Source organism: Brevundimonas sp. GW821-FHT02A10 (assembly GCF_059422025.1).
This window is the reverse complement of sequence record NZ_JBWKWC010000001.1, coordinates 1,120,589-1,176,933: the sequence shown is the minus strand read 5'-3', so window position 1 is coordinate 1,176,933 and position 56,345 is coordinate 1,120,589. Positions and strand designations below refer to the sequence as shown.

At 68.7% G+C, this 56,345-nt stretch carries 52 protein-coding genes (1 of these 52 cut by a window edge); 18 read left to right on the top strand and 34 right to left on the bottom strand.

Translation table 11 applies throughout. The annotated features are described in order from the left end of the window. Positions 1-74 precede the first annotated feature (74 nt). Complete coding sequence (locus AC07U0_RS05435) at positions 75-1,025, bottom strand: glycosyltransferase family 9 protein (RefSeq protein WP_494718993.1); 951 nt, start codon at positions 1,023-1,025, stop codon at positions 75-77. A 70-nt stretch (positions 1,026-1,095) separates the two neighbouring features. Between AC07U0_RS05435 and AC07U0_RS05430 the strand changes: the two genes are divergently transcribed. Together AC07U0_RS05430 and AC07U0_RS05425 are read left to right on the top strand one after the other, a co-directional pair. Next, positions 1,096-1,857, top strand: coding sequence for an alpha/beta fold hydrolase (locus tag AC07U0_RS05430; RefSeq protein ID WP_494718992.1), 762 nt, complete (start codon positions 1,096-1,098; stop codon positions 1,855-1,857). A 38-nt stretch (positions 1,858-1,895) separates the two neighbouring features. After that, a complete protein-coding gene (locus tag AC07U0_RS05425; protein ID WP_494718991.1) occupies positions 1,896-2,648 on the top strand; it encodes a dienelactone hydrolase family protein in 753 nt (250 codons plus the stop codon). Positions 2,649-2,651: 3 nt separating this feature from the next. Here AC07U0_RS05425 and AC07U0_RS05420 read toward each other — a convergent pair whose 3' ends face one another. From AC07U0_RS05420 to glnD, 6 genes are all read right to left on the bottom strand, one after another. Then, positions 2,652-3,116, bottom strand: coding sequence for an OsmC family protein (locus AC07U0_RS05420; RefSeq protein ID WP_494718990.1), 465 nt, complete (start codon positions 3,114-3,116; stop codon positions 2,652-2,654). A 10-nt stretch (positions 3,117-3,126) separates the two neighbouring features. After that, on the bottom strand, positions 3,127-3,819 hold the full coding sequence (locus AC07U0_RS05415; protein WP_494718989.1) for a GNAT family N-acetyltransferase: 693 nt from the start codon (positions 3,817-3,819) through the stop codon (positions 3,127-3,129). 75 nt (positions 3,820-3,894) lie between these two features. Beyond that, positions 3,895-4,335: a hypothetical protein gene (locus tag AC07U0_RS05410; RefSeq protein WP_494718988.1), complete on the bottom strand. Its 441-nt coding sequence runs from the start codon at positions 4,333-4,335 to the stop codon at positions 3,895-3,897. Continuing rightward, entirely contained in the window at positions 4,335-5,390 is a 1,056-nt protein-coding gene (gene trpS / locus AC07U0_RS05405; RefSeq protein ID WP_494718987.1) for a tryptophan--tRNA ligase, read from the bottom strand. The genes AC07U0_RS05410 and trpS overlap by 1 nt, the downstream gene beginning before the upstream one ends. 62 nt (positions 5,391-5,452) lie before the next feature. After that, positions 5,453-7,060, bottom strand: a complete 1,608-nt coding sequence (gene murJ / locus AC07U0_RS05400; RefSeq protein ID WP_494718986.1) for a murein biosynthesis integral membrane protein MurJ — start codon at positions 7,058-7,060, stop codon at positions 5,453-5,455. Between the two features lie 42 nt (positions 7,061-7,102). Next, positions 7,103-9,823: a [protein-PII] uridylyltransferase gene (gene glnD / locus AC07U0_RS05395; RefSeq protein ID WP_494718985.1), complete on the bottom strand. Its 2,721-nt coding sequence runs from the start codon at positions 9,821-9,823 to the stop codon at positions 7,103-7,105. A 171-nt stretch (positions 9,824-9,994) separates the two neighbouring features. Between glnD and AC07U0_RS05390 the strand changes: the two genes are divergently transcribed. Further along, the gene (locus AC07U0_RS05390) at positions 9,995-10,795 is read left to right on the top strand and encodes a CAP domain-containing protein (RefSeq protein ID WP_494718984.1); all 801 of its coding nucleotides are present in this window, start codon (positions 9,995-9,997) and stop codon (positions 10,793-10,795) included. Here AC07U0_RS05390 and mutS read toward each other — a convergent pair. From mutS to AC07U0_RS05370, 4 genes are all read right to left on the bottom strand, one after another. Further along, complete coding sequence (gene mutS, locus AC07U0_RS05385; protein ID WP_494718983.1) at positions 10,792-13,482, bottom strand: DNA mismatch repair protein MutS; 2,691 nt, start codon at positions 13,480-13,482, stop codon at positions 10,792-10,794. The genes AC07U0_RS05390 and mutS overlap by 4 nt on opposite strands. Before the next feature lie 74 nt (positions 13,483-13,556). Next, on the bottom strand, positions 13,557-14,459 hold the full coding sequence (locus AC07U0_RS05380) for an aldo/keto reductase (protein WP_494718982.1): 903 nt from the start codon (positions 14,457-14,459) through the stop codon (positions 13,557-13,559). 98 nt (positions 14,460-14,557) lie between these two features. After that, on the bottom strand, positions 14,558-15,187 hold the full coding sequence (maiA, locus tag AC07U0_RS05375) for a maleylacetoacetate isomerase (protein ID WP_494718981.1): 630 nt from the start codon (positions 15,185-15,187) through the stop codon (positions 14,558-14,560). A gap of 9 nt (positions 15,188-15,196) precedes the next feature. Next, the gene (locus AC07U0_RS05370; RefSeq protein ID WP_494718980.1) at positions 15,197-15,859 is read right to left on the bottom strand and encodes a fumarylacetoacetate hydrolase family protein; all 663 of its coding nucleotides are present in this window, start codon (positions 15,857-15,859) and stop codon (positions 15,197-15,199) included. A 145-nt stretch (positions 15,860-16,004) separates the two neighbouring features. Here AC07U0_RS05370 and AC07U0_RS05365 point away from each other — a divergent pair, with 145 nt between their 5' ends. The 3 genes from AC07U0_RS05365 to AC07U0_RS05355 all read left to right on the top strand — a co-directional run bounded on the left by AC07U0_RS05365 (position 16,005) and on the right by AC07U0_RS05355 (position 17,105). Further along, positions 16,005-16,382 (top strand): ElaB/YgaM/YqjD family protein, encoded by a 378-nt coding sequence (locus AC07U0_RS05365; RefSeq protein WP_494718979.1) that lies wholly within the window; start codon positions 16,005-16,007, stop codon positions 16,380-16,382. Further along, positions 16,382-16,801, top strand: a complete 420-nt coding sequence (locus AC07U0_RS05360; protein ID WP_494718978.1) for a hypothetical protein — start codon at positions 16,382-16,384, stop codon at positions 16,799-16,801. The genes AC07U0_RS05365 and AC07U0_RS05360 overlap by 1 nt, the downstream gene beginning before the upstream one ends. A 127-nt stretch (positions 16,802-16,928) precedes the next feature. Further along, positions 16,929-17,105, top strand: coding sequence for a DUF1328 domain-containing protein (locus AC07U0_RS05355; protein ID WP_492946390.1), 177 nt, complete (start codon positions 16,929-16,931; stop codon positions 17,103-17,105). Between the two features lie 106 nt (positions 17,106-17,211). Here AC07U0_RS05355 and AC07U0_RS05350 read toward each other — a convergent pair whose 3' ends face one another. The 3 genes from AC07U0_RS05350 to AC07U0_RS05340 all read right to left on the bottom strand — a co-directional run bounded on the left by AC07U0_RS05350 (position 17,212) and on the right by AC07U0_RS05340 (position 19,537). Next, positions 17,212-18,069 (bottom strand): metallophosphoesterase family protein, encoded by an 858-nt coding sequence (locus AC07U0_RS05350; protein WP_494718977.1) that lies wholly within the window; start codon positions 18,067-18,069, stop codon positions 17,212-17,214. 13 nt (positions 18,070-18,082) lie between these two features. Then, on the bottom strand, positions 18,083-19,084 hold the full coding sequence (locus tag AC07U0_RS05345) for a diacylglycerol/lipid kinase family protein (protein ID WP_494718976.1): 1,002 nt from the start codon (positions 19,082-19,084) through the stop codon (positions 18,083-18,085). A gap of 84 nt (positions 19,085-19,168) precedes the next feature. Beyond that, entirely contained in the window at positions 19,169-19,537 is a 369-nt protein-coding gene (locus AC07U0_RS05340; protein ID WP_492946393.1) for a hypothetical protein, read from the bottom strand. 179 nt (positions 19,538-19,716) lie between these two features. On the opposite strand from AC07U0_RS05340, the gene AC07U0_RS05335 reads away from it, so the two are divergent. The 3 genes from AC07U0_RS05335 (at position 19,717) to AC07U0_RS05325 (ending at position 22,842) form a co-directional block, all read left to right on the top strand. After that, positions 19,717-20,064 (top strand): YMGG-like glycine zipper-containing protein, encoded by a 348-nt coding sequence (locus tag AC07U0_RS05335; RefSeq protein ID WP_494718975.1) that lies wholly within the window; start codon positions 19,717-19,719, stop codon positions 20,062-20,064. Positions 20,065-20,183: 119 nt separating this feature from the next. Then, entirely contained in the window at positions 20,184-20,642 is a 459-nt protein-coding gene (locus AC07U0_RS05330; protein WP_494718974.1) for an OmpA family protein, read from the top strand. A gap of 61 nt (positions 20,643-20,703) precedes the next feature. Continuing rightward, positions 20,704-22,842 carry a protein-disulfide reductase DsbD family protein gene (locus tag AC07U0_RS05325; RefSeq protein WP_494718973.1) on the top strand — a complete coding sequence of 713 codons (2,139 nt, stop codon included), beginning with the start codon at positions 20,704-20,706 and terminating at the stop codon, positions 22,840-22,842. A gap of 48 nt (positions 22,843-22,890) precedes the next feature. On the opposite strand, the gene AC07U0_RS05320 is transcribed toward AC07U0_RS05325, so the two are convergent. Further along, positions 22,891-23,484, bottom strand: coding sequence for a TetR/AcrR family transcriptional regulator (locus AC07U0_RS05320; RefSeq protein WP_494718972.1), 594 nt, complete (start codon positions 23,482-23,484; stop codon positions 22,891-22,893). A 106-nt stretch (positions 23,485-23,590) separates the two neighbouring features. Here AC07U0_RS05320 and AC07U0_RS05315 point away from each other — a divergent pair, with 106 nt between their 5' ends. Next, complete coding sequence (locus tag AC07U0_RS05315; RefSeq protein ID WP_494718971.1) at positions 23,591-24,325, top strand: SDR family NAD(P)-dependent oxidoreductase; 735 nt, start codon at positions 23,591-23,593, stop codon at positions 24,323-24,325. Here the strand turns inward: AC07U0_RS05315 and AC07U0_RS05310 are convergent. Beyond that, the gene (locus AC07U0_RS05310; protein ID WP_494718970.1) at positions 24,322-24,861 is read right to left on the bottom strand and encodes a DUF308 domain-containing protein; all 540 of its coding nucleotides are present in this window, start codon (positions 24,859-24,861) and stop codon (positions 24,322-24,324) included. The two genes, AC07U0_RS05315 and AC07U0_RS05310, sit on opposite strands and share 4 nt — an antisense overlap. Positions 24,862-24,984: 123 nt before the next feature. Between AC07U0_RS05310 and AC07U0_RS05305 the strand changes: the two genes are divergently transcribed. After that, positions 24,985-25,446 carry a MarR family winged helix-turn-helix transcriptional regulator gene (locus AC07U0_RS05305; RefSeq protein ID WP_494718969.1) on the top strand — a complete coding sequence of 154 codons (462 nt, stop codon included), beginning with the start codon at positions 24,985-24,987 and terminating at the stop codon, positions 25,444-25,446. Between the two features lie 123 nt (positions 25,447-25,569). Then, positions 25,570-26,892, top strand: a complete 1,323-nt coding sequence (locus tag AC07U0_RS05300) for a DUF1214 domain-containing protein (RefSeq protein ID WP_494718968.1) — start codon at positions 25,570-25,572, stop codon at positions 26,890-26,892. On the opposite strand, the gene AC07U0_RS05295 is transcribed toward AC07U0_RS05300, so the two are convergent. The 4 genes from AC07U0_RS05295 to AC07U0_RS05280 all read right to left on the bottom strand — a co-directional run bounded on the left by AC07U0_RS05295 (position 26,889) and on the right by AC07U0_RS05280 (position 36,370). Beyond that, a complete protein-coding gene (locus AC07U0_RS05295; RefSeq protein WP_494718967.1) occupies positions 26,889-28,835 on the bottom strand; it encodes an ATP-binding protein in 1,947 nt (648 codons plus the stop codon). The genes AC07U0_RS05300 and AC07U0_RS05295 overlap by 4 nt on opposite strands. Positions 28,836-28,954: 119 nt before the next feature. Next, on the bottom strand, positions 28,955-33,838 hold the full coding sequence (locus AC07U0_RS05290; protein WP_494718966.1) for an NAD-glutamate dehydrogenase: 4,884 nt from the start codon (positions 33,836-33,838) through the stop codon (positions 28,955-28,957). Positions 33,839-34,032: 194 nt separating this feature from the next. After that, on the bottom strand, positions 34,033-34,893 hold the full coding sequence (locus tag AC07U0_RS05285; RefSeq protein WP_494718965.1) for an outer membrane protein: 861 nt from the start codon (positions 34,891-34,893) through the stop codon (positions 34,033-34,035). A gap of 337 nt (positions 34,894-35,230) precedes the next feature. Continuing rightward, entirely contained in the window at positions 35,231-36,370 is a 1,140-nt protein-coding gene (locus AC07U0_RS05280; protein WP_494718964.1) for an AI-2E family transporter, read from the bottom strand. A 140-nt stretch (positions 36,371-36,510) separates the two neighbouring features. On the opposite strand from AC07U0_RS05280, the gene AC07U0_RS05275 reads away from it, so the two are divergent. Next, entirely contained in the window at positions 36,511-38,058 is a 1,548-nt protein-coding gene (locus AC07U0_RS05275) for a helicase HerA-like domain-containing protein (RefSeq protein WP_494718963.1), read from the top strand. A 52-nt stretch (positions 38,059-38,110) separates the two neighbouring features. On the opposite strand, the gene AC07U0_RS05270 is transcribed toward AC07U0_RS05275, so the two are convergent. The 3 genes from AC07U0_RS05270 to AC07U0_RS05260 all read right to left on the bottom strand — a co-directional run bounded on the left by AC07U0_RS05270 (position 38,111) and on the right by AC07U0_RS05260 (position 43,648). After that, the gene (locus AC07U0_RS05270) at positions 38,111-40,246 is read right to left on the bottom strand and encodes a prolyl oligopeptidase family serine peptidase (protein WP_494718962.1); all 2,136 of its coding nucleotides are present in this window, start codon (positions 40,244-40,246) and stop codon (positions 38,111-38,113) included. Positions 40,247-40,543: 297 nt separating this feature from the next. Further along, positions 40,544-42,739 carry a prolyl oligopeptidase family serine peptidase gene (locus tag AC07U0_RS05265; protein ID WP_494718961.1) on the bottom strand — a complete coding sequence of 732 codons (2,196 nt, stop codon included), beginning with the start codon at positions 42,737-42,739 and terminating at the stop codon, positions 40,544-40,546. Positions 42,740-42,844: 105 nt separating this feature from the next. After that, a complete protein-coding gene (locus AC07U0_RS05260; protein WP_494718960.1) occupies positions 42,845-43,648 on the bottom strand; it encodes a potassium channel family protein in 804 nt (267 codons plus the stop codon). Between the two features lie 83 nt (positions 43,649-43,731). On the opposite strand from AC07U0_RS05260, the gene dapF reads away from it, so the two are divergent. Further along, a complete protein-coding gene (gene dapF, locus AC07U0_RS05255) occupies positions 43,732-44,565 on the top strand; it encodes a diaminopimelate epimerase (RefSeq protein ID WP_494718959.1) in 834 nt (277 codons plus the stop codon). Here the strand turns inward: dapF and AC07U0_RS05250 are convergent. Beyond that, positions 44,562-45,452 carry a LysR family transcriptional regulator gene (locus AC07U0_RS05250; protein ID WP_494718958.1) on the bottom strand — a complete coding sequence of 297 codons (891 nt, stop codon included), beginning with the start codon at positions 45,450-45,452 and terminating at the stop codon, positions 44,562-44,564. The two genes, dapF and AC07U0_RS05250, sit on opposite strands and share 4 nt — an antisense overlap. Before the next feature lie 149 nt (positions 45,453-45,601). Between AC07U0_RS05250 and AC07U0_RS05245 the strand changes: the two genes are divergently transcribed. Then, entirely contained in the window at positions 45,602-46,606 is a 1,005-nt protein-coding gene (locus tag AC07U0_RS05245; RefSeq protein WP_494718957.1) for an acyl-CoA thioester hydrolase/BAAT C-terminal domain-containing protein, read from the top strand. A gap of 10 nt (positions 46,607-46,616) precedes the next feature. Here AC07U0_RS05245 and AC07U0_RS05240 read toward each other — a convergent pair whose 3' ends face one another. The 8 genes from AC07U0_RS05240 to sdhC form a co-directional block, all read right to left on the bottom strand. Then, a complete protein-coding gene (locus AC07U0_RS05240) occupies positions 46,617-46,946 on the bottom strand; it encodes a PilZ domain-containing protein (RefSeq protein ID WP_494718956.1) in 330 nt (109 codons plus the stop codon). Between the two features lie 61 nt (positions 46,947-47,007). Continuing rightward, a complete protein-coding gene (locus AC07U0_RS05235) occupies positions 47,008-47,823 on the bottom strand; it encodes a kinase (RefSeq protein WP_494718955.1) in 816 nt (271 codons plus the stop codon). Further along, on the bottom strand, positions 47,824-48,144 hold the full coding sequence (locus tag AC07U0_RS05230) for a 2Fe-2S iron-sulfur cluster-binding protein (RefSeq protein WP_494718954.1): 321 nt from the start codon (positions 48,142-48,144) through the stop codon (positions 47,824-47,826). It abuts the gene before it with no gap. 51 nt (positions 48,145-48,195) lie between these two features. Further along, positions 48,196-48,507 (bottom strand): gamma-glutamylcyclotransferase family protein, encoded by a 312-nt coding sequence (locus AC07U0_RS05225; protein ID WP_494718953.1) that lies wholly within the window; start codon positions 48,505-48,507, stop codon positions 48,196-48,198. 10 nt (positions 48,508-48,517) lie between these two features. Beyond that, complete coding sequence (locus AC07U0_RS05220) at positions 48,518-49,315, bottom strand: succinate dehydrogenase iron-sulfur subunit (protein WP_494718952.1); 798 nt, start codon at positions 49,313-49,315, stop codon at positions 48,518-48,520. Between the two features lies 1 nt (position 49,316). Next, positions 49,317-51,101, bottom strand: a complete 1,785-nt coding sequence (sdhA, locus tag AC07U0_RS05215; protein WP_494718951.1) for a succinate dehydrogenase flavoprotein subunit — start codon at positions 51,099-51,101, stop codon at positions 49,317-49,319. Between the two features lie 4 nt (positions 51,102-51,105). Next, positions 51,106-51,510 (bottom strand): succinate dehydrogenase, hydrophobic membrane anchor protein, encoded by a 405-nt coding sequence (sdhD, locus tag AC07U0_RS05210; RefSeq protein ID WP_494718950.1) that lies wholly within the window; start codon positions 51,508-51,510, stop codon positions 51,106-51,108. Further along, the gene (sdhC, locus tag AC07U0_RS05205) at positions 51,507-51,956 is read right to left on the bottom strand and encodes a succinate dehydrogenase, cytochrome b556 subunit (protein ID WP_494718949.1); all 450 of its coding nucleotides are present in this window, start codon (positions 51,954-51,956) and stop codon (positions 51,507-51,509) included. Before sdhC ends, sdhD begins: the two co-directional genes overlap by 4 nt. Positions 51,957-52,172: 216 nt before the next feature. Here sdhC and AC07U0_RS05200 point away from each other — a divergent pair, with 216 nt between their 5' ends. The 3 genes from AC07U0_RS05200 (at position 52,173) to AC07U0_RS05190 (ending at position 54,518) form a co-directional block, all read left to right on the top strand. Beyond that, positions 52,173-52,769 carry a hypothetical protein gene (locus AC07U0_RS05200; RefSeq protein ID WP_494718948.1) on the top strand — a complete coding sequence of 199 codons (597 nt, stop codon included), beginning with the start codon at positions 52,173-52,175 and terminating at the stop codon, positions 52,767-52,769. A gap of 137 nt (positions 52,770-52,906) precedes the next feature. Then, on the top strand, positions 52,907-53,530 hold the full coding sequence (locus AC07U0_RS05195; RefSeq protein WP_494718947.1) for a methyltransferase family protein: 624 nt from the start codon (positions 52,907-52,909) through the stop codon (positions 53,528-53,530). A gap of 106 nt (positions 53,531-53,636) precedes the next feature. Further along, entirely contained in the window at positions 53,637-54,518 is an 882-nt protein-coding gene (locus AC07U0_RS05190) for a pirin family protein (protein WP_494718946.1), read from the top strand. 9 nt (positions 54,519-54,527) lie between these two features. Here AC07U0_RS05190 and AC07U0_RS05185 read toward each other — a convergent pair whose 3' ends face one another. After that, positions 54,528-56,129 carry an ATP-binding protein gene (locus AC07U0_RS05185; RefSeq protein WP_494718945.1) on the bottom strand — a complete coding sequence of 534 codons (1,602 nt, stop codon included), beginning with the start codon at positions 56,127-56,129 and terminating at the stop codon, positions 54,528-54,530. Positions 56,130-56,212: 83 nt separating this feature from the next. Then, positions 56,213-56,345 carry the final stretch of an HIT domain-containing protein gene (locus tag AC07U0_RS05180; protein WP_494718944.1) on the bottom strand. It continues 284 nt past the right edge of the window, so only the last 133 of its 417 coding nucleotides appear in the window; the start codon falls outside the window, past its right edge; its stop codon occupies positions 56,213-56,215.

Below are 56,345 nucleotides of genomic sequence, written 5' to 3'. Positions count from 1 at the left end.
CGCGTTCCCTGAGGCGGGCTATATGCGCCTGAAAGCCCGTTTTATCAAGGCGAGGCTGATCAGCCGTTAACGGCTCAGCTGGCGATATAGTCGTCGTGGAGCGCCAGAACCGCCTCGAAGACGTGGTCGACGGTCAGGTCCTCGATCGGCGAGAACTCCCCGCGCGTCTCATTGGACGCCGCGATCCGGGTGCGCGGGCCCCAGGGGCCATAGAGCCACCACTCCGTCGGACCGAACAGACCCAGCGTCGGCCGTCCCAGAGCCGCCGAGACATGCATCAGGCCGGAGTCGTTGCCGACGAACAGGGCCGCCCGGTCGATGGCGGCGGCCGAGGCCAGGATGTCGCCCTTTCCGACGAAGTCGATGCCTCGCGATCCCGCGGCCTCCAGAGCCGGAGTGGCGGGCGGCCGGTCGCCCGGACCGCCGACAGGCATGAACCGCCAGCCGTCGAAACGTGGCTCGGCCTTCAGCTTCTCGACCAGCTGGCCCCAGCGTCCGGCTGGCCAGCTCTTGCCCGGCTGGTGGGCGATGGGGGCCAGGGCGATAATCGGACCGGGTCCGGCGCCGCCCGCCAGCTGCGGATCGATGACGGCGGCGGCCTCTGTGCGCGCCTGATCGTCGAGAAAGACCTCGGGATCGATCGGCGTGTCGGAGCCCATCAGCCGCGACACCATCTCGACCTTGCGCAGGCCGGTCTCCCACGAGCGGTTGTAGACCACGCGCTTCTTCGCCGGGATCAGCCAGCTGAGGGCCGAGCCGCGGATGTCGATGACCATGTCCCAGCGGGTCCCCGAGACCTGCTTCCACAGATCGACCCAGTGGCCGGCCATCTTCTTCTTGTCGAGGATGATGACCCGCTCGACGCCGGGGGCAGAGCGGAAGAAGGGGGCGGGCGGCCGACCGCAGGCGACGGTGATCGCCGCGCCCGGCAGTTGCCGTTCGATCTCGCGGATCACGCCCGACGAGATGACGCAATCGCCGATGCGGTTGGAGCTAACGAAAAGGACCTTGGGAGTGGACGGCACGCTTTGACCTTCGCTTCGTTCGTCGGCGTTCGCTATCAGGCGCGGACCGTTTGCGCGAGACTAGGCCGTGATGACCGACGATACCAACGACAACGAAGTCCAGCATCTGACCCGGCCCGACGGCGAGACGGTCGCCTACAAACAGGTCCCGGGCAAAACCCCGACGGTGGTCTGGATCGGCGGCTTCCGCTCGGACATGGAGGGGACCAAGGCCCTGGCGCTGGACGCCGCCGCCCGCGAGCGTGGGTGGGCCTATGTCCGCTACGACCATTTCGCCCACGGCCAGTCCTCGGGCGACTGGCGTCAGGCGACCATTGGCCGCTGGCGAGAGGACGCCATCGCCCTGATCGACAGCCTGACGGGGCCCGTGGTTCTGGTCGGCTCCTCGATGGGCGGCTGGGTCGCCCTGCTGGCCGCTCTGGCCCGACCCGGGACGGTGGCGGGGCTGGTTCTGATCAATCCGGCCCAGGATTTCACCGAGACCCTGATGTGGCCCGGCCTCGCCGATCACGAGCGTCAGGCCATCCTGCGCGACGGGGAGACGGTTGTGGTCGAGGAGGGACTGGGCTCCTATGTCCTGACCCGCGCCATGTTCGAGGAGGCCAGGACCTGGCTGCTGCTCGGCGCGCCGATCCGCATCATTGCGCCGGTCCATATCCTTCAGGGGCGGGCCGACGATGTGGTGCCATGGGGGCATTCGATCCAGCTGGTCGAACGGCTGACCGGCGGCGACGTGCGGCTGGATCTGATCGAGGGCGGTGACCACCGTCTGTCGACCCCCGCCGACCTCGACCGGCTGGTCGCGGCCGTGGACGCCCTGCGGCGCGCCTGAACCTTCCCAAGTCTCGCGGGGCGGTTATGGTGACGCTCATGGACACATTGAGCGCGCGCTGGGCGAAACTGGAGCCCCATACGACGGTGGTCGGGCCGGACGACGACCGGCCGCGTCCGGCGGTGCTGCTGTTCCACGGCTGCGGCGGGTTGCGTGACCATCTGCCGAAATACGCCGCGGCGGCAAAGGCGGCCGGGTGGCGCGCCTTCATCGTCGATTCCTACGCCCCGCGCGGCTTTAGCCGCCAGTTCGCCATGGCCACGGTCTGCACCGGACTGATCCTGCGCGGTCACGAACGGGCGGGAGATATTCTGGCGACGATCCTTGGCGTTTCGGCGCGACCGGACGTCGACGCCTCGCGCATCGCCCTGGCCGGCTGGAGCCACGGCGGCTGGGGCATTATGGAGGCGATGAGCGCCGACCGGCGCGCGAACTCGCTCGGCCTCGCCGATCCGGGCGATGTCTCGCTGGAGGGGGTCAAGGCGGCCTATCTGGCCTATCCTTACGTCGGGTTCGCGGCCCTGAACCGGATGCGGCCGTGGCGGCACTGCCCCAAAACGCTCGCGGTCATCTCGCGCCACGATCACCTGACCACGGTGCGCAATGCGCAGAAGGTCCACGACATGGTCCGCAACTGCGGCGCGGAGGTCGAGACCTGGATCGCCGAGGGCACCCATAGTTTCGACGAGCCGATGACGGCCCCGCCGATGCGCTATCACCCCGAACTGTCGGACGAGGCCATCCGGCGGTTCAAGGCCCTGTTGGAGGACACGGCGGCCGTTCCGCGCTGACGATCAGCCGATCTTCGCTTCGACCACGATCTCGGCGCGGACGGAGTGAGCCATTTCGCAGTGTTCGTGGGCGGCGTGGTGCAGGGCGTCGAGTTCGGCCTGCGTCGGGGCGGGCCCGAAGAAGGTGGTGACGGGACGCAGGGTCACCCGGTTCATGTAGCGATGGCCGCCCGCGTCCTTGCCCAGCATGCCCGAGGCCTCGTCGACGTAGCGGTCGACCACAAAGCCGTCGCCGGCGGCGAAGGCCAGGAACCAGAGCATGTGGCAGCTGGACAGGGAGGCGACCATGGCCTCTTCCGGGTCCACCGCCGTCGGGTCGGACATGGGGACCGGCACGCTTTCGGGCGCCGATGAGCCCGGCACCACCGCTCCGCCGTCGAAGGTCCAGACGTGGGCGCGCGAGTATTTCTTGTCGATGAAGACCTGACCGTCGCGTTTCCATTCGACGGTGGTGTGGTGTGCGCTCATCGGTGACCTCTCAAGCTTGACCGGCCAGCACCGTATAGGTCACCCGCGTCCGCACGTCGAAGCCCAGCGAGCGATAAAGCCGGATCGTCGCCTCATGCCCGGCATAGGCGTGCAGGAAGGCGTGATCGCCGGTCTGCAGAACGCGCTCGACCACCACCCGCGACAGGGCGCCGGCCAGACCCTGTCCCCGGTGGTCGGGGTGGACGCAGACACCGCTCAGTTCGGTGAAGCCCTCGACCCGCAGCCGACTGCCGGCCATGGCGACCAGCCGTCCCTCGCGTTTGACCCCGACGAAACCGCCCAGTTCCTGGGTCCGGCCGCGGAAGGGCCCCGGCTTGGTCAGAGTGGCCAACGCCAGCATTTCGGCGGCGTCGTCGGGGCCCAATTCCTCGAAATCAATGTCAGCGGCGTCCGACGCGGTCAGGGTCGAACAGACCATCTGGGCGCAGGGGCTGCGACTGACCACCGGCTGGTCGGGCAGAACGTCTTCCATCGCCGAACCTTCCAGCTCCACGAGGCCTGACCCGGGATAACGGGCCGCGAGGGCGTTCAGCGCCGCCCGGCTTTCAGGGCTGTCGTCGCGCGCCGCCAGAAAGACACCGAGGTCCGGGTCGAGCCGCACGGCGTGTTCGTCGCCGAGCGCATAGGCCTTCAGCCGGCCGGTCAGGGCGTTCCAGGTGGTGCGGTCGAGCGGATGAGACATGGCCTGATCGCTTTAGGCGGGCGCGGCGCAAAGCGGAACGGGCGGTCGCGACGCGGCGTCCGAAAATCGCCGCCGTCAGGGGGCGGGCGAAACCTGCGTCGCTGTCAGCACCCGCTCGCCGCCATGGGCGAAGCGGACGGTGATCGGAACCCCGGTCGACCAGTAGTCGCCTTTCTCCAGTCCATCGACGCGTACGACCAGCGGCAGATAGATCGGTCTCGCGTCCGTACGAACCGGCACGGGGATCGGCAGGGCGACCGGGGCCTGACGGCTGAACATGTTTCCGTCCGTGCGGAACTCCAGGGTCTCGCCGAGCGGGGTGCTGACGGAGACGACCTCGTCCGGCTCGGTCCCCGTGTTCTCGATCACGACGCGGATATTGGCCTCGAACGGCGCCTGCAGGCCCGAGACGATCATGGCGGTGTCCCGCACCACGACCGGCGATTGGGCGGGCGAAGGCGCGGGCGCCTCCTGCACGACCGGTTCGGCGGCCAGCGCCAGCAGCAGTGCGATCATTATCCCCTCCAGAAGCCGACGATCTTCTTGACCTCGTCCACGACCGGATCGGCGATGGCGGCGGCGCGTTCGGCGCCATCCTTGAGGACGCGGTCGATCTCGGACGTATCGGCCATCAGGCGGCGCATCTCGGCGGTGATCGGGGCCATGGCGCTGACGGCCAGATCAGCCAGGCGCGGCTTGAAGGCGCCGAAGCCCTGACCAGCGAACTCGGCGGTGACCTGATCCTTGGTCTGGTCCGACAGGGCGGCATAGATGGAGATCAGGTTCTTGACCTCGGGCCGGTCGTCCAGCGCCTCGCCGACCTCGGGCATGACACCCATGTCGGTCTTGGACTTGCGGATCTTGCCGGCGATGGCGTCGGCGTCGTCGGTCAGGTTGATGCGCGACTGGTCCGACGGGTCCGACTTGGACATCTTGGCCGAGCCGTCCCGCAGGCTCATGACGCGCGGCGCCGGGCCCTGGGTCAGGGGTTCGGGCAGGGGGAAGAAGTCCGGCACGCCGAAGTCGTTGTTGAACTTGGCGGCGATGTCGCGGGTCAGTTCCAGATGCTGTTTCTGGTCCTCGCCGGTCGGCACCTCGGTGGCCTTGTAGAGCAGGATGTCAGCCGCCTGCAGCACCGGATAGGTGTAGAGGCCGACGCTCGAGCGTTCCTTGTGCTTGCCCGACTTCTCCTTGAACTGGGTCATCCGGTCCAGCCAGCCGAGGCGGGCGACGCAGTTGAAGATCCAGGCCAGTTCGGCGTGGGCGCGCACGGCCGACTGCGGGAAGATGACGGACTTCGCCGGATCGAGGCCCGAGGCCAGATAGGCGGCGGCGATCTCGCGTGTCTGGGCGGTCAGCAGGGCCGGGTCCTGCCAGACGGTGATGGCGTGCAGATCGGCGACGAACAGGAAGCAGGGCGCGCCCTGATCCTGCAGCTGGGTGAAGCGTTTCAGGGCGCCGAGATAGTTGCCCAGATGCAGGGCGCCAGAGGCCTGGATGCCCGAAAGCACCCGGCGCGGACCGGCGTACTGTGAGGTGGGAGCGGGGGAGGCGGGCGTAGCATCAGACATGGGCTCGCAGATGCCTCAGCCGGGCGGAGAGAGCAAGTTCCCCGACCCGGCTGATTACGCGATTACCCCTGGTCCAGCCCGCCGCCCGGGACCGAGGCGCCCGGCTCGCGACGCAGGACGGCCTTCAGCTCGGCCGGGGTGACCGCGCGGAACAGGAACAGGCAGGCGCCATAGACCACCGCCCCGGCCCCGCAGACGATCAGGACCGCGATCTCCTTGGCGAGGAAGAGCTTGCTGAGCTCGGGATAGAAGATGCCGGCCGCCAGCAGCAGGGCTGCCATCACGCCGCTGGCCGCCAGCACGCGCGAGATGCGCGAGACGAAGCTGGCCGAGGCCGACCACGCCTTCTCGCGGATCAGGGTGCCCCACAGGAGTGCGACGTTGATCCAGGCCGAGACGCTGGTGGCGATGGCCAGACCCAGGACGCCGTCCACGCCGATGCGCGAGAACCAGAAGAACAGCCCCGCGCCCAGCACCACGGTGATCACCACCGAGGTCACGGCGAAGATCATCGGCCGGCGCGTATCCATGCGGGCGAAGAAGGGCGGGGTCAGGACCTTGGCGAGGACGAAGGCGGGCACCCCCCAGGCGAACTGGCGCAGGGTGTCGGCGGTGCGGGCCGCGTCCTGATGGGTGAAGGCGCCGCGCGTCACGGTTGAGTCGATGATGAAATAGGGAATGACGAACAGGGCCACGGCCGCCGGCAGGGTGAAAGCCATGGCCAGGTTGATGCCGTCGTCCAGCGTCTTCTGCCCGCCCTCATGATCGCCCTGGACGAAGGCGCGGGTCAGGCGCGGGACCAGGGCCAGGCCGATGGCCACGCCGACGAGGCCGAGCGGCAGCTGGTACAGGCGGTCGGCGTTGTAGAGCACGGACCGGGCGCCGGCGTCCGAGCCGGTCAGGACCTGGCTGACCACGGAGTTCAGCTGGAGGGCGCCGCCGGCCATGGCGCCGGGGATGGCCAGGGCCAGGGTCTTCTTCACGCTGGCGGTCAGTTTCGGCACGGAAATCTTCAGCCTCACGCCCAGCCGCCGCACGCCCCACCACAGCAGGCCCGCCTGAATGAGTCCCGAGACGGTCACCGCGGCGCTGACCGCCAGAAGAGTGTCCGGCTGGCTCATCGAAGGGATGAAGCTGGGGGCCAGCAGCGGGAACAGGGTGCAGATGTTCAGGAACACCGGCACACCCGCCGACAGGGCGAACTTTCCACCGGTGTTGAGCACGCCCGACAGCAGCGAGGCGATGGTCATGCAGGCCAGATAGGGCATGGCGAGCTGGGTCGCGGTCACCGCCACCGACATGACGCCCGCATCATGCTTCCACGCCGACATCAGAAGCGGAATGATCCACGGCATGGCGATCTGCATGACGATGCAGAAGCCGGTGACCACGGCGAACATGAAGGACAGGGCCTCCGACGCCGTGACGGCTGCAGCCTCCTCGCCTTCGGCCGCGCGGACCCCGCCGTAGATGGGCACGAAGGCCTGGGCGAAGGCGCCCTCGGCGAACAGGCGGCGGAACAGGTTGGGCAACATGATCGCCGTGGCCCAGGCGTCCATCATCGGCCCCTGACCGAACCGGGCCGACAGGGCCAGGTCGCGGGCGAAGCCCAGAACGCGGCTCCCCAGCGTCAGGGTGGACTGGACGATCGTATTGCGAGCCAGGCTCATGTGGGGAGGTCCGAACCGCCGGAATGTGCGGGTGTTTTGCGCTTAGCGCGGTTCCGCCTGCGACGAAACGTCCTTTGCGCGGCGGATCGGACGATTGAGATCGGAGACGTCGCGGGCGCTGGCCCGGGCGGCGATGATCTGGCGGCCTTGGGGCGCGGCGGGGGCCCGCTCCAGCACGGCCTCGAGCGCAGACTGGATCTCGTTGAGCAGCATTTCGGAGAAGACCTTCCGCCCCTTGCGGTCGACCACATAGAAGCTGTCGACCGCCCGCTCGCCAAAGCCGGCGACGTGGGCCGAGCGGATCGACAAATCCAGATCGGTCAGGGTGCGCGACAGTTCGGCCAACAGACCGGGGCGGTCGGCGCCCGAGACCTCGATCACCGTCGCCGTCTCGCTGGCCCCGGCGTCGATCATGACCACGGGTCGGACGTCGAAGACGGCGCGGCGCGGCGTCGAGGCGGGCATGGCGGGCGGCTCCACCGGCGCCTCGCCCCGGGCGGCGGCTTCCAGCGCGGCGACCAGAGTCTTCAGCCGACGCGGTTCGGCCTGTCCATAGGGGGCGTCGGCTCCGTCCTGAACCTGAAACACGTCCAGCACCGTGCCGTCGGCGGCGGTGGCAACCCGGGCGCCGGTCACATCGGCCCCGGCGGCGGCGAGGACGGCAGTCAGGTCGGCGAACAGGCCGGGGCGGTCGCGGGCGGCCAGGGCGATCTCGGTGGTGGATTCGATCCGGCCCGGCCCCTGACGGCATTCGGCGGCGGCCCCGGCCTCGAAGGCCCGGGCGATCAGCGCGGCGTGCTCGGCCAGGGGGTCGATCACATCCACGTCCTCGCCCCGGAACAGGGCTTCGACCCGGGTATAGAGGGCGGTGATCAGCTGGCCCTTCCAGTTGTTCCAGACGCCGGGACCTACGGCGCGGATGTCGGCGACGGTCAGGACCAGCAGCAGCCGCAGCCGCTCGGGGTCGCCGACCAGTTCGGCGAAGTCGCGGATGGTCTGGGGATCGGAGGTGTCGCGCTTCTGGGCATAGTCGGACAGGGCCAGGTGGTTGCGGACCAGCCAGACCACCAGTTCGATCCGGCGCGGATCGACGCCGAGGCGTTCGCAGGCCCGGCGCGCCGCGATGGCCCCGTCCTCCAGCTGGCCGCGCTCGCCGCCCTTGCCGACGTCATGCAGCAGCATGGCCAGCATCAGGACCTCCAGATCGGCGATCAGGTGGATGGTCGAGGACGACAGCGGATGATCGTCCTTCAGCTTGCCGCGGAAGATGTCGTTGATGATGCCGATGGCCTGCAGCGAGTGCTCGTCGACCGTATAGGCGTGGTACATGTTGAACTGGGTCTGGCCGACGATCCGCCCCCATTCGGGCAGGAACCGGCCGAGCAGCCCGGTCTCGTTCATGATGGTCAGAACGCGGTAGGGCCTCTGGCCGTGCGCCAGGATGTGCAGCAGGGCGGCGGTAGCGCGCGGGTCGCGCCTCAGCTTCGGCGTCACCAGCCCCAGCGACCGGGTCACGGCCGAGAAGGCGTGGGGATGCAGGTCGAGGTCGTGCTGGTCGGCGGTCACGAACAGGGTCAGCAGCTTGACCGGGTCGTCGATGAAGACCTGGGCGCTCTCGACCGAAAGCCGGCCGCCGTCCTCGATGAAGCCGGGGACGCCGAGGTTGCGCTTCCGCCCCGGGATCAGCCGCGACAGGCTCAGGGTGTTCTTCTGCTGGCGCGCCTCAAGGGTCGCGCTCATGGCCCGGGTCAGGGCGCCGACGTCGCGGGCGACGAGGAAGTAGCGGCGCATGAACCGCTCCACTGCCGGCTCGTCGCCACGTCCGCGCCAGCCCATCCGCCGCGCCACCTCGGGCTGGAGGTCGAAGGTCAGCTTCTCCTCGGCCCGGCCCGCGATCAGGTGCAGGTGGCAGCGCACCCGCCACAGGAAGTCGAACGCCTCCTCGAAGGTGCGCCGTTCGCGCGCGGTCAGGAGGTCGTCCAGCACCGCCGCGCCCAGCGGGCTTTCGGGCGCCAGGGCCCGGGCGATCCAGAACAGGGTGTTGAGGTCACGCAGGCCCCCCTTGCCGTCCTTGATGTTGGGCTCGACGCGATAACGGACATTGCCCGCCTTGGTGTGACGCGCCTGACGCTCCTCCAGCTTGGCGGCGATGAAGGGCCTCGGGTCGGCATTGGTCACCGTGCCCCGGAAGCGCCACAGGAAGTCCTCGGCCAGATGCCGGTCGCCGGCCAGCCAGCGCCCTTCCAGCAGGGCGGTGCGGACGGTCATGTCGGTGCGCGACAGGGCCAGACATTCATCGACCGATCGGGCCGAGGATCCGACCTTCAGCCCCAGGTCCCACAGCACATAAAGGACGAACTCGGCGACGGTTTCCGTTCGGGCAGTGGTCTTCCACGGCCGCAGGAACAGCAGGTCCAGATCGGAAAAGGGAGCCAGCACCCCACGCCCGTAACCGCCGACCGCGATCAGGGTCAGCTTCTCGGCCTCGGTCGGATTGTGCGAGGGATAGAGGGTCTCGGAAGTGAACCGCCACAGGGCGATCAGGATCTCGTCGGCGGCGGCGCTGTATTGTCGGGCTACCTCCACTCCGCCGAGCCCTCCGGCCAGACGGGCCGCGATCTTCTCGCGTGCGGCGTCGTAATGGGCCTTGAGCACGGCGGCGACGCCGGCCCGCATGTCCGGCCCGCCGACGAGGGCGTCGAGGCGGTCGTCAAGCGCGGTCCGGGTCGGTCCGGAAGGAGGGGCGGGGGGAGCTGCGGTCATCGGCCGGAGCAATATAGGGACAGGACGACGGCACGTCTCGCCCGCCGTAACCATCGGGCCTTTCCCCCGGTGTGGCGCCCGCGCCGCGGCTGTTCGCCAACGCGGGGAGCCCGCTGGAGTCTTTCCGCCCGTTCAGGCAGGGTTCCGGAACACTGTTTCCCCGGAGCTTTTTTGACCCCGCGCCAGGTCATTGTCGTCGTTGTGGCTGCCGTGGCGTCGAGCCTCGGCCTGCCGCTGCACGCCGACGCCCGGGATGGAGACGGCGCCGGTGCGGGTGTCGCCGTGACCGCGCCCGCGGCTTCGGCCTCGGCAAGCCCGGACGGCGGTTCGGCGACGGCGATCCGCAGTGATCTTCGGCGCGAGCACTGGTCGGACGGTCTGGCCATGGCGGCGGCGGGTTACGGTCCGGTCGGCGGCGACGCCCAGCTGTCGCGCGAGGTTCTGGCCGAGATGAACCTGATGCGGTCAGACCCCCAGGCCTATATCGCCGTGCTGCAGGACTATCGGACCCAGTTCCGGGGCGACATCGTCGTGCGTCCCGGCCGGATCAACATCCAGACCCGCGAAGGGGTGGCGGCGGTCGACGAGGCCATCGCCTTCCTGCGCCGCCAGAAGCCGATGGCGCCTCTATCGCCCGACCTGATTCTGGCCCTGACGGCCGGGGACCATGTCGCCGATCAGGGACCGTCGGGCTTCATCGGCCACTATGGCTCGGACGGTTGGGATTTCGCGACCCGCGTGGCCCGCCGGGGTGGCGATCCCTACGGCGGGGAGAACATCTCCTACGGCTATGACACCGCCCGCGAGGTGATCATCCAGCTGCTCGTGGACGACAATATCGCCGACCGGGGCCACCGGGTGAACCTGTTCCGCGACGGCTATGTCCGCGCCGGCGTCAGCTGCGGCCCGCACGCGGTGTTCAACCACATGTGCGTCATCGACTACGGCTATGAGCCGGTGAAGCGGCGCTAGGCTTTCAGGGCCTTCAGCCGATAGAGCGCCTCCAGCGCCTCGCGCGGGCTCATGGCGTCGGGATCCAGCGCCGCGACGGCCTCGTCCATGACGGACCTGATCGGCGGGGGCGGCGGTTCGGCGACCGCGAACAGGGGCAGGTCGTCCAGTTTGTCGTTGGCGGCCTTTTCGGCCTCCAGACGATCCAGCACCGAGCGGGCGCGGGCAACCACCGACGGCGGCACCCCGGCCAGCTTCGCGACCTGAACGCCGTAGGAGCGGTCGGCGGCGCCCGGCGCGGCCTCGTGCAGGAAGATCAGCTCCCCGTTCCACTCCCGGGCCACCATCGACAGGTTGGAGACGTGGTCGAGCCGGTCCTCCAGCCGCGCCAGCTCATGATAGTGGGTGGCGAACAGGGTGCGCGAGCGATTGGTTTCGTGCAGGGCCTCGGCGCAGGCCCAGGCGATGGCCAGACCGTCATAGGTCGCCGTGCCGCGCCCGATTTCGTCCAGCACCACGAAGCTTGAGGGCGTCGCCTGGGTCAGGATGGCGGCGGTCTCGACCATCTCCATCATGAAGGTGGAGCGGCCGCGCGCGAGGTCGTCCCCGGCGCCGACACGTGAGAACAGCCGGTCGACCACGCCCAGACGCATCGACCGGGCGGGCACGAAGGATCCGGCCTGGGCCAGGATCACCAACAGGGCGTTCTGGCGCAGGAAGGTCGACTTGCCGGCCATGTTCGGCCCGGTGACGATCGACAGGCGGGCGCACGAACCGGGCCCCTTGATCGGCGCGCCGTCCAGCCGGCAGTCGTTGGGGGTGAAGGGATCGCCGACCTTCTTGACCGCGGCCTCGACCACCGGGTGGCGCCCCGCCTGAACCTCGAAGACGGTGCTGGAATCGACGGTGGGCCGCACGGCCCCGACCTCTTCAGCCCATTCGGCCAGCGCCGAGGTGGCGTCCAGTTCGGCGAGGGCGTCGGCGACGGCCTGCAGCGGCTGGGCCAGACGTTGTACGGTCTGACGCCAGCCTTCGAAGGTCTCGCCCTCCATGGCCAGCGCCCGGAACCCCGCCTGGCTGATCTTCGCATCCAGCTCCGACAGTTCGACGGTGGTGAACCGCACCTGGGCCGCCAGGGTCTGGCGGTGGATGTAGGGGCTTTCGGGACCCGCCCGGAACAGGGGTTCGGCGTGTTTGGCCGTGGTCTCGAGAAAATAGCCGAGGACGGCGTTGTGCTTGATCTTGAACGGCACGCCACTTTCGGCGACGGCGCGGGCCTCGAGGTCGGCGACGACCCGGCGGCTGTCGTCCCTGAGGGTGCGGGCGGCGTCGAGCTCGGGGCGGAAGCCGGGACGGACGAAGCCGCCGTCGCGCGCCAGATGCGGCGGCTCCTCCATCAGCCCTTCGGCCAGATCGATCTTCAACCGCCCCAGATCCGGCGACAGGGTCAGGCGATCGAGGCAGCCGAGGATGCGTTGCGGCGGGGCGCTGAGCGGATTGGCCGGGACCACGAACAGTCCGGCGATGCCCTCGGCGATGGCCAGGCCTGCGCGAATCGCGGCCAGATCGCGCGGTCCGCCACGCCCGAGCGCCAGCCGCGATACGGCCCGGGCGACGTCGGCGGAGGCTCTCAATGCGTCTCGCAGATCGCGGCGCAGGTCGCGGCGCTCCAGCAGCCATTCGACGGCGTCCAGTCCCTCATTGATGGCCAGCGGATCGCGCAGGGGCCGCGAGATACGCTCGGCCAGGGCCCGCGCCCCGCCGGAGGTGACGGTGCGGTCCAGACAGGCCAGCAGCGATCCCTCGCGCTCGCCGCGCTGGGTGCGGTCGATCTCGAGCGACTGGCGAGTCGCCGGGTCGATGGCGAGGAAGCCCGTCTCGCCCGAGCGGCGCGGGGGGGTCAGGGCCGGGACCTTGCCGGCCTGTGTCGTTTCCAGATAGGCGGCGACCAGACCGAGGGCCGAGACCTCGGCCTCCTCGAACGCCCCGAAGCCGTCCAGCGACGAGACGCCATACAGCCGCTCGACCCGGTCGCGCGCGGCGCCGGGTTCGGCGACCGCCGAGGCCATGGCCTGAACCACCCCGCCCGAGCCGTCCAGCGCGGGGCGGACGGCGTCGTCGGAGAAGAGCTTGTCGGGGACCAGCACCTCGGAAGGCCGGAAGGCGGCCAGGGTCGCGGCCAGATCCTCCAGCGCACAGGCGACGGAATCCACCGCCCCGGCCGACAGTTCGACCACGGCGACGGCGGCGCGGCCCTTGCGGATGGCCACAGCCGCCAGCCGGTTGGCGCCCCGCGCCTCCAGCAGCGAATCCTCGGTCAGGGTGCCGGGGGTGACCACGCGGACGATGTCGCGCGCCACGATGGCCTTGGAGCCGCGCTTCTTGGCCTCGGCCGGGGTCTCGATCTGGTCGCAGATGGCGACGCGCTGGCCGGCCCGGATCAGCCGCGCCAGATAGCCGTCCATGGCGTGGACCGGCACGCCGGCCATCGGGATGTCCTCGCCCTGATGCTTGCCGCGCTTGGTCAGGGTGATGCCCAGCAGGCCCGAAGCGATTTCGGCGTCCTTGAAGAACAGCTCGTAGAAGTCGCCCATGCGGAAGAAGACGATGGCGTCCGGCTGCTGAGCCTTGGCCGCCAGATACTGGCCCATGACGGGGGTCACGCCTTCAGGCGCGGGCTGGGGCGGATGTGCGAGGGGAGCGTTCATGCGAACGCACAGGGTGACGGATCAGGCGCGTCGCCTCAAGCCATTCCGCGGCGGGATGACCGACTTGTTTTGCCTCAGGCCGCAGCGCTGATCGGGGCGCGGACGCTCAGGGCGGCGGGCTCGGACAGGGCGAGGGATTCCCAGTCCAGATCCGGTTTGGGCGCGCAGGAGGCGGCCAGGATGGCGCGCAGCTCGGCCGCCGAGGCGACACTGGCGATCACGCAGGCGGCGGGCGGCAGGTTGAGCGCGAAGGCCAGGGCGGCCTGCATCGGATCGACCCGGGCTTCGGCCAGGCTGCGGCGCACGCGCGACAGGGCCGGGCCGTGCTCGGCCAGATGCGGCGGCAGGCTTTCGCGGCTGGCGAACAGGAGGCCGCGCGCGAAGACGGAGGAGATGTGGACGTCGATATCCATGGCCGCGAGGTCCGACAGGACACCTTCGGTCACCGGACGCTGGTCCAGAAGGTTGCAGGGCATCTGGACGACGTCGGGCTGGTAGCGGCGGGCCAGCAGGGCCGGGCCGTCCTCCATGGTCGCGCAGAAGCCGATACGGCGGTACAGGCCGCGATCCTTGAGCGCCTTCATCCGGTCCCACAGGGCGCGACCCTCGGCCCCGGCCAGATCGGCGGCGTTGGACACCAGAAGCGTATCGCCGCGCGGCAGGCCCATCCGCTCCAGCGAACGGCGAGCGCGGGCCTCGACCCGGTCGAGACCTTCGGAGAGAGGGACGGTACGCACGGTGACGCGGAAGGGCGAAGGGAAGGGCCAGGCCTGACCCAGCAGTCGTTCGCCGTCGCGATCCGGACGGGTGGCGACGGTGTTGATCCCGCCGTCAGCGGCGGTCTGGAGCAGGAAACGCATCGCCTCTTCGCGCGCGCCGACCGGTGCGGTCGCCACGGCGCCCACGCCCCTTTCGGGGTCGGTCACGACCGCCATGGCCAGTTTGCCGGCGGGAGCTTGTGCGGGAAGGGGCTTCACCCGACGACCCTTGCACCAGAAAGTTTAAGGGAGGCTGACCCGGAAGTTGCCGGAACCTTACCTGCCGACCGGCGATAGGTCGGAAATCTTCAGCGAAATCAATCTGCGTCTGGCTGCTTGTCGGGGTGGGCCGCGATAAAGGCAGAATGAGTTTCCGCCGCCTGTTCGACCGCCAACAACCTCTGCCAGGGGCTCAGGTCCACATTGAATCGCCGTGCCGAATAGAGCTGCGGGATCAGATAGCAGTCGACCAGGGTCGGGGTGGCGCCGAAGCTCCAGCCGGCGCCGTCTTTGGCGACCATCTGCTCCAGGGCGTCGAAGCCGGCGGCGATCCAGCCGCCCGCCCAGGCGTCGACCCCGGCCTGATCGGCGCCCAGTCCGCGCACGGCGCCCAGCACCCTCAGATTGTTCAGCGGATGGATGTCGGAGCCGATGACGGCCGCCATGGCCCGCACCCGGGCGCGGTCCAGTGGCGTGGATGGGAGCAGGGCGGGCTCGGGATACGATTCTTCCAGCCACTCCAGAATGGCCACGCTCTGGGTCAGGACCGCGCCCTCGACCTCCAGCGCCGGGACCATCCCCTGCGGATTGAGCGCCAGATACTCCGGCGTCTTGTGTTCCCGCGCGCGCAGGTCGACATCGCGCTGTTCGTACTCCAGCCCCTTCAGATTGAGGGCGATGCGGGTCCGATAGGCCGTGCCGGAGCGCCAGTAGGAATGCAGGATCACGGCCGCGCCTCAGATCGCCGGGGCGACGGTGAAGGTCAGGGTGGTCAGCCCCTCTATGGTCGCCTCGACCGTGTCGCCGGGAACCAGAGGCCCGACCCCCTCGGGCGTGCCGGTGAAGATCAGGTCGCCGGGCTGAAGGGTCCACAGCTCCCCGGCCTTGGCCACGATCTCGTGGGGGTTCCAGATCATGTCGTCCAGTGATCCCGACTGTTTCGCCACGCCGTTGACCGACAGGGCGATGGCGCCCATCGGCCGGGGCAGGTCGCCGAGCATCAGCGGACCGCACGGCGCCGACTGGTCGAAGCCCTTGGAGGCATCCCACGGACGGCCCTTCTCCTTGGCCAGAGCCTGAAGGTCGCGACGGGTCAGGTCGACGCCGACCGCCCAGCCGATGGCCTGGCCATTCTCACCGATCGCCACGACCAACTCGACCTCGTGATGCAGGTTGGTGGTCGATGACGGATAGGCCGGGTCCTTGCCGTCGGTGACGATGGCGTCGGCGGGCTTTGAGAAGAAAAAGGGCGCCGGGCGGGTCGCGTCGCCGCCCATCTCGCGCACATGGGCGGCATAGTTCTGGCCCACGCACAGGATGCGACGCACCGGGAAACGGCGCGTATCACCGACGATCGGCAGGGACGGGGTCGGGGCGGGGGAGAACAGCCAGTCGGTCATGGCGCTTTTCTAGGACGCGGAATCCGCAGCGTCATCCGCAATCCCATGCTGCGCTGCGGCGAAACGGCCGGAACTCTCGCGAGGATATAGCGTTCAGCGGCAGGTACCTCTATTTACAGCAAAGCTGACCACCGGAGCGCGCGACATGGCCACGACCAAGGCTCGAGAAGACATCAAGAACGACCTCAAGACCCTGAAGGAAGACCTGAAGACCGGCGCCCGCGAGGAAACCGAACGCCTCAAGGAAAAGGCCGCCGAGGCCCAGGAGCGTCTGAAGGCCAAATCGGCCGAGGCCGAGGCTCATGTGCGCGAAAAGGCCGAGGTCCTGCGCGAACAGGCGCGCGGCTATTACGACCAGGCCCGTCTGCGCGGCCGCGAATATTATGACGACGCCTCCGAGCGGTTCGATGAAGCCCAGCGCTACATCACCGAGCGGGTTCAGGAACGTCCGGTCCAGTCGACCGCCATCGCGCTCGGCGTCGGCATCGTGCTCGGTCTGCTGCTGGCCGGTCGTCGCCGCTGATGATCGGCAAGGGGCTGGTTAAGAAGCTGGTCGCCGGCTTTGCCGCCGCGGCCAGCGCGTTCGTGGCCGTGATCGCGCTCGGGGCCACGCTCTTCTATGCGTTGTGTCTGGTGCTGCCGCCTCTCGGGGCGGCGGCGATCACCTTCGGGGTCTTCGCGGCGCTGACGGCGCTGATCGCCGTTGTGTTCCTCAACGCCGGCGGCGGTCTGCATCATGACGACGACGAGGAAGACGACGAGCCGGAAAGCTTCGCCCAGAAGGCGGTGCATCTGATCCGCGAGCGTCCGATCCTGGGCGCTGCGGGCGGTCTGGGCATTCTGTTCTTCCTGCTGCGCAATCCGGCCCTGGCCGCGATCGCCGCAAGCATGATCACCGAGAAGCGTATGGAGAGCCGCGGCTACGGTCGCAGACGTCGATAGACTTCGCAGAGTCTTCGGCCTCCACGGAACAGTAGGGGTTGAGACGCGTTGATTGAGGGAGCGGCGCCGGTCAGGTGGCGCCCAAGTTGATCAATCGTTTCAATCTCTTCCTGAGCTGGAGGCCACTATGCTGCGCTGGGCTATCATCTTCTTCATCGTGGCGCTCGTCGCCGCTGTTCTGGGCTTCGGCGGTATCGCCGGCATGTCCTTCGAGATCGCCAAGTTCGTCGCGATCATCGCCGTCGTCCTGTTCCTGGCTTCCCTGATCATGGGCGGTCTGCGCGGGCGCGGAACGCGTATATAGATCGACGCTCCGGCGTCTGAATAACAGAAAGCCGCCGTCCGAAAGGGCGGCGGCTTTTTCGTGCGTGTCGGCGGATACGTGTTCAGGTCGCGAAGCCTGCGGCCGGTCAGACGGCCGCCTTCTCCTTGTCGCCGGCGACGGCCGGATCGGGCGCGGTGTCCGCATGACGGGTGTCCTGCCGGCGCGGCAGACGCCAGGTGCGGCTCGGCGCGAAGGCGTTGCCGTCCCAGGCCATGGCGGTGACCACGATCTCGCGTTCGTCCCAGTCCAGCTGGTTGAAGCTCGGCGGCGTTCCCCGCTCGCGGTGCGACAGGGTCCCGCAGCCGACGGCATAGGAGCAGCGGTCCGTCAGGTCGATCGGCAGGGCGAAGGGGATGTGGGTATGGCCGGTCATGATCAGGTCGACCCCGGCCTCGGCGAAAATCTCGGCCGCCGCATCGCCGCGTTTGACGTCGCCGGTCATCGGGGTGCCGATCATCTCGATCAGCGGATGATGGCAGGCGAGGATGCGCAGGGCTCCGACCGGCGCCTGACGCAGGGCAGCCGCGGCGCGCCGGGTCTGGTCCAGGTCGATGACGCCCTTGGACCAGTTCAGCCGGGCCTGCCAGCCGCGCGCCGTGGTCACGCCCCGGACCATCAGATTGTCGCGCTTGAACTCGCCGTCGTGGGCCGGATGACCGGTCGCCGCCTCGAACGCCTTCCACGGCCAGAACAGCCGCGCCAAGGCGCTGTAGTAAGGGACGTCATGATTGCCGACGACGACGAAGCGCGGCTCGGGCATGGCCCGGATCCAGTCGCCCGCCGCCTGGAACTCGTTCGGCAGGCCCTTCTGGGTCACGTCGCCGGTGATCAGGATCAGGTCGTTCGGTGTTGCATGCGCGTAGTCGAGGGCAGCTGCACAGGCGCGCCGATGCTCGACGCCGAAATGGACGTCGGAAAACTGGATCAGTCGGCCGGAGCTCAAGGCGGCGTTCTCGTCATACGCTGTCTTCCGCCGCCGGCGGGATGGGCGCAAGGGCCTGGAAGGCCTTGGGGATGAAGGTCACCTTGGTCTCGTGCGGTAATAGGGTGGGTTCGCCGTCGATCACCGCCGGAATCTTCGACCGGGCCCAGACCTCGATCTTGCGGGCGGGTTTGGTGGTGACGGAGGCATCCTGACGCCAGTCGCTGAACAGGGCCGTCGCGGCCAGACGGAAGGCCTGGCCTGTGTCGGTCGGGTCCATGGCGGCCGCTTCCAATCCGACGGGCTCATCCAGCGCGCGCGAAATCATCGGGCTGATCAGGACCAGGGCCTCGGTCTTGCCCTTGGCGGCGCCGTCCAGCGAGAACCGCAGGCGGCCGGTGAAGGCGCGTCTGAGGGCGCGGCGGCCATAGGCCCAAGCCAGAGACAGCTTGCCGGACCGCATCGCCTCACGGGCGGGCGCCCACAGGGCGGGGGAGCCGAGAATGGCGGCGCAGTAAAAGGCTTGGCCCTCGACCGTCCCGCCCGAGACGCATTGCGGCGCCCCCTCTTCCAGCGCCTTGCGCAGCGCCAGCTTCCAGTCGGCGGTGCCGTAAAGCGCCTTGGGCAGCATATTCATCGTCCCGCCCGGCAGGGGGGCGACCAACGGTCCCTTCGGTCCGGCGCGCGAGGCGACGGCCCGCGCCGTGCCATCTCCGGCCAGCACGAACAGCACATCGGGATCGGTCGCCAGGGCCTTGTCAATCTGGGCGTCGATATGGCCGCCATCCAGCGAGACGACCTCTGCCTCGCAGGGATAGTCGGCCAGGATGGCCTCGACCTCGCCGACGGCGCGCGGGCCCACAGATCCAGAGGCCGGATTGACCAGCACCACGACGCGCCGGATGTCGACGTGCGGCGTAAGCTCGCGAACGACGGCTTCCGCCGCCTCGGCCATGTCGTTATTCGAGACGGGCGCGGCGTCAGGCCCCGTTCCGGGCCCGCGGGCGTCGTCCTGAAGAGTGATGCTGTCGGTCATCTCGCCCGAACGTCCGGCCGGGGCCGACGTTCCGGGCAAGCGTAACTATTCCGCCGAAGCGTTTCGTCGCACCGACGACCGCCCTCAGTGGGCGGGGGCGGGCTTGAGTTCCTGAGCGGTCTCGGCGGCGCCGGCCTTCAGGGCGTCGCCGGTCTTTTCAGCGGTGTCGCCGGCCTTGTCGGCGGCAACGGTCGCGGCTTCAGGCGCCTTGCCGACAGCCTTCAGGGCTGCCTGGACGCCGGTGGAGATCCAGCCGTCGATCACGGCGCCGCCGGCGGCGACGGAACGTTCCTTGATGGCCATGACACCGGTCAGGGCGCCGAACAGGGCCAGCAGGGTGACCAGGAAGCCGATGAACGGACCAGCGCCCGGACCGCGCTTGCGCTTGCTGCGCGCCCACACCGGGCTGTGGCCCGTATCGTCCGAATTCCGGACCACTTCAGGAAAACGCATGTCAGACCCCTCCAACCAACTCTTCTTGCGACCGCCGATCTCCGCGACGCTGCGGGATCAGCCTAATCGATCGTCAACGAAGCGCATAGGGCGGGAACCTGTACTATAATCCAGCGTTCTCCCCCCCGGGGCGAACAACAGGCTCGCTCTCGAGCCATTCGGGATGAAGGATTACACCCATGAAGAAGGCACTCATCGCCATCGGCGCCGCCGGTCTTATGGCTTCGGCCTGCGCCAGCGACCCCTATAGCAGCGGCGGTTCCAACGAAACGGTCCGCCAGGGCGCCATCGGCGCCGGCCTCGGCGCGGTCGCCGGCGCGATCATCGGCAACAACGTCGGCAGCGGCAATGCGGCCACCGGCGCCCTGATCGGCGGCCTCGCCGGCGGCGCCGTGGGCGCGATCCGCGGCTCCAACCAGGACCGCGCGAACCAGCAGCGCTACCGCGACAACGGCGGCGCCTATTACTACTGCTACGATAACCGCCAGTCCGAATGCTATTGGGAAAACGGCCAGCGCCGCAACTAGTACGGTCCGGCCGTCCATGGGACGGTTGGGCGGGAACAGGGGCGGTTCGCATCGCGGGCCGCCCTTTTTCACGTCGCGACGAGGTTTTTGAACGCCGGTATCCGGTGACGGAGGGGACGATGGGCACACGTGGGGTTTTGGTGGCGGCGGTGGCTTGCGCGGGGCTGCTGGCGGGGTGCGAGACGACCCGAAACATGTTCACGGACCGGTCGCAGATCGTGGAGACGCCGTCGGCGTGTGCGGCGAAGCGGTTCGAAATCTATTTCGCCGACGGCGAGGCCCGGCTGACGGAGCCGGCGCGGCAGGCGATCGGCTTGACCGCGACCCAGCTGCAGGGCTGCCAGATCAGGAGCGTGAAGGTGCTGGGGCTGGCGGACGCAAGAGGCGGCGCCGAGGCCAACCAGAGCCTGTCGGAACGGCGGGCGACGGCGGTGGCGGAGGCCCTGGCGGCGGCGGGCTGGCCCTCGCCGGCGTTCGAGGTCGGCGCGGCGGGCGACGACGGCGCAGTCAATGCGGCGGGCGTGCGCGAACCGCTGCGGCGGCGCACCGAGGTCCTCGTCGACGCGGCCCCCAATTAGGATTCCGACGCGGCTGCGGCAGAGGTTATAGGTCGGGTCTCGACCGTCCGGACCCCTGCCGTTGCGTCTTCTCAAACTGATCCTGCTGAGTCTGGCCCTGATGGCGGGGGCGGCCGCAGCGCATGCGCAAATCCCCAAAGGCCCGCAGAAGACCGAGCGGATCGAGGCCGAGCTGGTCCCCATGTCGGCCTGGGCCGCGCCGGGATCGACCGCGGTGGTCGCCGTCAAACAGACCATCCAGCCCGGCTGGCACACCTACTGGCGCAACCCGGGCGACTCCGGCGGGGCGACGACCCTGAGCTGGACCCTGCCCGCCCACGTCATAGCCGGAGACATCGTCTGGCCCCTGCCGCAGCGCCAGCGGCTCGCGGGCCTGACCAACTACGGCTATGAGGGCGAGGTCTTCCTGCCCGTGCCGATCGAGATCCCGGCCGACGCCCGACCCGGGACCACGATCCCCCTCACCGTCCGCGCCGTCTTCCTGGTCTGCAGCGCCGAGATGTGCGTGCCCGACCCCCTGACCCTGACGCTGGACCTGCCGATCCGGGAGGGCGCCGCCCCCCTGAACGGAGCGACCGGCCGCCGCATCCAGACGGGGGTCGAGACCGCGCCGCGCCCGGCCGGGATCGCCGCCCATGCAACCCTGACCAATGGCGTCCTGACCTTGAGCCTGACCGGCGGCCCGCTCACTCCAGCGGCGGGGGGCCTCACCCCCAAACAGGCCTCCTTCTTCCCGTTCGAAGCCGACGTCATCGACCACGCCGCCGCCCAGTTCGGCCAGCGCGGCCCGAACGGCCTGACCCTGACCCTCGCCCCCGGTCGCGACCTGAAAGCCGACGGCCTCAACGGCCCGATCAGCGGCGTTCTGTCGACCGACCTCGGCAGCTGGGAGATCACTGCGACCCCCGGCCCGGCCCTGACCGGAGCCACTGGCGCGGGTCCGCTCGAACCCACCCCCGACGCCTTCGGTCAGGCCGAGGCTCCGGCGAAGACCGGCCTCCTCGACCTGCTCAAGGCCGCCGCCTTCGCCCTTCTGGGCGGGCTGATCCTCAATCTGATGCCCTGCGTCTTCCCGGTGCTGGCCATGAAGGCGGCGGCCCTGACCCGCTCGGCCCACGAACCGGCCGAGGCGCGCCGCGACGGCATCGCCTTCACGATCGGCGTGCTGGTCTCGTTCGCCGTTCTCGCCGCCGTGCTTCTGGCCCTGCGCGCCGGAGGGCAGGCGGTCGGCTGGGGCTTCCAGCTTCAGTCCCCGGCGGTGGTCGCAGCCCTCGCAGTCCTCATGCTGGCCGTGGCTCTGAACCTGTCCGGGGTGTTCGAGGTCGGCGCCCGGCTGCAATCCCTCGGCGGCGCCTCGCCCCTGTCCCGCCTGCCCGGAGGCACGGGAGCCTTCTTCACCGGGGTGCTGGCGGTGGTGGTCGCGGCCCCCTGCACGGCGCCCTTCATGGCCTTCGCGCTCGGCGCGGCTCTGGTCATGCCGGCGCCCATGGCCATGATCGTGTTTCTGGCGCTCGGTCTGGGTCTGGCCTTGCCCTATCTGGCGATCAGCCTGTCGCCGGGCCTGCTGGCGAGACTGCCGAAGCCGGGCCGCTGGATGGTTCTGCTCCAGCGATGGCTGGCCGTGCCGATGTACGCCGCCGCCGCCTGGCTGGTCTGGGTCTTCTGGCGGCAGACCGAGCTGTCGCCGGCCCTGATTCTGCTCGCCGCCTGCCTGGCCGCCGCCATCGGTCTGGCCGCCGTCGGGATCTTCGCCAACCGCGCCCGCTGGTCGCGCGGCCTCGGCTGGGGCGCGATCGCCGTCGCGGTCACCCTGACCGGGGTCTCGGGCCATCTGGCGGCGCGGGCGAGCGCTCCCGCTGAACTCCCCGCCGACGCCTGGTCCGAGGCGAAGGTTCAGGCGGCGCTGGCCTCGGGCCGCCCGGTCCTGGTCAATTTCACCGCCGACTGGTGCGTCAGCTGCAAGATCAACGAACGCACGGCCCTGTCCTCGCCGGTCACTGCCCGGGCTTTGAAGGGGGCGAACGCGCTCTACCTCGAGGGCGACTGGACCCGCCGCGACGACGCCATCACCCGTGAGCTGGAGCGCCACGGGCGCTCCGGGGTGCCGCTGTATCTGGTCTACCGGCCGGGGAAGGCCGAGCCGGAGGTGCTGCCGCAGCTACTGACGGACGGGGTTGTGGTGGAGGCGTTGAAGGAGTGAGGGCGTGAAGCCTTCTCGATCCTCCCCGATGGGGGAGGATCGTTGGCTCTAGCCCGCCCGGAACCCTTCCAGCACCAGCCGCGCGCCGGCCCGGACTTCGATCTCTGGCGCTCCGCCGCGCGCGGCGATCTTGAGGCCGGACTTGAGGGTGAGGAGGAGGCGGGCGACAGCGTCGGGATCGAGGGAGAGTTTGAGGTCGCCAGAGGCTTGGCCTGTGCGGACGCGGTCGGCGAGGGCGGCGAGGACGGCGAGGGCGGCGCGGTCGCCCAAGGCATTGATCTCGGAATCCGAGCGCCCGAACTCGGCGATCGAGCCAACGCCGAGGCAGCCTTCCTCGACATCGACCACGCCGTCGTCGCCGCAGCCCAAGTCGATCATCAGGGCGGCCTCAAGGGCCTTCGCGGCCGAGGTCTCGGCGTCCATGCCCGCGATCATCCGGGCTAGAGACCGTTCGGAGTAGCGCTCCAGAGCCTCAAGGAAGAGGCCGCGCTTATCGCCGAAGGCGCCGTAGAGGCTCTGGCGGCCGATACCCATCCCATCCAGCAGGTCGGTGGTCGAGGCGGCGGCGAAGCCGTGGCGCGCGAAGACGCGGATGGCGGCTTGGACCGCCTCGTCGCGGTCGAACTCTGCGGGTCTGCCCATCACGCCTTGTCGAGAATTTTGATCGATCAGTCAAGATCGTTGTTGACTGAATGGTCCATAACGCGCATCGGATTCCGGACTGATCGGTCAAGAAAAAGGAAATCCGATGTCCGACTCTGATTTGAACACCCCGGCCCTTGTCTTCGGGGGATCGCGCGGCATGGGGGCCGCCATCGTGCGCCGGCTGGCCGCCGAGGGACGACCCGTGGCCTTCACTTATGTGCAGGCGGCGGAGAAGGCAGAAACCCTGGCGCACGAGGTCCAGGCGGCGGGCGGGCAGGCGCTAGCGCTTCAGGCCGATAGTGCCGACGCCGCGGCCATCCGGGTCGCGGTAGAGGCGGCTGTCGCACGCTTCGGAAAAATCGGAGTGCTGGTGGTAAACGCCGGGGTGCTGGACCACGGGACCATCGATACCTTCTCGATGGAGGCCTTCGACCGGATGGTCGCGGTCAATATCCGGGGTGTCTATGCGGCCATCCACTATGCGGCGCCGCATCTGATCGACGGCGGGCGGATCGTGACCATCGGCAGCAATACGGCCGGCTATATCGGTTTTGCGGGGTCCAGTGTCTACGCCATGACCAAGGCGGCGGTGGCCCAGCTGGTGCGGGCCGCGTCACGCGACTTCGCTCCGCGCGGGATCACGATCAACAATGTCCAGCCCGGCCCGGTCGAGACCGATATGACCGCCGAGCTGATGGAGTTGATCCGGCCCCGCCTGCCGCTGGGGCGGATCGGACAGCCGCAGGAGATCGGCGGGCTCGTTGCCTGGCTGGCCGGGCCGGACGCTGGCTATGTGACCGGCGCCAGCCTGACCATCGACGGGGGGTGGGGGGCCTAGCGCCCCCGCTTCACCGTCAGCCACACCGCCGAGACGAGGAAGTAGAAGGCGCCGAAGCCGGCGTAGCCCGCCACCGTCGCGATGGAGAGGTCGGCGGGTCCGCGGGACATGAGGGTGAAGAAGACGCCGGCGAGGATGGACTGGGCGCCGGACAGGATCATGGCCCATTGGGCGCCGGCGGTCTTCCAGCGGCGCAGGCCGGTGAGGAGCTGGAACAGGCCGGCGAGGACGGCCCAGACGCCGAAGACCCCGATCATGAAGTGGATGCCGAGCTGGACGGCGCCGGCAACCATGGCGACGGTGGCGATCAGGCTGATGCCGAGGTTGACGGCCTGGGTCAGGTTGGCGCGCAGGCCGCCGTTGGCGCGGGCGTCGATGAGGTTCGCGAGCGCGTCCCAGGCCGGATAGAGGATCAGCAGAAGGGCGCCGAGAGCGGGGGTCTTCACGCCGACGGTGAAGGCGAGGGCGACCCAGACGGCGGCGACGCCGGCGCGCAGGAAGTAGAAATTGCGGAGGAAGTTGGGAGCGGGGGACATGTGGGCGTTCCTTAATATGATGCAACATTAGATGTCGTGACATATGACGGGTAGCGTGTGGCGATTGGCTTGGCCAGCATTATTTGTCGTGACATAGAATGTTCGCCTGAGGAGTTCCCGACCATGACGCCCCCCGCCGACTTCAAGCCGACGCTCGACGATCAGCTGTGTTTCGCCCTGTACAGCGCCTCTATGGCGATCAGCCGGGCCTACAAGCCGCTGCTGGACGAGCTGGGGATCACCTATCCGCAGTATCTGGTGCTGAATGCGCTGTGGGAGAGTGATGGGCGGACCGTGGGGGAGATCGCCGGGCGGCTGGGGCTCGATTCCAGCAATGTCACGCCTCTGGTCAAGCGGATGGAGGGTCTGGGGCTGCTGTCGCGGCGGCGTAATCCCGAGGACGAGCGGCAGGTGGTGGTCAGTCTGAGCGATGAGGGTCGCGCGCTGCAGGAGCGGAGCGCCTGTCTGGGGCAGAGGCTGTTCGAGGCGGCGGGGATGGGGGTTCCGCAGTTGGTGCAGCTGAACAGGGACGTGCAGGGGTTCCGCGATGCGGTGGCGGGGTGGGCGCCGTCCGAGGCGGTCTGAGGCGCCGGTCCACGATATGGCGCAGCTGTTGAAAAGCCTGTTTTGTCAGGGTTTTCCCTGACGGCATTCGCCGGTGGGACGGTCAAGGTGGGGGCGTAAACCTTACCGTACCCGGGTTCAGTCATGTCTAGTCGCGTCGTCCATGCCGTGCGTTCCGATGGGAAGACAGGGACCCGGATCGGGACGTTGGGATGGGACGGGCCGGGGTTACCGGACGCGGCGGCGCTGGAGGCTCTGGGGGGAGAGCGGGACTTTCAGCGGGCGTGTCAGGCGTGGCTGCGGGCCCGGCCGACGGTGGCCTGGGCCCAGTGGCAGAACCAGCATGAGACGGTGTTCGGGGCGCGCGACGGGGACATCGTCAAATACCGGTCGGTGCGCGACAAGCTGGGCCTGATGACCGCCGATGCGGCGCCCTGTGTGGCGGGGTTCGTCAACACCGCCCGGACCGGGCCGGTAGTGGTCGATTTTCCGGCGGGCGGCGGGACGACGGGCGGGTTTGTCGACTTCAGGGGGCGGCCCATCGGGGCGGTGGGAGCCGCCGGGCCGGACCGGGGACGGGGCGGCCGCTATCTGGTGCTCGGGCCGGGGCAGGCGCTGCCCGAAGGGCTGGGCTGGGATTTTCTGATGCGGTCGCCGACCTTCAATGTGGCGCTGACGTTTCGCATCCTGACCCCCGATGCGGGCGAGCGCGAGCGGGTCACGAACGGCTGTCAGATCTATCCGGCGCGGCAGGCGGCGGCGCCGCGTCCGACGCGGGTGATCCGGCCGGAAGGGCGGCCGTGGAGCGGGACGCCGCCGACCGGCATGGCCTTTTGGCGGCGGCTGAACACCGTGCTGCAGATCGAGCCCGTGGGGCCGGAGGAGCTGTCGCTGATGGCGATGCTGAAGCCGCTGGGGCTGGAGAAGGGCCGGCCGTTCGATCCCGATCCGGACCAGATCCGGCTGCTGGAGGAGGGCGCGCGGATCGGGCGGCTGATGGCGCTGGCGGAGAGGGCAGGGGCGGCAGGCTGGCGGCGGGAGGCGGACGAGATGATGTCGGTGGAGGGGATGCTCCCGCAGACGCCGGGGCCGGACGAGGGGCGTGTGTCCGCATGGCGTGACGCCCATGGCCAGTGGTTCGACGGCGGGCGGGCTTACGGGCTGACTGTGCCCGCCGGGGTTCCGGCGGATGGGGGATGGTCGATGACCCTCCATGACGTCGAGACGCGGGGCTTCGTCGACACGCCGTACGATATCGCGGGGCGGGCGTCGGACGAGGCTCTGGCGCGGCAGGCGGACGGGTCGGTAGCCCTGATCGTCTCGCCCCAGCCGCCGGTGGATGCGCCGCGGTCGAACTGGATCCCGACCGTGCCGGGGCGGGCATGGTTCGGCGTGTTCCGGCTGGAGGGGCCGGGGCGAGCCTGGTTCGACGGGAGCTGGACCCTGCCGGAGATTGTTCCGCTTTAGGCGGCGGCCGCTTCGGAGGCGTCGAGGCCTTCGGCGACGTCGGCCAGGGCCTCGGCCAGCTGGCGCACGTCGATGGGCTTGGGCAGGAGGCGGGTCATGCCGGCCTCGAGGCAGGCCTCGATATGGTGAGACATGGCGTTGGCGGTCAGGGCGATGATCGGGGTCGCGGGCCGGGGCTTTCCAGTTTCGAGGGCGCGACGCTCGATGTCGCGGATGGCGCGGGTGGCGGCGAAACCGTCCATGACCGGCATCTGGACGTCCATCAGGATCAGGTCCCAGGGCTCCGCCTGCCAGGCCTCGACGGCGGCCTGACCGTCGCCGACCAGAACCACATCGACGCCGAGCTGGCCCAGAAGGGTGCGCAGGACCAGCTGGTTGGTGGCGTTGTCCTCGGCGGCGAGGACGCGGAGGGTCGGCAGGGGGGCGGGGTCGCCCTCGACCTCATCGACGACGGCCTCGGCCTCGCCGACGAAGGGCAGGGGCAGGGTGACGGCGAAGCGCGAGCCGACGCCGGGCCGCGAGGTCACCGAGACGTCGCCGCCCATGCGGACGGCCAGCTCGCGCACGATCGACAGGCCCAGACCCGTGCCGCCGAAGCGCCGGGTGGTCGAGCTGTCGGCCTGGGCGAAGGGGGTGAAGATGCGGCCCAGAACCTCGGCGTCCATGCCGTGGCCGGTGTCGATGACCTCGATGGTCAGGACCTCGCCGGCGCGGCGGGCCTTGAGGCTGACGCCGCCCTGGGCCGTGAATTTGAGCGCGTTGGAGACGAGGTTGGACAGGATCTGGCGCAGGCGGGTCGGGTCGCCCTCATAGACGCCCGCGGCCGTGCCCAGATCGACGTCGAGGCGCAGGCCCCGGTCGCCGGCGGTCGCCGCGAAGGTCGAGGAGAGGCTGGTCAGCAGACGGCCGAGATCGAAGGGCACGACCTCGATCTCCAGCTTGCCCGCCTCGACCTTGGACAGGTCGAGAATGTCGTTGAGGATGGCCAGCAGGGCCTCGCCGGACTCGGAGATGATCTCCAGCCGGGCGCGCTGGGCCTCGGGCAGGGGGTCGGCGGCCATGGCCTGGGCCATGCCGAGGATGCCGTTCATCGGGGTGCGGATCTCGTGGCTCATGACCGCGAGGAACTGGGACTTGGCCTGGCTGGCGGCCTCGGCCTGCTGACTCAGCAGGCGGGCCTCGGTGACGTCCCAGTTGGCGCCGATCAGACGTTCGGGGGCGCCGTCGGCGGCGCGGTGGACCCGACCGAGGACCTTGATGATGCGGATCTCGCCGTCGAGGCGACGGATGCGGAACTCGGTGTCGATGACCTCGGTGACGAGGGCGTTCTGGATCGCGGCTTCCAGCGGGGCGACGTCGTCCTCGTGGATATTGCGGGCGAAGAAGGCGAAGTCGAGCGGTCCGGGCGGCGGGGCGACGCGGTACAGCGCGAACATCTCCGGCGACCAGCTCAGGGCGTTGGTGACCAGATCCCATTCGAAGATGCCGATCTCGGCGGCCTTGACCGCGAGGTTGGCGCGTTCGGCGAGGCGCAGCCGCTCGGCCTCGGCGGCCTTGCGGGCGCTGATGTCCTGAACATGGGAGATGAAGAACAGGGCCACGCCGTCTTCGTCGCGGACGATGGCGACGGTCAGCTGGGCCCAGACCACGACGCCGTCCTTGCGGATGTAGCGCTTGTCCATCTGGTAGGAGGTAGCCGTACCGTCCAGCAGGGCTTCAAGGTGCTCAAGATCAGCGCCGAGATCGTCGGGGTGGGTCACGTCCTGGAAGGTCAGGCCGGCCAGTTCCTCGAGGTCGTAGCCGAGGAATCTGCGCAGGGCGGCGTTGAGCTTGAGCCAGCCGCCGTCCAGTCCGACCAGGGCGGTGCCGATCGCCGAATGTTCCATGGCGCGCCACAGGGTGCCGGGCTTCAGCGCCGGAATAGCGGTCGGTTCAGTGGCCATGGTCAGTCCCATGGACCCTTGTAATCCCGAAAGGTTTTAGGACCTGTGAACCGAAACCGCTCCGGCAGCGCTTTCGCGCCCCGGAGCGGATTTTTTGTCCGGTAGCCGACTTAGCCGGATCAGACCGAGGCGGCGACCGAGCGGATGGCGCCGTTGGCGATGGTCAGTTTGGCGAAGGTCCAGCCGGAGCCGGAGCCCTCGATCTCGTCGACGGAGGCGCGCACGCCCTCGACCACGGCCTTGCGCGGACCGATCCAGGCGTCCACGGCGGCTTCCGCCGTCGCTTCCGAGGCCCCGACCGAGGCGTCGGAGGCCCTGGCCACGGCACGGGTCAGGGCGACCTGTTCGGCCATCAGATCCTCGATCAGGCGACGCACGGCCAGACGGTCGAAATGATCGCCGGACTGGATGCCCCCGGCGGCCGCACGCAGGCGGTCGAAGTCGAAGGCGGCGCCGACCTGGTGATAGAGGCGCGCCATGGCCGGTTCGGACCAGCCGGCCTCCTTCGCCAGATCGCCGATGTCGGCGGTGGCGACGAGCGGACGGAGCATGGCGATGGTCTTCGCCAGATCCTCGCCGACGCCCATGGCCGCGAACTTCTGCAGACGCTTGTCGAGCAAACCCTGTTCGAAGCGGGACAGGACGTCGCCGCCTTCCTGACGCAGGGCGTCGGCGGCGGGACGGTAGGCGGCGATCAGGCTGTCGACGGTGACCTCGGCACGGCCCGCCCGCTTGGCCAGCCAGAAGGTCTGGCGGCGCAGGACGGTGGAGATTTCCGTATAGAGGGCGGTCTGGGTCTCGGCCGGGATCTTGAGGTCGAGATCGTTGACGGCGGTCCAGGCCTCGTCGAGGCGGAAGACGCGACGCGCGGCCTCGAAGGCGATGACCAGAGCCGTCGTATCGACCTCGGCTGAGGCCTTCAGACGGTCCGGGAAGGTCGGGCCCGTCATATTGACGATCTCATTGCAAAGGACAGTGGCGACGATCTCGCGACGCAGCCGGTGGCCCTTCATCTGGTCCTCGTACTTCGCCAGCGGGGCCGGGAAGTAGCGGACCAGGGTCTCCTCGAAGAAGGGATCCTCGGGGGCCGAGGAGGCCACGATCTCGTCGGCCAGTTCCAGCTTGGAATAGGCCATGAGGACGGCGAGTTCGGGCCGGGTCAGGGGCGTGCCCGAGGCCTTCATCTCATTGACGCGCAGGTCGTTGGGCAGGCCCTCGACCTTGCGGTCCAGTTTGCCGCGCGCCGTCAACGCCTGCATGAAGCGTTGCTGGGAATCGAGGGCGCCGGCGCCTTCCGCCTGCTGCAGGGTCAGGGCCAGGGTCTGGTCGTAGTTGTGAACCAGGACCTTGAGGCCGACCTCGTCGGTCATGGAGGCCAGCAGGGCGGTGCGTTGATCCGCCGGCAGGACGCCGTTGGTGACTGCGGAGCCCACGAGGATCTTGATGTTGACCTCATGGTCGGAGGTGTCGACGCCGGCCGAGTTGTCGATGGCGTCGGTGTTGGAGCGGCCGCCGTTGCGGCCGTATTCGATGCGGCCGGCCTGGGTGAAGCCGAGGTTGGCGCCCTCGCCGACCACCTTGACCCGCAGTTCGCCGGCGTCGATGCGCAGGGCGTCGGTGCCCTTGTCGCCGACCTGGGCGTCAGTCTCGGTCGAGGCCTTCACATAGGTGCCGATGCCGCCGAGGTAGAGGAGTTCGGCGGGCGCCTTGAGGATGGCGCGCATCAGGGTGACGGGATCGACCGTATCCTCGGCGATCTCGAGCAGGGCCTTGATCTGGGGCGTCAGCTGGATCGACTTGGCGCCGCGCGAGAAGACGCCGCCGCCGTCGGAGATCTTCGCCTTGTCGTAGTCCTGCCAGGACGAGCGCGGCAGCTGGAACAGGCGGTTGCGCTCTTCCCACGACGAGGCCGGATCGGGCGTCGGGTCGATGAAGATGTCGCGGTGGTCGAAGGCGGCGACCAGTTTCGTGGCTTTCGACAGCAGCATGCCGTTGCCGAAGACGTCGCCGGACATGTCGCCGACGCCGACGGCGGTGAAGGGCTCGGACTGGATGTCCTTGCCGATCTCGCGGAAGTGGCGCTTGACCGCCTCCCAGGCACCGCGGGCGGTGATGCCCATGGCCTTGTGGTCGTAGCCGATGGAGCCGCCCGAGGCGAAGGCGTCGCCCAGCCAGAAGCCGAAGTCGGCCGAGACGCCATTGGCGATGTCGGAGAAGGTCGCCGTGCCCTTGTCGGCGGCGACGACCAGATAGGGGTCATCGCCTTCGAAGGCGACGACATTGGCCGGACGCACCACCGAACCGTCGGCGGCGATGTTGTCGGTGATGTCGAGCAGACCGGAGAGGAAGGTCTTGTAGGCGCGGATGGCCTCGGCCTGTTGCGCGTCGCGGTCGCCGCCTGCGCGGACGATGCCGGACAGGTTCTTCGGGAAGAAGCCGCCCTTGGAGCCGACGGGGACGATGACGGCGTTCTTGACCTGCTGGGCCTTCACCAGACCCAGGACCTCGGTGCGGAAGTCGTCGCGACGGTCGGACCAGCGCAGGCCGCCGCGCGCGACGGGGCCGAAGCGCAGGTGGACGCCCTCGATATGCGGGGCCCAGACGAAGATCTCGCGATAGGGCTTGGGCAGGGGCAGGTCGTCGAGTTCGCGCGAGGCGATCTTGATCGAGATGTGCGGTTTGGGCGCGCCGTCGACCGTCTGGTAGAAATTGGTGCGCTTGATCGCGCCGACCAGCAGGGCGAGGCGGCGAAGGGCCCGGTCGTGATCGAGGCTCTTCACGTCCTGCAGCAGGGCAGTGATCTTGTCCGACAGCTCGGCGCAGTTGGCTTCGCGCTCATCGGCGTTTCCACCGAGGCTCGGGTCGAATTTGCAGTGGAACAGGGAGACGATGGCGCGGGCCACGTCGGGATAGAGGGTCAGGGCCTCTTCCTGCACCGCCTGCGACGGGTCGAGGCCGGTCTGCTGGCGATAGCGGGCGAGGGTGCGGACCAGAGCTGCCTGACGCCAGTCGACGCCCAGTTCCATGACCAGACGGTTGAAGCCGTCGCTCTCGGTCAGGCCGGTCCAGACGGCGGTGAAGGCGGTCTCGAACGGAGCCTTGATGTCGGCGAACGACAGGGCCGCGCCGCGCGGGTCTTCGAGCAGGAATTCGTGGACGTGGATCTCGGTGTCGCCGGTCGGCTTGATGGCGTGACCGAACTCTTCCAGCGTCTTCAGACCCATGTCGGCCAGCACCGGCAGGACATCGGACAGGGGCACGGCGGCGCCGCGGTGGTAGAGTTTGAAGCGGAATTGCAGCTCCGAGTCGCCCGTGGCGCGGAAGGCGCGCACGGCGACGGGTTCGCCCGAACCGACGGCGCCCGTGGCGTTCAGACGGTCGATCTCCTGCAGGTCGGCGACGGCCTCGGCGGCGTCATAGCGGTCGCGGTAGCCGGCCCCGAAGGCCTCGGCCCATTTGGCCGACAGGGCGCCGATCTGGGCCTCGTCGATGTCGGCGTCGCGGGCGGCGCTTTCGAAACGGTCGATCCAGCTGCGGCCGGCCTCGGTGACAGCGGCCTCGAGGGCGACCGGGTCGGGCGTCGGGTGATCGCCCGGCGTCACGCCGATGATGTAGTGGATGCGGACCAGAGGCGCGTCCGACAGCTGCGGATACCAGGCCGACAGACGACCGCCCCAGGCGGCGGCGAGGATGCGGGCGATGCGCTCGCGCACGGTCGAATCGAAGCGTTCGCGCGGGATAAAGGCCAGCACCGAGATGAAGCGGTCGAACGGGTCCTGACGTGTGAAGGTCTTGATGCGCGGGCGGTCGTAGAGGTGGAGGATGCCCAGCGAGATGTTGAGCAGCTCATCTTCGGAGATCTGGAAGAGCTCGTCGCGCGGATAGTTCTCGAGGATGTTCTTGAGGCGCTTCTCGTTGTGGCTGCCCGGGGCCTTGCCGGCGCGGGCGAGGGCGCCGGCGACCTTGGCGCGGATCAGGGGCACCTGTGAGGCGGCGCTGTCATAGGCCTCGGCGGTGAACAGGCCGACGTAGCGGGTCTCGCCCGAGGGGCGGCCGTCGGCGCCGTAACGCTTGACCCCGATATAGTCCATGTAGGCGCGGCGGTGGACGCGGCTGCGGATATTGGCCTTGGCCACGGTGACCGGGTCCGACAGGTCCATCTGGCGCTTCATCTGGGCGGTCAGGATGGCGGGCTCGGAGGTGCGGCGCAGGACGGTGCGCGACGGATCGCGCAGGACCCCGACCCCGGCCGAGACCTGACCCAGGGGCTCCTCATGGGCATAGCCGCCGTCGGCGGTGCGCGGATAGTCGTAGTCGCGGGCGCCGAGGAAGACGAAATGATCCGCGTTGAGCCAGCGCAGGAACTCCAGCGTCTCGGCGACGACGGTGGAATCGACCGTGCCGGGGCAGGCTTCCAGATGGGCGACCGAACGCTCCATCAGCTCATGCATGGCGCCGTGGTCGGTGACGGCGGCCTGGACGTCGGCGAGGGTCTGGACGAGGGCGGCATCGAGGGCCTCGCGGCGCTCGGCGGGCAGGGGATCGATGACGACCACGATCATCGATTCGCGGGATTCGCCGGGGGTGCGGGCGCCGGAGGCGTCGCGGCCGAGGGTCACGACCGGGTGGAAGAGGGCGCGGACCGAGACCCCGGCGTCGGCCAGCTCGCCCATGACGCTGTCGACGAGGAAGGGGCGGTCGTCCTGGACGATGGCGATGACGTCATAGCCGGTCGCCGAGCCGTCGGCGGCGGCGAGCGGCTGGACCGAGATGCGGGCGGCCTCTCCGGTCTTGCGCGTGTCGGCGGAGGTCCAGACCCGGGCCAGAAGGGCGGCCAGATCGGCGCCGCCCAACTCGGGCGTCTCGTCGTCGGCATAGTCCTCGTGGGCCTGCGACAGGAAGGAGGATTGCAGCGGGCCTGTCCCCCCTCCGGCCTTGGCGAACCCGTCTTCGAGCGCCTCCAGGGAAATCGCCTGAGGGACGGAGCGAAGGTCGCCGGACATGGGCAGGGTCTCATTCGGCGCGGCCGGAGCCGCAAGGGGGTCAACGACACACTAGGCCGTTGAAGCTTCGGATCAATGAATGGCTGATTAGGCCCGACCGGCGCCCGCTGGAAGCCGGAAACGACATGGCCGGACCCGCTTTCGCAGGTCCGGCCATGGTTATCGCCGATAAGTCTTGTCCGGAGACGGACGGATCAGAAGCGGTAGCTCATGCCGATGTTGAAGGCGTGCAGGCCGAATTTCGAGTTGGAACGGATGATGTCCGTGCCCGTGGTGTTGGGGGCCAGGACGAAGGGATTGGTGGCCGGGGCCGTGCCCTGGCCGACGCGGATGACGTGATCGCCGGCGTCGAGCGAGCTGTAGAGATATTCGCCGGTGAGGCTGAGGTTGGGGGCGAGCGAATATTCCACGCCGCCGCCCAGCTGGTAACCGTCGGCGCGGTCGTCATCGAGGCGGGCGGTGAAGGTGTTGGCGCCGTTGGTGGTGAAGAAGGTGTTCTCCACCTCGGCGGTGACGGCGCCGCCGGTCGCATAGATCAGGGCCGGCCCATAGGCATAGCCGACGCGGGCGCGGACGGCGGCCAGATTGTTGAGCGTCCGGGTGAAGACATAGGCGGCCGGGGTGGTGGAGAAGCCGGTGACGCTGTCTTCCTGATTGCCGACGCTGTAGTCGCCGACCACGCCGAGGACGAAACTGCCCATCTGGTAGTCATAGCCGACGCGGACGCCGCCCTGGGTTCCCGGCGCGTCCTTGTCGCAGCCGTTGGCCGCCGTGCCCGTATTGGCCGCGCCGCCGCAATAGCCGGGCGAGAAGGCGTTGGCGCCGGCGGGCGTGGCGAGGGTGACGGTGTCGCCGTAGTTCCCATCCAGATTGCGGTCGAAGCGCAGGGTCTCGTCGCCCTGGCCGTTCTGCTGGGTGAAGCCGCCGAAGACCCCGACATAGGGGCCGGTCCAGCTGTCGGGGCCGGACTGGCCAAAGAGGGTCTGGGCCGAGGCGGGGGCGGCGAGGAGGGCGGCGGCGGATGCGGCCGTGAGGAGGGTGATCGTGCGGGTCATGAGGGGCGTTCCTGTCCGTGTGCTGAGCGTTTGCCTCCCAGGCTCACGGGCGGCGGTCGCGGGTCCTAACGGGACAGGTACGACGCGGGATGCCCCCCGGCTGACGGCTGCGCCAATGCGCCGCATGTGAAGCAGTGTGCTGATTCGTCTCGGAAAATCGGAGGAACAAAAGACAAGGCCGCCGGACGGGGGGTCCGACGGCCTGCTTTGCGGGTTCGGCGCTGGAGGGGGAAGAGCGCCGTCCCGGGGTCGACACGAACCCCGGAGGGGGAGGGGAGGGCCCGCGTCGTCTGAGACCCAGATAGGAAGGCGTTAACGGGGGTTCAAGAGGCGGAAGCTACGCCGTCTCCTGCGGCGGCTTGACGCGTTTCCTGCTCGCCCGGGCCTTGGCCGCCGTGGCCTGTTTCTCAGCCTCGTCGGCATAGGGGGCGCCGTCGCCGGACAGGAGGACGGCCATCCACATCGAGCCCTTGAACTCGGCCAGGATGGCCATGGCCATGACGGCCAGAGGCGTCGACAGGAACATGCCGACCACGCCCCACATCTTGCCGAACAGGGCCAGGGACAGGAGGACGGCGACCGGGTCGATGTTCTGGTTGTCGCCCTGCATGCGCGGCTGGATCATGTTGCCGACGATGAACAGAACGAACTGAAGCCCGAGTAGAAGCACGATGGCCTGCCAGTAGGTGGGGAACTGGACGAGGGCGAACAGGGGTGGGGCCAGACCGCCGATGGCGCCGCCCAGCACCGGGATGAAGCCGACGATGAAGATGACGAAGGTCCAGAACTCGGCGTTCTGGAGCCCGACCGCCTTCATCAGGATCCAGGCGAAGACGCAGATGATCGCGCCCGTCACCGACTGGACCCAGATATAGCCCTCGACCCCGCCCCGGACGCGCTGGAACACCTCCATCGCCTCCGCGCGCTGGAGCTTCTCGGGGAACATGGCGACCAGCTTGCGCCTGAAGCCGCCCTGGGAGGCCAGCAGGAAGCCGAGGTAGACGAGGACGAAGAAGGCGCCGGAGACCACGCCCTGGGCCTGAAGCGCGACCGTGGTCAGATAGCCCCGCACATCGATGCCGTTGATCAGGGTCTGGAGCGTGGGCGGGTTCTGGATGCGCAGCAGGGCCGAGCCGTCGCGCAGGATCTGGTCGATCCGCGGGCCAATATGGGTCGCCACGCCCGAGGCTTCGCCGAAGAACCCGGAGGCGCCGTAGATGATGATGGCGATGGAGCCGGCGAACAGCAGGACCACCACGATCAGGGCGGCGAGCCCGGCCCAGCGGTGCGGAACAGAGGTCTTTTCCTCAATGGCGCGCTTAACCCCGTCGATGACGATCATCAGGAAGATGGCCATGGCCAGGGGCGTCAGGATGTCCGACAGCCAGACGAGAGCGGCGGCGGTCACGACCACGGCGATCAGGACCAGGGCGTTGCGGGCGACGACGGGAGTGGCGACGGTGATGGGCGGTTTCATGCGGTGACCTTCGGGGGGCGGGGACGGCGCGTCAATGAGGATCGGGCCCGATCGGGCGACCTTCCGCAAAGCTTGATCCGCCAACGCTTTTACGCCGCGAAAGGCTGCGCTAATCCAGACGGATCACTGGAGCTTTCGCGATGTCCGACCTGCCCTCCACCGGCCTGTTCATGGGCCAGTCCAACGACACCGGTTCGGGCGTTCCGGAGATCCTGTTGTGGCAGCGGGCCAACCGGCACGGGGTGATCGCGGGCGCGACCGGCACGGGCAAGACCGTGACCTTGCAGATCCTGGCCCAGGGCTTTTCCGACGCCGGGGTGCCGGTCTTCTGCGCCGATGTGAAGGGCGATCTGTCGGGCATCAGCCAGCCGGGCGCACCGAGCGAGAAGCTGATCGCCCGGGCGGCGGGGATGGGGCTGACGCTCGATCCGAAGGCGGCGCCGACGGTGTTCTGGGACCTGTACGGCCAGAAGGGGCATCCGGTCCGCGCGACCGTCTCGGAGATCGGGCCGCTGCTGATGGCGCGGATGATGGACCTGAACGACGTGCAGGAAGGGGTGCTGACCGTCGCCTTCCACGTGGCGGACAAGGAGGGTCTGCTGCTGCTGGACCTCGACGACCTGCGCTCCATGCTGACCTATGTGGCGGAGAACGCCGCCAAGATCGGCCGCGAGGTGGGCAATGTGGCCCCGGCCTCGATCGCCTCGATCCAGCGCGCCCTGCTGCAGCTGGAACAGGACGGCGGGGACGCCTTCTTCGGCGAGCCGGCGCTGCGCCTGACCGACATGATCCGCACGGGTCTGGATGGGCGGGGTCAGGTCAATGTGCTGGATTCGACGAAGCTGATGAACAGCCCGCGCCTGTATGGCGCCTTCCTGCTGTGGCTGCTGTCGGAGCTGTTCGAACAGCTGCCCGAGGTCGGCGATCCGGAGAAGCCGCGTCTGGTCTTCTTCTTCGACGAGGCCCACCTGCTGTTCAGGGACGCGCCCAAGCCGCTGCTGGAAAAGGTCGAGCAGGTGGTGCGGCTGATCCGGTCCAAGGGTGTGGGGATCTATTTCATCACCCAGAACCCGGCCGATATTCCCGACAGCGTCCTGGCCCAGCTCGGCAACCGGGTGCAGCACGCGCTGCGCGCCTATACCCCGTCCGACCAACGCGGTCTGAAGGCCGCGTCGGAGAGCTTCCGCGTCAATCCGGCCTTCGATACGGCCGAGGCCATTCAGGCGCTGGGCACCGGCGAAGCCCTGGTCTCGGTGCTGGACGAGAAGGGGGCGCCGACGATCACCGCCCGCACCCTGATCCGCCCGCCGGACAGCCGTCTGGGCCCCGCCACCGACGCCGAACGCGCCTCGGTCATGGCCGCCAGCCCCGTCGCCGGGGTCTATGACAAGACGATCGACCGCGAGTCGGCCGAGGAGGTGCTGGCGGCGCGTCATGCGGCCGCCGATCAGGCCGCCGATGCGGAGGAGGCCGCGAAAGCCCAGGCCAAGGCTCAGGCCCAGGCGGACAAGGCGGCGGCCCGGGCCGCGCCGCGTGCGGCTCCTGCGCCACGGGCTCCGGCCGCGCCGCGTCGCTCGACGCGCGAGACGCCGATCGAGGCCATGACCAAGTCGGTGCTGCGCACCGCCGGGTCGACCATCACCCGCGAACTGCTGCGCGGGCTGCTGGGGAGTTTGAAGAAGCGGTGATCCCGTTCGCTCATCCCCGCCTTCGCGGGGATGAGCGGATTTTAGGTTGGGATCAATCCATCAGCTGCTGCGCCAGATAGACGTAATGCCGCGCCCAGCGGCGGGCGTTGGCGACGGGATCGGCGTCGTTGGAGTGACCGCCGGAGGTCTCTTCGTAATAGAGGTGGTCGTAGCCCATGTCGCCGAGACGGGCGGCGAACTTCCGGGCGTGGCCCGGGTGCACGCGGTCGTCGCGGGTGTTGGTGGTGATGTAGACGCGCGGGTAATCGGCGCCTCGACGCAGGTTCTGGTAACCGGAATAGCGGGCGATGAAGGCGGCGTCGGCGGGGACGCGCGGGTCGCCGTATTCGCCGATCCAGGAGGCGCCGGCGGGCAGCTCCCAATAGCGCAGCATGTCGATCAGCGGGCTTTCGATAACCGCGGCGTTGAACAGTTCCGGATGCTGGGTGATCGAGACCGAGGTCAGGACCCCGCCGTTGGACCGGCCATAGATGCCGAGGCGGCGTGGCGAGGTGATGCGGCGCTCTTCCAGATCGCGGGCCACGGCGGCGAAGTCGTCGAAGGCCAGCTGGCGATGCTCACGCAGGGCCGCGTCATGCCAGGCGGGGCCGAACTCGCCGCCGCCGCGGATGTTGGCGATGACGAAGGCGCCGCCGTTCTCGAGCCAGAGCTTGCCCATCTCGGGCTTGTAGGCGGGCGGATAGGCGATGGAGAAGCCGCCGTAGCCGAACATGATCGTCGGCGTGGATCCGTTCATGGGCGCGTCTTTCGGGCGGACCACGAAATAGGGAATCTTCGTCCCGTCGCTGGACGTGGCCTCGAACTGTTCGACGACGTCCTTCGAGGCGTCGAAGCGTGCCGGGGCCGAGCGGATGACGTTGGCCGTCGACTGGTTCAGGTCGGCGAGGGCCAGGGTCGGCGGGGTCAGGAAGCCTTCGAACGAATAGAAGAGGCGGCCCGATTTGCGATCGAACGAGCCCAGATGGACGGCGGCGTTTTCGGCGGCCGGGAGCACCGTCTGGGTCCAGGGGCGGGTGGCGTTGTTGTTGAACGAGACGACGTGGCCGATGACGTTGTCATAGACGGTGGCGACGATCTTCTCGTCCATCACCGCCACCTCCTCGATCGACTGGCGCGGGGTCGGGACCAGGACGATGTCGGCCTCGGTCGACATGAAGATATTGCCGTCGGTCGGCGGGCGAAGGACGTTCAGGCTGACGGCCAGAAGCGAGCCGGCCGAGCGGGCGTTGCCGCGCCGGGTCCAGTCCTGATCCGGCGTGAAGACCAGACGGTTGTCGATCATCCCGTGGATGGTGACCTTTTCCGGCAGGCCCAGCTTGATGGTCTTCGATCCATCGATCAGCCAGGTCTCGGCGCGGAAGGTGTCGAGCGGGCGGGTGACGATGACGGCCTGAAGCTCGCCCGCGCCGTTGCGGAAGGCGCGCGGGCTGACGCCGTAGCCGCCGTCGGTGGCGGCGCCGCGGAAGACCTCGACGGCCTGATCCAGACCCTGACCCCGGCGCAGACCCTTGACGATGAAGGGATAGCCGCTCTCGGTCAGGGTGCCCGGACCGAAGTCGGTGGCGACCAGAAGCGTGTCCTTGTCGAGCCATTCGATGCGGTGCTTGCCCTCGGGCAGGACGAAGCCGCCCTCGACGAAGGTTTTCGTCGTGGTGTCGAACTCGCGGACGACGACGGCGTCCTTGCCGCCGTCCGACAGGGAGATCAGGCAACGGGTCTCATCGGGCGGCAGGCAGTCGGCGCCCTTCCAGACCCAGTCCTTGCCCTCGGTCTTCGACAGGGCGTCGAGGTCGATCAGGGTCTCCCATTCGGGCGTCGCCGAGCGGTAGGACTCGAGCGAGGTGCGCCGCCACAGGCCCTTGGGATTGGTCGCGTCCTGCCAGAAATTGCCGATCCCCTCGCCGAGGAAGGACGGGGCCGCGATCCGGTCGGTGGCCGACAGGATGTCGAAGGCCTGCTGGCGGAAGCCCTCGTAGCGGCGGTCGCCGGTCAGGGCCTTGAGGCTCTTCTCGTTCTCCGAGGCGACGAAGGCCATGGCTTCCGTGCCGTTGACCTCTTCCAGCGCCAGATGCTCGTCGGCGGCCCGGACCCCGGCGGGGGAGAGGTCGCGTGGCATGTGGGGCGGGGTGGAGGAACCGGGGGGAGGAAGATAACTCACTGTGGGCATCGCTTGCCGAGCGCGCATCTCGTCAACCTGCACCATGCCCTCGATGCGTCTTTGTCTTTCAAATGGCGACTCTGACCTGGGCGCAGTCGATTGCGCGATTGCGGCCGATGCCGCCACAGTCGCCAATACGGTCAGAACGAGACTACGCATCAATAACTCCGTCATCCTCAGGTTTGTCCCGAGGACCCATGTTTCCGCGATCCGACCGCCGCCGGTTTCGCACCCCGGTTCCCCGTCACCGACCGCATGTGTCGACCATGGGTCCTCGGGACAAGCCCGAGGATGACGGGATTTAACTCACTGCTGCGCCGGCTGATCCATCAGGCGGCGCGTCAGATAGGTGTATTCCAGCGCGATCCGGCGGGCGGTTTCCAGCAGATTCGCGCCGGCCGCGTGCCCGCCGTCGGTGTTTTCGTAGAAGAGGACCGGATAGCCGAGTTCCTCGAGGCGCGCCGCCGCCTTGCGGGCGTGGCCAGGGTGGACGCGGTCGTCCTTGGTCGAGGTGTGGATGAAGACCTCGGGGTAGTTCATGCCCGCGCGCAGGTTCTGGTACGGCGAATAGGCCTGGATCCAGGCGCGCTCCTCCGGGATGTCGGGATTGCCGTATTCGCCCTGCCAGGAGGCGCCGGCCAGAAGCTTGTTGAAGCGCAGCATGTCGAACAGGGGCACCTGGATGACGGCGGCATTGATCAGGTCCGGACGCTGGGTCAGCATGGCGCCCATGAACAGCCCGCCCTGCGAGCCGCCCATGATGCCGAGCTTGGGCTGGGAGGTGATGTGGCGGGCCTCGAGGTCGAGGGCCACGGCCTGGAAGTCCTCGTGGGCCTTGTGGCGGTTCTCCTGCAGGGCCGCGTCATGCCATTTGGGGCCGAACTCGCCGCCGCCGCGCGTATTGGCCACGACATAGACGCCGCCGCGCTCGAGCCACAGCTTGCCGACGGTCGCCGAATAGCCGGGCAGGAGCGAGCTTTCGAAGCCGCCGTAGCCGTAGAGAAGCGTCGGGTTGGAGCCGTCCATCGGGATGTCCGACTTATGGACCACGAAATAGGGGATCATGGTGCCGTCGGCCGAGCGGGCCTCGAACTGGTCCACCTGCATGCCCGTGGCGTCGAACTTGGCCGGCAGGGACTTGACCACGGCGGTCGCGCCCGAGGCGGCGTCGGCGAGGTAGAGGCTGGAGGGGTTCAGATAGCCGGCGACGGAGACGAACAGGCGGTCGTCGGTCTCGCTGGCCGAGCCGACGCCGACGGTGACGTTGCGCGGCAGGTCCATCCGGCTGTGGCTCCAGTCGGACGGATCATAGACCTCGATCCCGCCCCGGACATTGTCGAACAGGGCGACCACCAGCTTGTTGCGGGTGGCGGTCATGCTTTCGATGGCCTGACGCTCGGTCGGGCGGATGACCAGTTTCGCCTCGGCCTTCGGATCGGCCAGCCAGGCGTCGAGGTTCCAGGCGATGACGTCGCCGGTCAGGAAGGTCTGGCCGGACGGGGCGGTCCAGTCCTGTTTGGCGGTGACGACCAGCTGACCCTGGACCAGGGCGTTGATGTCGGACTTGGCGGGCAGGTCGAGTTTGCGCGTCGTGCCGTCGGCGTTCAGCAGATACGTCTCTGACTCGTAGAAGCTGACGCCGCGGTTGATCAGGGTCGCCTTGATGACCCCGTCGGCGTCGCGCAGGGCGAAGCCGCCAACGGAGACGTCGGAGGGCTGGCCGGTAAAGACGGTCTGGGCCTGATCGACCGTCTGGCCGCGCTTCAGCTGCTTGACGATCATCGGATAGCCCGAGGTGGTCAGGGTGCCCGGGCCGAAGTCGCGCGAGATCAGCAGGGTGTCGGCGTCGATCCAGCTGGCGCCGCCCTTGGACTCCGGCAGGGAGAAGCCGCCGTCGACGAAGGTCTTCGAGACGCTGTCGAACTCGCGGACCACGACGGCGTCCTTGCCGCCGTCGGACAGGGAGACGAGGCAGAGGCGCTCGTCCGGCGGCAGGCAGGAGGAGCCCTTGTAGACCCAGTTCTTGCCTTCGGAGGCGGCGAGGGCGTCGAAGTCGAGCACCGTCTCCCACTGCGGGGCGTCGGTGCGGTAGGACTCAAGCGTGGTCTTGCGCCAGACGCCGCGCACGTGTTCGGCGTCCTGCCAGAAATTGGTGATTGTGCCGTCGTGGTTGAAGCCGGGCGCCGGAATGCGGTCCTTCGACTGGACGATGGCCAGGGCCTGCTGATGCAGGGGCTCATAGCGCGGGTCGCCTTGCAGGATGCCCAGCGAGCGTTCGTTGTGGGCGCGGACCCACTCCATGGCCCGGGCGCCGTCGACCTCTTCCAGCCACAGATACGGATCGGTCGCGTCCGAGGTGGCGAAGCCGCCCTCGGGGATCGGCGGGTTGGCCAGGGGCGCGGCGGAGACGGAAGCTGGAGAGGCGGTCGTTTGGGCCATGGCGACGGTGGTCATTCCGGTTGCGGCGAGAAGAACGGCGGCCGAGGCCAGCGAGCGCATCATATGGGGGCTCCTTTGAGGTCGCGGCACCTTAACGGTGGAGCCTGCCCCGGCAAGGCGGCGGAAGTTACGGATTTGTCATGAAGGGCGCGCCGATTGACGCACGCCTCAGTCGCCGTCGTCGGGGATGCAGAGCAGGTTGCCGCAGGCCTTGCAGTGGACGGCGTCGGGGTCGTGCTTCTGCAGACCGCAGGCGTCGCAGGGGTAGCGGACCTTGTGCGGCTTGAGCAGGGCCTGACCCAGGCGCACGAACAGGGTGATGCCGATCAGCATGACGGAGATGGACAGAATCCGCCCCCAGGCGCCGGGCAGGGTGATGTCGCCGAAGCCGGTCGTGGTCAGGGTCGCGATGGTGAAATACAGGGCGTCGAGATAGCCGTTGATGCCGTCGTGGCGGCCCCGGAAGGTGGTGTAGACGAAGCCGGTCACCACGAAGACGAAGGTCACCAGCCCGGCGAGGGCCCGGGTGATCTCCTCGACCCGGGTATCGTCGAACTTGTGGCCGATGGTGCGCCAGAACATGTCGGAGTTGAGCAGGGTCCAGAGCCGGAGGATCCGCAGGAAGCCGAGGTTGACGGCCCAGGCGGGCGCCAGGAGCGAGCCCAGCACCACCAGATCCACCCAGTTGATCGGCCGCCGGAACCAGTCCTTCCAGTCCGAATAGGCGGTGATCCGCGCCGCCAGATCGAGGATCAGCAGGGCGGCGATGCAGTAGTCGACCGTATAGAAGGCGCGGCCATGGGCCTTGAGGATGGGGGCGGCGACGAAGAAGGCGATGATGGCCAGGTCGACCACGATCACCGCCAACCGGAACCGCACCGCCGTCAGGCTGTCGCCGTGATAGAGATAGCGCAGCCGGGCCTTGAGCCGGAGGCCGTGGTGCTTGGCGGGATGGGTCGCGGGTTCGGCCATGAAGCAGCGATAACGCGCGTCGGACGGATACGAAACGCTGCAGGGTTCGCGGCGACGCTTCGAAGGCCTATATGTCACCCGAAATGACCCGTCCCTTCGTCAAGATGAACGGCGCCGGCAACGACTTCGTCGTGGTCAATGCGCTCGACCGGCCCTTCCAGCCGACGACGGAGCAGGTGCGCGCGCTCGGCGACCGGGATACGGGCGAGGGCTTCGACCAGCTGATCGCCATCGAACCCAGTGAGACCGGCGACGCCTTCATGCGGGTGTGGAACAGCGACGGCTCGGCGGTCGAGACCTGCGGCAACGCACTCCGCTGCGTCGGCTGGATGCTGATGCAGGCGTCCGGCGCGGACAGTGTGACCATCGACACCCTGGGCGGACCGGCGACGGCGTCGAAGGCGGGAGATTTCCGCATCACCGTCGACATGGGCGCGCCGCGGCTGGACTGGAAGCAGATCCCGCTGGCGGAGGAGATGGATACGCGCGGCATCGAGCTGCAGATCGGGCCGATCGATGCGCCGGTGCTGCATACGCCGGGCGCGGTCTCCATGGGCAATCCGCACGTCGTCTTCTTCATGGACCACACGCCTGACGACGCCTTCGTGCGCGGTTCGGGGTCGCTGATCGAGCATCATCCGCTGTTTCCGGAGGCCGTGAACGTCGGCTTCGCCCATGTGGAGGCGCGCGACCGCATCCGCTTCCGGGTCTGGGAGCGGGGCGCGGGTCTGACCAAGGCCTGCGGCACCGGCGCCTGCGCGGCGCTCGTCGCCACGGCCCGGCGCGGCCTGACCGATCGCAAGGCCACAGTGGTCATGGACGGCGGCGAGGTGGTCATCGACTGGGACGAGGCGACCGACCATGTCTTCATGACCGGCCCGGTCGAGGTCGAACGGACCGGCGGGCTGCCGTTCTAGCTCTCGCGATTACGCGCCCTGAGCCAGGCCACGAAGGCAGCCAGAGCGGGCGGCGGATGGCGGCGCGAGGGGTAGTAGAGGAAGGGGCCCTCGAACGGCGGCAGCCAGTCCTCGAACAATGACACCAGACGTCCGGCCGCGATGTCCTCGGCCGCCCAGGCCGAGAAGGTAGCGTGAAAGCCGAGGCCGTCGATGGCGGCGCGGGCGGCGAGGATGCGGTCGGTGACGGTCAGGGCGCCTTCCGGATGGATGCGGATGACCCGATCGTCCTTCTCGAACTCCCAGACCACGACGCCGCCGGGCAGTTTCATGCGGATACAGGGCAGGGCGGCCAGTTGCTCGGGGCTGTCGGGCGTTCCGACGCGGGCCAGCAGCGACGGGGCGGCGACGAGGACGAAGCGTTCGGGGCCGCCGAGAGGGACGGCGATCATATCCTTGTCCAGCCGCTCGCCGTAACGGACCCCGGCGTCGAAGCCCGCCCCGATGACATCGGTGAAGCCGTCGTCGACGACCAGCTCCAGCTGGATCCCCGGATGGGCGGCGAGGAAGGGGGCGATCAGCGGGCCGAGGGCGATCTCGGCGGCGCCGGGCGCATTGATGCGCAGGCGGCCGACGGGCTCATCGGACGGCAGGCCGGTAGCGGCCAGCGCCAGATCCAGATCCTCCAGCGCGCCGCCGACGCGGGCGATCAGGGCCTCGCCGGCCTCGGTCGGGGAGACGCTGCGGGTGGTGCGGTTCAGCAGCCGGGTCCCGAGGCCGTCCTCCAGCGCCCGGATGCGTTCACTGAGGCTGGACGGCGACAGGCCATGCTCGGCCGCCGCGCGCCGGAAGCCGCGATGACGGGCCACCGAGACCAGCAGGGCCAGATCGTCGAGCGAAGGCTTCATTGTGCGCAAATCCGGATGGTCGGGATCGGGTTGGCCGGATCATCGCACGATCGCGGACAGTCGGGGAAGTTTCGCGCGCGTCTGCATCCAGACCGGGGGTCGGCGACGACCAGTTCTTGAAAGGCGGATGGGCCGCCGGGAGACCACCGATGATCCGTCGCCGCGCCGTCCTCGCTTTCGCCGTTTCCGCCGGTCTGGCCCTCGGGGCCGGACTGGCCGCGCCCGCATTGGCCGCACCTGCCCAGGCTTCGGCCCAGGCGGTGATCGAGACGCCGATCCCGGGCTTCCCCCATGCGGTGCTCTACAGCCTGCCGGGCGAGGCGCGGCCGGTGGTGGTCATTCTGGCGGGGGCCGACGGCGGCGACGAGGGCGGCAAACGGTTCGGGCCAATCCTCGCGCGGATGGGCTATGCGACCGTCAGCCTGCCCTATTATTCCCCGAACTGGGGCGAGTACGCGCCGCCGCCCCAGTATCCGGACCTGCCCGGCAGCTTCATCGACATCCGCATCGACCAGATCAGCGAACTGCGCGATGCGCTGACGGCTTTTCCGGCGGCTGATGTCGAGCGGTTCGGCCTGTTCGCGGCCTCCAAGGGGTCGGAGTTCGCCCTGATCGCGGCCAGCCGCTATCCGTGGATCGACGCCGTGGTCGCCTATACGCCCAGCGATCTGGTCTGGGAGGGCTGGGGTCTGGAGATGGTCGAGGCCGAGGGGACGCGGTCGTCGTTTTCGTTCGCTGGCGAACCTCTGGCCTTCATGCCCTATCGCGGCTTTGTCGAGGGGCTGATGGCCGGGCCGGGCAAGGCGGATCTGAGGGCCATCCACGAGAACGGCCGCGCCGACCATCCGGAGCGGGAGGCGGCGGCGCGGATTCCGGTCGAACAGTATCCGGGCGCCCTGATGCTGATCGCGGGCGGGCAGGACGCCCAGTGGAACTCGACGCGTCAGGCGTCGGATATCGTCGCGGCGCGCGCGCGGGCGGGGCTGAAGACGGAGGCCCTGATCTATCCGGAGGCGGGCCACGATCTGGTCGGGGGTGACGGCGGCCTGAGGAGCGATCCGCGCAGCGGCGGGACGCCCGAGGCCAATGCGGCGGCGCGTCTGGACGCTTGGCCCCGGATCACGGCCTTCCTGGAAACGAGCCTCAGACCCTGAAGGTTGGGGCCTAGCGGCCGCCCGCGCGGCGCCAGGCGTCTCTGGCGGGGGCCAGCCGGGCGGGGACGAGGCCGCGCAGGGAGGCCTGGTTGCGGCATTTGAGGCCGGTCTCGGCGCCCCTGGACCAGGCCGTGTCGGCCTCGCAGGCGGTGCCGGCGGCGATATCGACCACGATCACGGGCGAGGGCAGGGCCATCTGGCGGTCCAGCCGCAGCTTCATGCCGCTGTTGGAAGTGTCGACGATGACGCAGCCGAGCTCGAAGCCGCCCGCGAGCACCACGCCACGGGCGTGACTGGGCCGGCGCGGCTCGAGGCGGCGGTCTTCCTGCTGGATCGTCATGGGTACTGAACGCTCAACTCTTGATTCAGGTCGCCGAGCCCTCCCGGCGGCGCCTGAAGCCCTACCCTTGGCGAATAGAGGTTACCGTCCGATGTGCGTCGAGGGTTACGACGGCCGCGGCGTCGATCTCGCCGGCCAGCATGGATCGGGTAATCCGCTCGAAGCTCTGGACGAAGCTGGCGATACGGGCGCGGTCGGGGGCAGGCAGGGCGTCGGGTTCAAGGCCCAGCAGTTCGGCCTCCTGCTGGCAACGCCAGTCGACCACGATCTCGAACGATGGGGCGGCGAGAAACAGGATGGCGTCGAAGGCGGCGAAGGCGCGGGCGTAGTCGCCTGCCAATGCATCATTGACCAGCCGCCGCCAGCGGCCGTCAGGGTCGCGGTCGCGCTCCAGATCATTGATGGATTCGACGAGGTCGGCCTCGGACTGGGGCCTGGCTCCGAGGCACCAGCCGTCGATCAGGATCACAGAGGGGCGGCCGATGAAGCGGGGCCATTGCTCAGGCGGAAGGCGGTCGTCGGCGCGCTTGTCGAAGGCGGGAAGGGGCGTCTGTGTGTCGGGACAGGCGGCCCGAAGTGCGGCGACGGTCGTGGCCAGAAGGTCGAGGTCGTGGGTCAGGGGCGGTCCGCGGGTCTCCAGCAGCGGGTGGAGGTCGCGGGCGAGGGCCTGACGTTCGGCCTTCGTCCGGTAGACGTCGTCGAGCGACATCTGGACGCCGTTCAGCGACGTGGCGAGGCTACGGGCGAGGGTAGTCTTGCCGGAGCCCTGCGCGCCCGCGATGCCGATCAATGGCGTATGGCCCCCTTCTTCCGATATGGGGCGGCTGTGGGCCGTGACGAGGTCCCGGGCGACTTGCGTCAGCCGGGGGTCGATCACCTAGTGCTGGCTTTCTGGCAGGCGGACGACGAGGCCGTCGAGCGCATCGGAGACGCGGATCTGGCAGGACAGGCGCGAGTTCGGTTCGACGTTGTCGGCGAAGTCCAGCATCGACTCCTCCATGGCGCTGGCCTTGCCGGCCTCCTGCAGCCAGTCGGGATCGACATAGACGTGGCAGGTGGCGCAGGCGCAGGCGCCGCCGCAGTCGGCGTCGATGCCCGGGACGTTGTTGCGGATCGCGCCTTCCATGACGGAGAGGCCGTTCTTGACCTCCACGGTCTGCTCGCCGCCGTCGTGCTGGATGTAGGTGATCTTGGCCATGAGGGCCTCTTAGCAAGGGTGGGGAGAGAGGCAAAGCGCCCGGAACAGAGCTCAGGCCGCGACATAGACCCAGGCCTCGATTCCCGAGGTGAGGCGGACGCGGATGCGGCGGTAGAGGTCGCCTTCGTAGAGGTCTGCGGCGACGAGGTCAGTTTCGCTGATTTCGAAGACCAGGCCGTCCACGGAAGCCGGGGCAGGGCCGCCGGGGATCAGGACGGGATAGACGTCGGCGCCGTCGCTGAGGGTCGAACAGGTGAAGCCGTCGAGGCGGTCGGGCGTGCCGGTCAGCCGGCGTCCGAAATGCTCGATCTGGATCGCGGGGTCCTGCAGCGTGCCATAGGCGAAGAGCAGGACCCCGGTCATTCCGGTTGGCTTAGGCGGCCGTCTTTTTGCGGTTCGGGGCCACCATCAGCTTCTTGGTCTCGGCGATGGCCTTGGCCGGGTTCAGGCCCTTGGGGCAGACCTGGGCGCAGTTCATGATGGTGTGGCAGCGGTAGAGCTTGAACGGATCCTCGAGGTCGTCGAGGCGGCTCTGGGTCGCGTCGTCGCGGCTGTCGGAGATCCAGCGATAGGACTGCAGCAGGGCTGCGGGGCCGAGGTATTCGCCGGCGTTCCACCAGTAGCTGGGGCAGGACGTCGAGCAGCAGGCGCACAGGATGCACTCGTACAGGCCGTCCAGCTTGGCGCGGTCGGCCGGCGACTGCAGCCGTTCGGTGGTCGGATCGGGCTCGTCCGACTGGAGGTAGGGCTTGATCGAGTCGTACTGGGCATAGAACAGCGTCAGGTCCGTCACCAGGTCCTTGACCACCGGCTGGTGGGGCAGGGGCGAGATGGCGATGGTCGAGGACGAGCATTCGTCCCAGCCCTTGGTGCAGGCCAGGGTGTTGCGCCCGTCGATGTTCATCGAGCAGGAGCCGCAGATGCCCTCGCGGCACGACCGGCGGAACGACAGGGTCGGGTCGATCTCGTTCTTGATGTGGATCAGGGCGTCCAGCAGCATCGGGCCGTGGTCGTCCGACGACACCTGGTACTCGTCCCAGCTGGGGTTCTCGTCGAGGTTCGGGTCGTAGCGATAGACCTTGTAGGTCTTGACGTTCTTCGCGCCAGGAGCGGCCTTGTAGACCTTGCCCTTTTTGGGACGCGAGCCGATCGGGAGGGTGAATTCAGCCATCTCAGTAAACCCTCGCCTTGGGTTTGATGTACTCGATCTCGTCGGACATCGTGTAGGTGTGGACCGGGCGGTAGTCGATCTTGACCGGCTCGCCGGTGACCTTCCAGGCCAGGGTGTGCTTCATCCATTCGTCGTCGTGACGGTCGGGGAAGTCCTCGCGGGCGTGGGCGCCGCGGCTTTCCTCGCGGTTGGCCGCACCCTCGATGGTCACGAGCGCCAGGTCGATCAGGTTGTCGTATTCCAGGGTCTCGACCAGATCCGTGTTCCAGATCAGGCCGCGATCGGTGGTCTTGATGTCGGCCGAGCGGGCGTGGATGTCGCGGATCTTGGCGACGCCCTCGTCCAGGGTCTTGCCGGTGCGGAACACGGCGGCGTCCGACTGCATGGCGGCCTGCATCTCGGCGCGCAGGTGAGCGGTCGAGGTCGAGCCGTTGGCGTTGCGGAAGCGCTCGAGGCGGGCGAGGTGCGGGGCGGTGGCTTCCGGCGGAGCGGCCGGGACCGGGGCGGCCTTGTCGACGATCTCGCCGGCGCGCAGGCCCGCGGCGCGGCCGAAGACGACCAGGTCGGTCAGGCTGTTCGAACCCAGACGGTTGGCGCCGTGGACCGAGACGCAGGCCGCCTCGCCGACGGCCATCAGACCCTTGACCACGGTGTCGGCATTGTCGCCGACCTTGGTCAGGACCTCGCCGTGATAGTTCGTGGGGATGCCGCCCATATTGTAGTGGACGGTCGGGATGACCGGGATCGGCTCCTTGGTCACATCGACGCCGGCGAAGATCTTGGCGCTCTCCGAAATGCCGGGCAGGCGCTCGTGCAGGATCTTGGGGTCGAGGTGGTCGAGGTGAAGGTGGATGTGGTCCTTCTTGGGGCCGACGCCGCGGCCTTCGCGGATCTCCATGGTCATGGAGCGGGAGACGACGTCGCGCGAGGCCAGGTCCTTGGCCGAGGGGGCGTAGCGCTCCATGAAGCGCTCACCCTCGGAGTTGGTCAGATAGCCGCCTTCGCCGCGCGCGCCCTCGGTGATCAGACAGCCCGAGCCATAGATGCCGGTCGGGTGGAACTGCACGAACTCCATGTCCTGCAGGGGCAGGCCGGCGCGCAGGACCATGGCGTTGCCGTCGCCGGTGCAGGTGTGGGCCGAGGTGGCCGAGAAATAGGCGCGGCCGTAGCCGCCGGTGGCCAGGATCACGAGCTTGGCGCGGAACTGGTGCAGGGTGCCGTCGTCCAGCTTCCAGGCGGTGACGCCGGTGCAGACGCCGTCCTGCATGATCAGGTCCAGGGCGAAGTATTCGATGAAGAACTTCACCTCGCGGCGGACCGACTGGCCGTAGAGGGTGTGCAGGATGGCGTGGCCGGTGCGGTCGGCGGCGGCGCAGGTGCGCTGGACCGGGCCTTCGCCGTAGTTGCGCGTCATGCCGCCGAAGGCGCGCTGATAGATCTTGCCCTCGTCGGTGCGCGAGAAGGGCACGCCCCAGTGCTCGAGCTCATAGACGGCCTTGGGGGCCTCGCGGACCAGATATTCGATGGCGTCCTGGTCGCCCAGCCAGTCCGACCCCTTGACGGTGTCGTACATGTGCCATTTCCACGAATCCTCGCCCATGTTGCCGAGCGAGGCGGAAATACCGCCCTGGGCCGCGACCGTGTGCGAACGGGTCGGGAAGACCTTGGTGACGCAGGCGACCTTCAGGCCCTGCTGGGCGGCGCCGAGGGCGGCGCGGAGGCCGGAGCCCCCGGCGCCGACGACGACGACGTCGTATTCATGATCGACGAATTTCAGATCAGCCATGCGATCAGGCTCCGAACCCGGCGGGAAGCGGGGCCGAGCCCAGCGCCAGACGCACGATGAAGAAGACGCCGGCCGCGGCCAGCACGAAGAAGACCAGGTTGAGCAGGCCGACCAGCAGCCCCTTGGTCCCGGGCTTGTGGATGTAGTCCTCGACGATGACCTTCCAGGCCAGGGCGGCGAAGAGGAAGAAGATCAGGGTCGTGGCGATGGCCAGACCGGCGTTCAGCTTGCTGGCGAACCAGGCGACGACGGTGTCGTAGCTCGCGCCTGTCAGGGTGAAGGCGGTCGAGGCGACCCAGACGCCCAGCGGCATCAGGGCGGCGAGGCAGACCTTTTCCAGGGTCCATTCGCCGGCGCCGTGACGCTCGGAGATCTTGACCCCGTTCCTGAACTTTGCGGGATGACTCACAGCGAGATCCTTCCGGTGGCGAACAGGATGGCGAAGAACACGATCGCCAGCGGGATCGGGCCCCAGACGGCGATGTTGGACAGCAGGTTGGCCGGCTTCAGCGTCAGGGCCGCGCCCGTGTCGTTGATCAGGTGGCGGGCGCCGTTCAGCAGGAAGGAGAACAGCACCACCGTCAGGCCGAAGCCGACGAACAGGCCCAGCGGCGTGGCGAGGCAGGCGCCGATACAGGCGAAGGCGTCCGGTCCGAAGGCGACGGCGGCGAGCCAGCCGACCACGAGGAGGGCGGCGACGCTCATCGCGCCGATGGTCACCCGGAACAGGATGGAGGCCGCCATGGTCACGTGCCAGCGCCAGACCTGGAGGTGGGGGGACATGGGCCGGGGGCGGCCGTTCGGCTGGATGACGTACCGGTCGTCCTGACCGGTCGAGTCGGGGGTGTTCGACATGCGAATGGTTCTCAAAACCCTGTGAATTCAGGCTTTCACCGTTTGTGGGAGTGGCTTTAGGACCCCCCGTCCGGGGGTGTCAACGCGAGCGGCGCCGCACTGCGGCAAGAAAAAGTGCGACGCCTTGTCCTTTGGGTGGAACGGATCACGTTTTCGCGTGTTGCCGCTTCCACGCTAGCCATGTGCGCCTTCGATCCGCATCGTAGGGCTATGCTGTTGCTTACCCTCATGATCAGTCTCTCGGGTTCCGGCCTTTCTGGCCAGGAAACGGCCTATGGCCAGGCCGGCTCGCCGGAAATCTACGCCGCTCCCGTCATTCGCCCCTATGAACCGCCGTCCGATTTCGGGCGTCAGGTCGAGGAAGGTGACGTCGGTCGCCCGATCCGCAGTCGCCCGATCACGGGACCGGTGGCGGTCGAGGCCTATGTGGGAAACTACGAACAAAACCGCTCGAGCGGCGAGGTCGCCTATGTGGCGGCGGTCAACCGGGCCCGCGCTTCGGCGGACGCCCGGATGGGGTCGCTGGACGGGGTCTGGACGGCGGTCGGCGCCGACGGCAAGCCGGTGCTGGACCTGGTCCTGTCGGATCGCGGGCCGTCGAAGCCGGTCGAGGGCGCCCTGAGCCTGAACGACCCGACCCGCTCGACGGCGCCGGTGGACAGTGTCAGCCGGGACGGGGACCAGACGGTCATCGAGGCGTCGGTCAACGGCCGCCCGGTCAGGCTGCGCCTTCAGCCGGCGGCCCAGGGCTGGACCGGAACCCTGAGCGGTCCGGGCCGCGATCAGGCCATCTCCCTGGTCCATCCGGGCTGATGCGCCCCAGCCTTGGGGCCAAGCGTTGCGGTAACCACGTTACGCCCTCAGGTTGAGTGACCTAACTTTGGTTATAACCTGCGGATTTAAAAGCAGTTCTTAAGGCGCGGGCAAGGACGTTGGAGCATCCTGCGTCCATGACCAGCCTCGATCTGAAACTCTCCCATCTGACCGTGTCGCGCCTGCTCGACGGGGCGGAACGCGTCGCCATCCTGGTGCTCTACATCATGCTGGTGCACCGGTTCTTCGGCGATCTGGCCAACAAGCCGGCCAATCTGCTGTTCATCCTCTCGGAGGGTGTGATCGCGGTCATGGTGCTGTTGCGCCGGGGCACCGAAGCCATCAGCCTGCGGCCTGTCGACTGGCTGACCGGGGTCATGGGGACCGCCCTGCCGATGCTGTACCAGCCCACGGGCGGCGGCTGGGCCGGCGGCGCGATGCTGATGGCCGCGGGCCTGCTGATCAGCCTGGGCGCCAAGCTGTCGCTGCGCCGCAGCTTCGGCGTCGTTGCCGCCAACCGGGGGGTGAAACGTTCGGGCCTCTACGCCGCCGTCCGCCACCCGATGTATCTGGGCTACTTCATCACCTATCTCGGCGCCTTCGCGCTGAACCCGAGCAGCTGGAACGCGGTGCTGCTGTCGGTCTGGCTGGTGTTCCAGGTCCTGCGCATCTTCGCCGAGGAGCGCATCCTGATGCAGGACCCGGCGTACCAGGAACACGCCGCCAAGGTGAAGTTCCGTCTGGTGCCGGGGATTTGGTAGGGCGCTAACGCTCGCCCCGGATCAGGTCCGGGGCGCGCTGCATAAGCGCGAAGCAACTCCTTCGAGCAGGCTAGCCATCCCCGATCCGCCACACTAGATGTGGCGAATGACCGATCCTGTTGTCCGCCCCGTCGCTCGCCCCGTCGTTCGCCAACATCCCGCATACCGGGACGACATCGGCGATCTGGTGACCCGTCGTCCGGTGCCCGGACCGGGGCTGGACCAGATGGATCCCTTTCTGTTCCTGAACCACCACGGGCCCCAGACCTATCCGCCCAACAACCGGGGCCTGCCGTTCGGGCCGCACCCGCACCGGGGCTTCGAGACCGTCACCTTCATCCTGGACGGTGAGCTGGCGCACAACGATTCCGCCGGCGGCGAAAGCATCATCAAGGCGGGCGGCATCCAGTGGATGACCGCGGGCTCGGGTCTGATCCACGCCGAACTGTCGCCCGCCGCCTTCAAGCGCGAGGGCGGGCCGATGGAAATCCTGCAGCTCTGGGTCAATCTGCCGTCGCGGCTGAAGATGACGAAGCCGGACTATGTCGGGCTGCAGGCCGGGGACATTCCGAGCTTCACCACCGACGAGGGTCGGGTCACGGTCGAGCCGGTCTCGGGCGTGTGGGGCGAGGTGAAAGCCCCGATCCAGTCGCTGATCGACATCCAGTTGGCGGTGCTGAAGTTCAAGACCGGCGGCGTGTTCGAGGCGCCGGTGGCGCGGGGTCGCACGGTCTTCCTCTATGTCGTGGCCGGTGATGTCGCGGTGGGTGGGACGCCGGTCTCGCCGTGGAATCTGATCGCGCTGGGCGACGGCGATGCGGTGCGGATCGAGGCGACGACGGATGCGGTGGTCCTGCTGGGCCATGCCGAACCGATCGGCGAGCCGGTCGCCAGCCATGGTCCGTTCGTCATGAACACCCGCGAAGAGATCCTCCAGGCCATCACCGACTACAACGCCGGCAAGTTCGGGCCTCCGCCGAGGGTCTAGGGCAGGGGTTCAGGCCTGCATCTGCAGCAGCGCGGTCTCCGCCGAAGGCTCCAGCGGGATTTCGAACCAGAAGGTCGAGCCCTGGCCCGGCGTGCTGTCCACCCCGATCCGGCCGCCCATCATGACCACCAGCCGGCGCGAGATGGCCAGGCCCAGGCCGGTGCCGCCATAGAGGCGGGTGGTCGAGCTGTCGGCCTGGGTGAAGCGGTCGAACAGTCGCTCGACCGCCTCGGGCGAGACGCCGATGCCGGTGTCGGTCACCGCGACCCGCAGGTCCTGACTGACCCGTTCCAGCGTCAGGCCGATGCGGCCTGTCTCGGTGAACTTTATGGCGTTGGAGAGGAAGTTGAGCAGCACCTGACGCACCCGGCCCTCGTCGGCGACCATGGCGCGGGGCAGGAGCTCGGCGATGTGGAGATCGAGGTCGAGGCCTTTTTCGCGGCACTGTTCGGCGATCATGGCCACGGCGCCCTCGGCCATCAGCCGGGGATCAAACGGGGCGGGGTCCAGCTCGAAGGCGTCGGCCTCCAGCCGGGAATAGTCGAGCACATCGTTGATCACCCCCAGAAGGGCGTTGGAGGCGGCCGAGATGCGGGTGGCGTAGTGCCGCTCCTTGTCCGTCAGGGTCGGGCTGGACTGCAGGAAGGCGGAAAAGCCGATGATCGAGGTCAGGGGGGTGCGGATCTCGTGGCTGGTATTGGCCAGGAAGTCAGACTTGGCGCGGGTCGCAGCCTCGGCGGCGTCGCGGGCCTCGATCAGGGACGCCTGGGCCTGGACCGTCTCGGTGATGTCCTGGAAGACGCCGAACAGGCGCACGGGCTTGCCTTCGGCGTCCATCTCGCAGCGGGCCTTGGAACGGGTGGTGCGCTCCTCCCCGTCGGCGCGGGTGATGCGCAGGGTGGCGTCATAGCCCGTGCCGGTCCTCAGCGCCCGGTCGACCAGGGCGCGCACCACGGCGGCGTCCTCGGGATTATAGGCGCCGATGGCCGAATGCAGGGTGGGATCGACCGACCCGGGCTGGAGCCCGTGGATACGATAGACCTCGTCGGACCAGGTCACCTGACCCGTCGTCACATCGACGCTGAAGTGACCGACCCCGGCCATGGACTCGGCCAGCTCAAGCGTCTCGCGCTTGGCCGAGGCGGCGCGTTCGTCGCGTTCGAGCTCATAGAGGTCGCCGGCCATGACCGCGAACCGGCGCAAATGCCCGATCTCGGCCGGGGTCAGGGGCGCGCGCGGTTTGAAGTCCATCACGCCGAAGGAGCCGACGGCCTTGCCCGACCGGTCGGAGACCGTGGCCCCGGCGTAGAAGCGCAGACCCTTGTCGCCCTTGACCAGATCGAGATCCCTGACGCGCGGATCGGTCAGGCCGTCCTCGATCAGCAGCAGGGCGCCGGGTCCCTCGGCGATCAGGATCCGGGTAGGGCTGAAAGGGACCGGGCCGGCGTCGCCGAAACCGGGCAGGCCGATCAGGGTGCGTTGGGCGATGCGGTCGTCGACGAAGATCGAGCACAGGCCGACCGGCGCCGAAAACAGGGCGCACGCCGTCCGGACCAGACGGCCCATGGCGCTGTCATCACCGGCTGCGGGTTCGAAGATACTTTGGGGCACGGCCTGAACCTGACACTCAATCGTAAAATCTAGGTCAGGTGGAACGCTGAGCGGCTACTAACTTTGGTTATAAGGCCACGCTTTCACAGCCCGGCCGCGAAACCCGCCAATTCGGCCAGACGGGCCGCGCCGAGAGACTCGCGGCCGTCGCGGCCCCAGATCGGGTCGGGCCACAGGGGGTCGTCGCGGCGGCGGCCGACGACGTGGACGTGCAAC

Coding starts and splice junctions, on each gene's coding strand:
- AC07U0_RS05225 (WP_494718953.1), bottom strand. CDS start 48,507: ATGACCGGGGTCCTGCTCTTCGCCTATGGCACGCTGCAGGACCCCGCG.
- dapF (WP_494718959.1), top strand. CDS start 43,732: ATGACCCGTCCCTTCGTCAAGATGAACGGCGCCGGCAACGACTTCGTC.
- AC07U0_RS05345 (WP_494718976.1), bottom strand. CDS start 19,084: ATGACCGACAGCATCACTCTTCAGGACGACGCCCGCGGGCCCGGAACG.
- AC07U0_RS05355 (WP_492946390.1), top strand. CDS start 16,929: ATGCTGCGCTGGGCTATCATCTTCTTCATCGTGGCGCTCGTCGCCGCT.
- AC07U0_RS05430 (WP_494718992.1), top strand. CDS start 1,096: ATGACCGACGATACCAACGACAACGAAGTCCAGCATCTGACCCGGCCC.
- AC07U0_RS05320 (WP_494718972.1), bottom strand. CDS start 23,484: ATGGGCAGACCCGCAGAGTTCGACCGCGACGAGGCGGTCCAAGCCGCC.
- AC07U0_RS05230 (WP_494718954.1), bottom strand. CDS start 48,144: ATGGCCAAGATCACCTACATCCAGCACGACGGCGGCGAGCAGACCGTG.
- AC07U0_RS05240 (WP_494718956.1), bottom strand. CDS start 46,946: ATGACGATCCAGCAGGAAGACCGCCGCCTCGAGCCGCGCCGGCCCAGT.
- sdhA (WP_494718951.1), bottom strand. CDS start 51,101: ATGGCTGATCTGAAATTCGTCGATCATGAATACGACGTCGTCGTCGTC.
- AC07U0_RS05410 (WP_494718988.1), bottom strand. CDS start 4,335: ATGATCGCACTGCTGCTGGCGCTGGCCGCCGAACCGGTCGTGCAGGAG.
- AC07U0_RS05195 (WP_494718947.1), top strand. CDS start 52,907: ATGACCAGCCTCGATCTGAAACTCTCCCATCTGACCGTGTCGCGCCTG.
- glnD (WP_494718985.1), bottom strand. CDS start 9,823: ATGACCGCAGCTCCCCCCGCCCCTCCTTCCGGACCGACCCGGACCGCG.
- AC07U0_RS05340 (WP_492946393.1), bottom strand. CDS start 19,537: ATGCGTTTTCCTGAAGTGGTCCGGAATTCGGACGATACGGGCCACAGC.
- trpS (WP_494718987.1), bottom strand. CDS start 5,390: ATGTCTGATGCTACGCCCGCCTCCCCCGCTCCCACCTCACAGTACGCC.
- AC07U0_RS05425 (WP_494718991.1), top strand. CDS start 1,896: ATGGACACATTGAGCGCGCGCTGGGCGAAACTGGAGCCCCATACGACG.
- AC07U0_RS05310 (WP_494718970.1), bottom strand. CDS start 24,861: ATGTCCCCCGCTCCCAACTTCCTCCGCAATTTCTACTTCCTGCGCGCC.
- AC07U0_RS05360 (WP_494718978.1), top strand. CDS start 16,382: ATGATCGGCAAGGGGCTGGTTAAGAAGCTGGTCGCCGGCTTTGCCGCC.
- AC07U0_RS05245 (WP_494718957.1), top strand. CDS start 45,602: ATGATCCGTCGCCGCGCCGTCCTCGCTTTCGCCGTTTCCGCCGGTCTG.
- AC07U0_RS05305 (WP_494718969.1), top strand. CDS start 24,985: ATGACGCCCCCCGCCGACTTCAAGCCGACGCTCGACGATCAGCTGTGT.
- AC07U0_RS05315 (WP_494718971.1), top strand. CDS start 23,591: ATGTCCGACTCTGATTTGAACACCCCGGCCCTTGTCTTCGGGGGATCG.
- AC07U0_RS05420 (WP_494718990.1), bottom strand. CDS start 3,116: ATGAGCGCACACCACACCACCGTCGAATGGAAACGCGACGGTCAGGTC.
- AC07U0_RS05250 (WP_494718958.1), bottom strand. CDS start 45,452: ATGAAGCCTTCGCTCGACGATCTGGCCCTGCTGGTCTCGGTGGCCCGT.
- AC07U0_RS05285 (WP_494718965.1), bottom strand. CDS start 34,893: ATGACCCGCACGATCACCCTCCTCACGGCCGCATCCGCCGCCGCCCTC.
- AC07U0_RS05330 (WP_494718974.1), top strand. CDS start 20,184: ATGGGCACACGTGGGGTTTTGGTGGCGGCGGTGGCTTGCGCGGGGCTG.
- murJ (WP_494718986.1), bottom strand. CDS start 7,060: ATGAGCCTGGCTCGCAATACGATCGTCCAGTCCACCCTGACGCTGGGG.
- AC07U0_RS05280 (WP_494718964.1), bottom strand. CDS start 36,370: ATGAAACCGCCCATCACCGTCGCCACTCCCGTCGTCGCCCGCAACGCC.
- mutS (WP_494718983.1), bottom strand. CDS start 13,482: ATGAACGCTCCCCTCGCACATCCGCCCCAGCCCGCGCCTGAAGGCGTG.
- AC07U0_RS05270 (WP_494718962.1), bottom strand. CDS start 40,246: ATGCCCACAGTGAGTTATCTTCCTCCCCCCGGTTCCTCCACCCCGCCC.
- AC07U0_RS05220 (WP_494718952.1), bottom strand. CDS start 49,315: ATGGCTGAATTCACCCTCCCGATCGGCTCGCGTCCCAAAAAGGGCAAG.
- AC07U0_RS05300 (WP_494718968.1), top strand. CDS start 25,570: ATGTCTAGTCGCGTCGTCCATGCCGTGCGTTCCGATGGGAAGACAGGG.
- AC07U0_RS05265 (WP_494718961.1), bottom strand. CDS start 42,739: ATGATGCGCTCGCTGGCCTCGGCCGCCGTTCTTCTCGCCGCAACCGGA.
- AC07U0_RS05290 (WP_494718966.1), bottom strand. CDS start 33,838: ATGTCCGGCGACCTTCGCTCCGTCCCTCAGGCGATTTCCCTGGAGGCG.
- AC07U0_RS05260 (WP_494718960.1), bottom strand. CDS start 43,648: ATGGCCGAACCCGCGACCCATCCCGCCAAGCACCACGGCCTCCGGCTC.
- AC07U0_RS05295 (WP_494718967.1), bottom strand. CDS start 28,835: ATGGCCACTGAACCGACCGCTATTCCGGCGCTGAAGCCCGGCACCCTG.
- sdhC (WP_494718949.1), bottom strand. CDS start 51,956: ATGTCGAACACCCCCGACTCGACCGGTCAGGACGACCGGTACGTCATC.
- AC07U0_RS05415 (WP_494718989.1), bottom strand. CDS start 3,819: ATGTCTCATCCGCTCGACCGCACCACCTGGAACGCCCTGACCGGCCGG.
- AC07U0_RS05275 (WP_494718963.1), top strand. CDS start 36,511: ATGTCCGACCTGCCCTCCACCGGCCTGTTCATGGGCCAGTCCAACGAC.
- AC07U0_RS05335 (WP_494718975.1), top strand. CDS start 19,717: ATGAAGAAGGCACTCATCGCCATCGGCGCCGCCGGTCTTATGGCTTCG.
- AC07U0_RS05190 (WP_494718946.1), top strand. CDS start 53,637: ATGACCGATCCTGTTGTCCGCCCCGTCGCTCGCCCCGTCGTTCGCCAA.
- AC07U0_RS05365 (WP_494718979.1), top strand. CDS start 16,005: ATGGCCACGACCAAGGCTCGAGAAGACATCAAGAACGACCTCAAGACC.
- AC07U0_RS05370 (WP_494718980.1), bottom strand. CDS start 15,859: ATGACCGACTGGCTGTTCTCCCCCGCCCCGACCCCGTCCCTGCCGATC.